We start from the raw sequence: 56,833 nt of genomic DNA on the forward strand, positions 1-56,833 counted from the left end.
GGGCGACAAGGTGCGGCTTGCCGATACCGAGCTCTTTATCGAGATTGAGAAGGATTTCACGACCTATGGCGAGGAGGTCAAGTTCGGTGGCGGCAAGGTCATTCGCGATGGCATGGGGCAAAGCCAGGCAACGCGGGGGGAAGGTGCTGTCGATACCGTCATCACCAACGTCGTCATTGTCGATCATAGCGGTATCTACAAAGCCGATGTCGGTTTGAAGGATGGACGCATTCACGCCATCGGCAAGGCTGGAAACCCGGATACGCAGCCGGGCGTGACCATTATCGTTGGCCCCTCGACGGAGGCGATTGCCGGTGAAGGCAAGATCCTGACGGCGGGCGGGATGGATGCCCATATCCATTTCATCTGCCCGCAGCAGATCGAAGAAGCCTTGATGAGCGGCGTGACCACAATGCTTGGCGGCGGCTCCGGTCCTGCCCATGGCACGCTGGCCACCACCTGCACGGGCGCCTGGCACATTGAAAGAATGATTGAAAGCTTCGATGCTTTCCCGATGAACCTTGCCCTGGCAGGCAAGGGCAATGCATCACTGCCGGCGCCTCTGGAAGAAATGATCCTTGCGGGCGCATCCTCCTTGAAGCTTCATGAGGATTGGGGCACGACGCCGGCCGCCATAGACAATTGCCTGTCTGTTGCCGATGCGTTTGACGTGCAGGTGATGATCCACACCGATACGCTGAATGAAAGCGGCTTCGTGGAAGATACGGTTGCGGCCATCAATGGTCGCACCATCCACGCCTTTCATACGGAAGGGGCAGGCGGTGGCCACGCGCCTGATATCATCAAGATTTGCGGAAACCCCAACGTCATTCCCTCATCGACCAATCCAACGCGGCCCTACACCATAAATACGCTGGCGGAACATCTGGACATGCTGATGGTCTGCCATCACCTGTCGCCGTCCATCCCGGAAGACATCGCCTTTGCGGAAAGCCGCATCCGCAAGGAAACGATTGCTGCAGAAGATATCCTGCACGATATCGGCGCATTCTCGATCATCTCCTCCGACAGCCAGGCCATGGGCCGTGTGGGTGAGGTGGCGATCCGCACCTGGCAGACGGCAGACAAGATGAAGCGCCAGCGCGGTCGTCTTAAGGACGAAAAGGGCGAGAACGACAATTTCCGTGTTCGCCGCTACATCGCCAAATACACCATCAACCCCGCTATTGCTCACGGCGTTTCGCATGAAATCGGCTCCATAGAAGTCGGCAAGCGCGCCGATCTGGTGCTCTGGAACCCCGCCTTTTTTGGCGTGAAGCCGGAGATGGTGCTTTTGGGCGGCTCCATCGCTGCCGCACCGATGGGCGATCCGAACGCTTCGATCCCGACGCCGCAGCCGATGCATTACCGCCCTATGTTTGCCGCTTACGGCAAGCTGCGCACCAATTCCTCTGTCACCTTCGTGTCGCAGGCATCGCTGGATGGCGGGTTGGCGCAACGGCTTGGCGTTGCAAAGAAGCTGGTGGCGGTGCGCAATGTGCGCGGTGGCATTTCCAAGGCATCGATGATCCACAACTCGCTGACGCCACACATCGATGTCGACCCTGAGACCTATGAGGTGCGGGCCGATGGGGAGCTTTTGACCTGCGAACCGGCAACGGTGCTGCCCATGGCGCAGAGATATTTCCTGTTCTAGGCCATTCCCTCATGGTCAGGGACGGTGCGGAAATCCGCTAGGTCCGGAGAATGTGAAGAATCGCGCAATTCTCCGGGCTTCGGAGCGTTGCCGCCTGTGCATGACTGCCCTGCAGGCATATGTTTTTGCTGCACTGCAAACGAAATTGCGGTATCGCAAGCCCAGTTTCAGGCGTGACCTGTTCCCAAGCCCTTCACGCCGCATTTGTACAGGAGAAACCCATGCTCGGTAAAAAAGTGCCTGCCGTTACCTTCCGCACGCGCGTCCGCGACGAAGCCGTTGGCGGACCCAATCCCTATCGCTGGCAGGACATGACCTCCGACGACTATTTCAAGGGCAAGAAGGTCATTCTGTTTTCGCTTCCCGGCGCCTTCACGCCGACATGCTCGACCTATCAGTTGCCGGATTTCGAAAGATTGTCGCCTGAGTTCCGCGCTATGGGCATCGACGAGATTTATTGCCTCTCCGTCAACGATGCCTTTGTGATGAATGCCTGGGCCAAGGGTCAGTCGCTGGAGAACGTCAAGGTCATTCCCGATGGCTCGGGTGAATTCACCCGCAAGATGGGAATGCTGGTGGCCAAGGATAATCTTGGCTTCGGTATGCGCTCCTGGCGCTATGCCGCCATCATCAATGATGGCGTCGTCGAGCAGTGGTTCGAGGAAGAAGGCTATTCCGACAATTGCGAAAGCGACCCTTACGAGGTGTCTTCGCCACAGAACATTCTGGAGAATCTCAAGGCGAAGATTGCAGCCTGATCCTTCAAAAGCCCGGCATGGTCCGGGCTTTTTTTGTGCTTCCGACCCTCTTTTTTAGAGGGTTTCGTTAATATTTCTGCCCGGTTTCTGCCGCCCAGGACGCTGTGCGAGTAAGGCGCAGCGATTGTAACCCATGATTATATAAGCGGATAATGTCGTTTACTCTGTCCCTTGCGCCGCAGGGGCTGCGAATTCCGCCTTTCCTACGTAAGGTTTTAATCAACAAAATTTTATTGGTTGTCCTTATGCACAAATATACTCGTAATATCTCGCTTTTTATCTGTTTCGTTTACCTTCGGCCAATCTCTCATCTTTATCGATTTATCTCACGCAAGGGTTCGATGTGATGACGGAACGTTTAAGAAAATTTATTTCGCTGGAAATGAGTTTGACTGACCCGGGCGAAGGGCAGAGTCTCCGCACCTTCGCAACGAAGATGATCTTCATATCGATCATCCTTACCCTGATCGTCAGTTGCGTTGCGAATGCGGTCGCCGCCTATTATGGGCTTCTGCCTTTGCCTCTTCTTCAGGCTCTCATCCACAGCGTTTTCATGGCTTGGGTCATCGGAAGCATTGTCACCGGTATTCTCTGTTCAGTCATCGGCAACGCGATTCGAAAGCTGCACGAATCGCACGCCGAATTCGAGCGTCTGAGCCGGACGGATACGCTTTCGGGTCTGGCAAACCGCCGCGCCTTCAACCAGTCCTTTGACGATGTCGAAACAGACGCTTCCCTCGCCATCTTCGATCTGGACCGCTTCAAGAGCATCAACGACAATTACGGCCATGCGGCAGGCGATATCGTCATCAAGAAGGCAGCTGCGGCCATAGCCGATGTTTTCGGTGAGTTTCATTGTGTCGCCCGGCTGGGTGGGGAAGAGTTTGCGGTTATCGTGCGCGGTGGCGCCCGCAAGGACCGTCTGACCCTCATCGAACTGGCGCGAATTCGTGTGTCCTGCATGACCATCAACTTCGAAGGCACGCAGGTGCAGACGACCGTCTCTGTCGGCGTTGCGGATATAGAGCCATCGCGGTCCAAGCACGATACGTTTGCAGCCGCCGACAAGGCCCTGTATTTCGCCAAGTCTTCAGGCAGAAATTGCATTCGCCATGAGATGGATATGTCTGCTGCGCAATCGGTCGAAAAGCTGCAATCGGCGCTGCTGGCGGCTTCCTGAGGTCTTGGGCCGGCACCAGAGGAATTGACTGCAATTTCATGAGGGTGGCTTGCAATCCGGGGAGCGATCCGTCAGGTTTTGCAAAGTCACAATTGTCTGGAAATATCATGTTGCGCGTTCAATCCTATCTTCCCGCCGGTACGCCAGCGGACGAGCCCTCCGGTTATGTCACTCTCGCCCATGATCAACGGCATCTGCGCCGCAAGCTGCTGCATCTTCAGAATGATGAAATGGTCATGCTTGACCTGAAAGAGGCGGTATTGTTTGCTCATGGCGATCTTCTCGTCGTGGAAAATGGCGACCTCGTTGAGGTGCGCGCCGCCTCCGAGAAGCTGTTCGAAATCAAGGCTAACTCCACGCTTCATCTCATCGAACTGGCATGGCATCTGGGCAACCGGCATCTGTCGGCGCAGATAGAGGAGGGGCGCATCCTTATCCTGCGCGACCACGTCATCCGCTCCATGCTGGAGGGGTTGGGCGCTACCGTCAAAGAGGTGGAGGAGCCTTTTCAGCCGGCACGCGGTGCCTACCACGCCCATGGCGGTCACGGGCATGGACATGATCACCACGGCCATGGACACGGTTGATCGGTGACGCTCCCCCGCAGCATCGATCCCTTGCTCCGGTTGCTTGCCTGGATGTCTCCCGCTTTTCCGGTGGGGGCTTTTTCCTATTCAGGAGGGCTGGAAACGGCGGTGAGTGATCGCCGTGTCTCTTCAGCAACTGATCTCATGGCATGGATTTCCATGCTGTTGCAGCGTGGAACGCTTTGGAACGACGCCGTTCTATTGTCCTGCGCATGGCAGTGCCACGGGGATCAGGAGGAACTTTCGGAAATGACGGCGCTTGCCCGGGCATTGGCGGGCTCCGCTGAGCGATACCGCGAAACGGTGCTGATGGGCGACGCCTTTGTCGATGCCGCCAGCGCCTGGCCGCATTCTATCTTGGAGCGATTCGGTAAAGCCACGCCCTATCCGGTGGCGGTGGGGGCGATTGCTGCAGCACATGGTGTGGGGCGTGACGGGATATTGCTTGCCTATCTGCATTCGGCTGTCTCGCAATTGATTTCTGCTGGCATTCGCCTTGGCGTCGCGGGTCAGAGGGACGGGGTCGCAATGCTTGCGCAGCTTGAGATAACCCTGTCGGATGTCGCGGCGCGAGCGGCGATCTCAACACTCGATGACCTCGGCTCCGCAAGCATTCTTGCGGATACGGCATCGATGCGGCATGAAATACAGGAAACCAGGCTTTTCCGATCCTAGGCATTGGAAACCAGCGCGTCTGTTACCAAAAAACCGTTATAACGGCAAAATGGTATAAAAATATCATTTGGAAGGAAAATGGAATGAAATCGGGAAATGGACCGTTGCGCGTCGGAATTGGTGGGCCGGTCGGCTCCGGCAAGACCGCTTTGACTGAGAAATTGTGCAAGGCGATGCGCGCGGATTATTCGGTCGCTGTCGTGACCAATGACATTTACACCAAGGAAGACGCCGAGGCACTCGTGCGAATGCAGGCGCTGCCTTCGGACCGTATTGTCGGCGTGGAAACGGGTGGCTGCCCGCATACTGCAATCCGAGAAGATGCGACAATCAATCTTCAGGCGATTGCCGGACTGAACGAAAGATTTCCGGACCTCGATGTCGTCTTCATCGAGTCCGGCGGCGATAATCTCGCGGCCACATTTTCACCTGACCTCGCCGACCTGACGATCTATGTCATCTCCGTCTGCCAGGGTGAAGAGATTCCACGCAAGGGCGGCCCCGGTATCACGCGGTCTGATCTTCTTGTTATCAACAAGCGGGATCTCGCCCCCTATGTGGGCGCCGATCTCGATGTGATGGAAGCAGACGCAACGCGGATGCGACAGCAAATGCCATTCGTCTTTACGGATATGAAGCGCGGCGATGGCGTCGATGGTATCGTCAGCTTCCTGAAGCAGCAGGGTGGGCTGTAAGGCGACAGGTGGAGCTTCAAATGGCTCCACCCACCGTCAATCAAAAGTGCCTGAGTGCGCTCACATCATTGACCTGAATGATCCGGCCCCTCACGATCACGCCAGCATCCCGCAGGCTGGAAAAGGCACGCGACAGGGCTTCTGGTGCCAGTCCCAGTTTGCCGGCGAGAACGCTTTTCTGGAAAGGCAGCCGGAGCGAGTAGGAGTTGGCGTCAGCTGGGCCCTGGGCAATCAGGTAATTGGCCACGCGTTGCGGCGCGGTCTGTAGCCGATCATTGGCCAGGCAGTCCATTGTCGTTCTCAGACTGTTGGACATGGAGTGCAGAACAGCCTTCACGATTTTGGGCTCTTCCTCGATCATGGACCTGACCCGCTCCAGATCGAACCGGGCGAGGGTACAGCTGTCAGCCGCCTGTGCATTGTGCTGATATTTGTCTGCGCCGAAAATCAGACACTCGTTGAATGCCTCGCCAGGGCCGCAAATGCGGACGTCCGCCTCACGGCCATCGCGGCTGAGGCGGTAGAGTCTGACATAGCCGTTGAGAACGCAGAACAGATATTGTGCGGTTTCGCCCTGGCGAAAGAGTATCTGCCGGGCGGGGACAGTGACGATGGTCGCCGCCTCCATGAATTTTGCGGTGACCGCTTCATCGCCAGCGCCGATGAAGGGTGCCTGAACGAGTGTGCTTCTTTCCCTGTTTCTGAGTGTCATTGCCTTGTTCACGTCTGTCGCGCTCCCGAAACTTTCAGACGCCAGACGAGCCTCAAGCTTTGCATTTTTCCAAAACGCGTGGCCTGGAGGGCGTGTCTTTTGTCCGAAGACGTTTTTCCCATGACGCAGAGAATAGCACCTTCTGCCTAGACGGACTTGATTTCGATCAATCGGCTGAAAGAAATGCTCGTCGGCTAAGGTAACATGGATGAGTTGTGAAACGGCAAGCGCCACATCTTTCTGTAGATACGTCGTAGCGCCGTTCGCTTCGTGCTGAAGCCTATCCACAAAAGCAAAACGCCGGGCGAGACCCGGCGTTTCTGATCAGCAGTCTTCAGGCCCTATTCGGCAGCCAGCGGCGGAAGCCGAAGGACGTTGCCGGTGCCGCTTCCATCCTTAGTCCCGCCGCCGCCATTTTTCTGCTCGACCTTGGTCAGACGCTCATCCATCTCTGAAAGTGCGGCCTTGTTGTCCCGCGCCAGATCCGAGAGTTCTTCCTTCGAGAGAACCGGGGACTCTTCCTCCTTCTTGCCGATGAAGCGACCGAAGATGTGGGCGAGGAGTTGCGACAGATCATCCATGATGAGGAAGAATGCAGGCACGACGATCAGCGAGAGCACCGTCGACACGATGATACCGCCGATGACCGCGATTGCCATGGGCGCGCGGAATGATCCGCCTTCGCCCACGCCCAGCGCCGATGGCAACATGCCGGCAGACATGGCGATCGATGTCATGATGATCGGTCGGGCACGCTTGCGCCCGGCTTCCACCATGGCATGAACCCGCTCCAGCCCGTGACGACGCATCTCTATGGCGAAATCGACCAGCAGAATTGCGTTCTTCGTTACAATACCCATCAGCATCAGGATGCCGATGAGAACGGGCATGGACAGCGCATTTTGCGTGATGATGAGCGCAACCGCCACGCCACCGATGGCCAGCGGCAGGGAGAAGAGAATGGTGAAGGGCTGGATCACATCCTTGAACAGCAGAATGAGAACGACCAGCACCAGAAGCAGACCGAGCAACATGGCATTGGTAAAGCCGCGCTGCATCTCTCCCTGCACCTTGGCGTCGCCGCTTTCGGCGAGGCGAACGCTTGACGGCAATTGTGTTTCCGCCACGATGCGTCTGAACTCGGCGGAAGAGGTATCCAGCGCCGTGCCAAAGGGCACATCGGAGCCGATGGACACCACGCGATTGCGGTCGTTGCGCTTGATGGAGCTTGGACCTTCGGAATAGTCGATATCGGCGACGCTATAGAGCGGGACGGTCGCGCCTGACGCTGTCTTGATCTTCAGCGCACGAATGGCCGCAAGATCACGCCGCACGTCGAGGGATGCCTGAACGCGGATCGGTATCTGGCGATCATCCAGGGAGATTTTCGTCAGAAGCGCATCGATATCGCCGATGGTTGCCACGCGTACAGTCTGCGAAATCTGCTGTGGCGTGATGCCGAGGCGGGCGATTTCGTCCTTGCGCGGACGAATTTGCAGTTCAGGCCGGGGAAGAGCACCCTCGGAGCTGACATTGGCAAGGATGGGAGACGCACGCAGACGCGATTCCAGAATGCCGACGGCCTTTTGCAGGTCTTCTTCATTGCTGGACAGGAAGTTGAAGCTCAGTTCGCGCTCGGCACGGTCGTTGAGCTTGATGATGCGTACATCCGGGATCTTGTTGACGTTTGCGAAGATGTCCCGCTCGACATCCCATTGCGGACTTGTTCTGCCGGTGTCCTCGACCTTGGGCAGATGGGGGCCGATGAGCGGTATCGAGCCCAGGCCATCATTGACGAGCGTTTTCAGCAATGAGTGATCGATATGCTGGAGAATGACGCGCACGGTTGCCCGGCGCAGTTCCAGATCACCCTTTGGCGATGCGCCGCCGAGAATGAAGACACTTTCGACGCCGTTGATATCGCGGATGGCCTGATGGATCTTCGATGTCGTCCCGTCTGTCTCTTCCAGCGTGGCATTCGGCGGAAGCTCTACCGACAGAACAACGCGCGAGGCATCGTCGGGCGGCAGGAAGCTGCCGGGAACGCCGCTCAAGAGAATGATGGACCCGACAAGAAAGCCGATGGCGCCGAGCAGGGTAAGATAACGCGCCCACCATTTGCTGGTGGTGGCGGTTACCATGCGCGTATAGGATTTCATCAGCCAGCCATCATTGTCCTGATGGTCATCGACCGCATCATCCGAGCGCATCAGGTAGGCCGCCATCAATGGCGTGATAAGGCGCGCCACCATCAGCGAGAAGAACACCGAGAAGGCGACGGTCAATCCGAACTGGATGAAGTACTGGCCGGGAATGCCGGGCATGAAGGAAACCGGCACAAAGACAGCGATGATGGTAAAGCTGGTTGCGATGACAGCAAGACCGATTTCGTCGGCGGCCTCAAGCGATGCCCGGTAGGGCGATTTGCCCATTTTGATGTGGCGCGAGATATTCTCGACCTCCACAATGGCATCATCCACCAGAATACCCGTTGCGAGCGTGAGCGCCAGAAAGCTGACGAGGTTGAGCGAGAAGCCCAGCACATCCATGACCCAGAATGTCGGAATGGCCGACAGGGGCAAGGCGATGGCGGCAATCAGGGTTGCTCGCCAGTTGCGCAGGAAAAGCAAGACGACGATGACCGCAAGAATGGAGCCCTCGACAAGCGTATGAAGCGCCGCCTCATAGTTTCCATAGGTGAAATAAACGGCATCATCGACCATTTCGATCGACACATTGGGATGCTCGGCGCGAACCTTGTCCAGGTTCTGCGCGACTGTTTCCGCAACGGAAACCTCGCTTGCACCCTTTGAGCGGAAGACGGCGAAGGTGACGCCGGGATTGCCGTTGAACCGCGAGAAGGATTTCGGCTCCTCATAGGTATCGGTGACGGTGCCAAGTTCCGACAGCTTGACGAAGCGACCGCCGGACAAAGCAATCGTCGTATTGGAAAGCTGGGTGACATCACGCGTATCGCCCAGCGTGCGGATTGTCTGCTCATTGCCCGCAACCTGGCCGCGGCCCGATCCGAGATCCACATTTGTGCCGCGCAATTGCTGGTTAACTTCGGCTGCCGAGATGCCATAGGCATCCAGCTTGGCGGGATTGAGCGACACGCGCACTTCGCGGTCCGCTCCGCCATAGCGATCTATCTTGCCAACGCCCGACTGACCCTGAAGCGCCCGCTTGATCGTGTCATCCACGAACCATGAGAGTTCTTCGAGCGTCATGTTGGGGGAGGAAACGGCAAAGGTCTGGATCGCCTGTCCCTCCACATCGATCTTGCTGACGACAGGCTCTTCGATATCCGAAGGCAATTCGCTGCGGATCTTGTCGATGGCGTCCTTGGTGTCCTGAACGGCTTCTTCGGTGGGCTTTTCGATGCGGAACAGGACTGTCGTCAGCGACTGGCCGTCCGTGACGGTGGACTGTATTTCGTCGATACCGCTGATCGAGGCGACCGCGTCCTCGATTTCCTTGGTGACCTGCGCTTCAAGTTCGGAAGGAGAGGCGCCGCTCTGGGTAACGGTGATTGCCACCACCGGCACGTCGATGTTGGGAAAACGGGTGATCGGCAAATCGTAAAATGCCTTGATGCCCAGAAACAACAGCAGGGCAAAGCACAGCAATGGCGCAATCGGATTGCGTATGGACCAGGCCGAGAAATTCATCGTTCTTCCTCAGTCAGTTCGAGGCTGCGGCATCAGCCGGCACCGGGTTGATCTTGTCACCATCGCGCACAAAGGCGCCTGCTTTTTCAACGACCATATCGCCAGCAGCCAGACCGGTCCTGATTTCGACAAAGCCGCTGTCCTGAATGCCGATTTCGACGGCCACCTGCTTTACCACGCCATTTTCCACACGCCGCGCGGTGGAACCTTCTCGCCCGGAGGTGACAGCCGAGAGCGGCAGGGCCAAGGCGTTGGTGGAGGCGATAACGATTTCCGCGCTGCCATACATGCCTGCGCGGGCCGGACTATCCGTTGGCAGAAGAATATGGACGGAGCCGAGGCGGCTGGTGGCATCCACCGTTGGCGAAACGAGGCGCACCTTTCCTTCGATCTTCCTGTTGCCGCCGGCAACGGAAATCACCGCTTTCTGCCCGGCTTCGACTTTCTGGATATCGGTTTCGGAAAGGTCGGCAACGAGCTCGATTGCGTTGTCCTTGATGACGGTGAACAAGGGGTTTCCTGCACCGCTGGCAATGGCACCGACACGCGCATTCTTGGCGGATACAACACCGGCAACGGGCGTCTTGACGCTGGTGCGTGACAGCTTGAGATCGATATCGTCGATCTGGGCATCCACGACCTTGATATCGGCTTCACCCACCGTCACCGCCTGTCTGGCTGCGTCGAGACGCGCGCGCGCCACATCTGCGGCCGCCGCAGTCTGTTCCACCTGAGAGACGGAGCCGGAACCGGATTGGCCGAGCCGCTGTGCCCTGTCGCGCTGGCGCACGGCATCATCATAGTTTGCCTGCGCCTCTATGACCTGAGCCTTGCTCTGGGCAACGCCCGCCTGCGCCTTGGCGCGGTTGGCCTCGAGCTGGCTTTTTTGCAGGATGAGACTGTCCTTCGACAGTTCTGCAAGTGAGGCACCTGCCTCAACCCTGTCGCCGATATCCACATTCAATTTGTCCACCGACAGGCCATCGACAAGCGGCTGGACATAGATTTCATCGACGGGCTTGAGGGTGCCGGTTGCAATGACGCGATCGACGAGATCCCGTTTCGTCGCCTCGCTGACCACGATGGAAGGCAGATTGCTGCGATCTGCGCCACCTTGCGCGCTCGCAATTTCGGGCATGAAGAGAGCCGAGACCATCAGCATCGAAAAGCGGGCGGCGGTTGTTCTGGCAAGCATGTATCTGTCCGTTCAAGGTCGGATCGCACGTCCATCGTGCACATTGGTGCTGCAGAAGGCCAGGCGACAATGGATGCAAACTGGAGTGACACGCGTGATCTTCCTCGAAGGCTTGCTTTCTTCCGCCTGACGGTCAGACGTGCAGCGCTTTCGATGAAGAGGCCAGATCAACTCTCTCAAGCAGGAATGTAATTCGTCGCAAGGGGTAATTCAATCCGTCTAGCTCATGCAGCGCATATACATTTTTGAATATTGCTTAACTTCCATATAAGTGCATCCGCAAGGGTTTACATGGCAGTCGCGTCCGTGGACTGCGGCTGTTTGCGCAGCCTCAAGCGCCCGTCTTTGCGACCTCAGAGATCGCGCCTTATTTGACCGACTGGTCAACATTGCGGACGAAGGCTTTGGAGCCTAAAAGAAATGGGGATATTTGATGTGCAAAGCGGTATCTGGCGATACGGCGCTTATTATCAATTATTCTTGGTTCAGATCGTCCCAGCAGAATTTAAACCTACAGAGATTTTCCATGCCCATACCCAGAGCGGCGAAGACCCAGAAGCGGACGCGCATACAGGAAGAGAAGGAAGAGGCGATCCTGGAAGCGGCGCTTGATGTCTTCTCGGCTCACGGCTTTCGTGGCACGACCATCGATCAGATCGCCGAGGTTGTGGGAATGTCGAAGCCCAACGTTCTCTATTACTTCCGAACCAAGGAAGCGATGCACAGGGCATTGATCGAGCGTGTGCTGTACACCTGGCTGGACCCGCTGCGGGCCTTCGACGCTGACGGTGACCCGGAGAGCGAAATCCGCTCCTATATCCGGCGCAAGCTTGAAATGGCCCGGGATTATCCGCGCGAAAGCCGTCTGTTCGCCAATGAAATCCTCCAGGGGGCGCCGCATGTCGAGGATGAGTTGAAGGGGCCTTTGAAGGAACTGGTGGATGAAAAGGCGGGCGTGATCCGCAGTTGGGCGAAATCTGGCCGGATGGCGCCTTGCGATCCCTATCACCTGATTTTCTCGATATGGGCGACGACTCAGCACTATGCGGATTTCGATGTTCAGGTGCGGGCCGTGCTGGGCGACAATGCCGGAGAAGGCCGTTTTGAGGATGCCGCCCGCTTTCTGGAACAGCTCTTCATGGGCGGACTGGGGATATTTTCCCCGCAATCCAAAAAAACATGACGATTACGTTCAACTTTATACTTTACTCGAAAACTCATCTTTACTATCGTGTGCCCGACCTGATTGCACAGGTGGCAGAATTCAATGGTAAGGTGAGGCATGGCACGGAAAGAGAAGAAGAAGGCGGATCGTAACGGCAAGCGGGACAATCGCCCGCAGCAGGAAGAGCAAACCCCTTCTGCACCGGCACCTTCCGGCCCAAGAAGCTTTCTCTATGTCGGTGGGCGTGACTGTCAGGTTGCGCATCTTCGACAGATTGCCAGCAGCTTCGATGCGGAGCTTATCCATCACGATGGCGGATTGCGCGAGGCTGTTTCGCGGATCGACACGCTGCTTCCGTCGGTCGACTGCGTGTTCTGCCCCATCGACTGTATCAGCCATGATGCGTGTTTGCGGGTAAAGTCCGGATGCAAGAAGTTCGGCAAGACCTTCATTCCGCTGCGCAATGGCAGCAAGTCCAGTCTGGAACGTGCCCTTCAGACCATGAATGAGCGCAACGGCGCCAATTGAGGTGTTCAGGCGCGGGCCGGTTTGAAAAAGGCGGCAAGCGCCAGAGCCATCCATCCGGCAATCATGCCAAAACCGCCTATTGGCGCGGCCATCGGAAACAGGCCCACACCGGCGAAATGGCGTGAGACCAGGTCGGCTGCAAAAAGTGCGGTGCCGAGGCCCAGAAGAATGGCAGCGGGTGTTGCGGTCCTGATCTGCTCCCAGCCGATGTGAAGACCGAGAAGGACCGGTGCGTGGGCCAGGCACATTGCCGATGCGTTGCCAAGCAATTGTGTTGCACCCGTGTGCGTTGCCGCCGCAGCAAGCGCGACACCTGCGGCGCCAAGCAGGCCGGCAAGAAACAGGCTCGTCGGCCGCAGCCATTGTCTGCTCATGATGTGGTCTCTTCCTGATTTTGCATGTGCAGCGCCAGACGTTCTATCGGCGTCCAGATGATGTCGCGCAGTTTGGGGTTCTCGATGGTCTCATCCATGGCGCGCCGAAAGCAGAGCAGCCATTCTTCCCGCTCCACGGTACCGATGGGGGCCACGAAATGCCGTCTGCGCAGCATGGGGTGTCCGTATTTTTCGGCATAGACCGGCGGGCCGCCGAGGTAGCCCAGCAGGTAATCGGTAAACTTGCTCTCGCTGTTTGAAAGATCGGGTGGGTGGATCGCCCGGCAGTGCGATGCTTCGGGCAACGTGTCCATCAGCTCGTAGAACCGCTTCGACAATGCACGAACCGTCTGCTCGCCGCCGATTGCCTCATAAAGTGTAATGGTTTCGCCCGACACGTCTAGTCTCCGTTTGCCCCAGCTTTGCCGCCTCAGCGAAAAAAGCGCAACAGCAAACGCAGGGTGCGGCAAATTGCTTCGCCGCATCCGGCATCACATCAGCCGAAGTTGCGGATCATATCCAGACCCTGTCGCAACAGGGCGTCGGCGTCATCCTGATTGGCCGCTTCGACATAGCAACGCATCTCCGGCGCGTTGCCGGATGGGCGGAAGTGGATGGTGTTGCCGTTGGTCAGCGTCACGCGAAGCCCGTCTATATCGCTGGTTTCCTTCACATCCCCCACGGGACGAAGGAACGTTTCAAGGTTGGTGCTGGACGCGCGAAGATGCTCCATCAGGGCAGCGCTCTTCTCCTGGGCGAAATCCTGCAGACGATCTGCGGCGGCGACGGGAAGCCGGTAGGCTGCCGCAATCTGCGACAACGGCTGTTGCTGATCGGCAGCAAGCTTCAGCACCGCCAAAAGCGGCAGGAAGCAGTCACGTGTCGGCAGCGGGGACACCGTCTTGCCATTAAGCGTGAAGGCCGAGGCCGTCAGGAAACCGCCATTGGCTTCAAAGCCGATGACTCTTTCCTTGCCCTTCGAGAGAGCCTCCTGCATCCCGGCGATGACAAAGGGCGACCCAACCCTGGTGCGCAAAACCTCGAAGTCGCCATTGCCTTCAATGCCTGAATTGGAGGTGACGGGTGTGACGACAACATCGGCTTTGAGAAAATTGGCAGTGATGAGACCCAGGAGGTCGCCGCGAAGTGGAGCGCCGTGCTCATCCGCCAGCAATGGCCTGTCTCCATCGCCATCGGCTGAGATAATCGCATCCAGCTTATGCTCTGCGGACCATGACTTGAGTTTCTCCAACGTATCGGCGGAAACGGCTTCAGTATCGACAGGGATGAAGGTCTCGGACCTGCCGAGTGGGACGACCTCAGCACCGTAATGTTTCAAGACATCAACAAACGCATCCCGGGCGACCGTGCTGTGCTGATAGACGCCAATTTTCAAACCGGAAAGCGAACCTGCTGGTAAGAGAGCCGAAGTGCGCTCGAAAAACAGCGCGTTTGCCTGTTCTGCTCCGCTTTCCGCATCGCCCGGCTGGTCGGGCATATCGGCGCCTTCGAGGCCCTTGGCCAACTCGCCAATTGCAATTTCATCCTGCTTGTCGATTTCGCCATCCGGCCTGTAAAACTTGATCCCGTTGCGATCCGCCGGAATATGCGAGCCCGTAATCATCAGGGCACCGGCATTCAGGGACATGCTGTAGAGCGCCAGGGCAGGTGTCGGCAGCGCGCCGCAATCAACCGGCTTCAGACCGGCGGCGTGCAGTGCGCCAATGCAAGTGCGTGCGATGGCGGGGCTCGAATCCCTGAAATCTTGCCCGATCAAAACAGGATCACCAGCTTTTGCCTGTCCGGAAGCCAGAAGATGTTTTGCGAAGGCTGTTGCGTAAACTGCGGACGCCCTGCCTTTGAGATCTTCCGAAAGGCCGCGAAGGCCGCTTGTTCCAAACTTCAGGCTCATATCGATTGCTTCCTTATTCTGGTCTTGCATGGGCTTTTTTGTCGAAATTTTTTAATATAACGCCAAAAGCGCAGCATTGATCCCGCCCGCGGCCTTACCAGGTGGTAGCCGACAGCTCGGAAAGGATCAAGTTTTGACAGGAAGCGACCACTCACCCTATATCGGCCCGGCGTCGAGAGGGTCGGCGTCAAGGAAAGGTTCTGGAATGGAAACGGTATCGATCGACAATCGTGGCGACTTTGGCCTGTGGGCAATCGAACGCGCCAAGGCGATCATCGCCGCAGAAGGCTCCGACCTTGCCATCGCTTCCCGCGAGGGAAACGAGGAAGAGATCAGAAGCGCAGCAAACAGCCTCGGCGCTGCAATCTCTGCGGCCTTGCTCGAGGTTTATGACGGCCTAGTTCCCGAAGAATGATCCTGCCGATTGAGGCCTGCATAGCGCAAGGCGATGAAGGCCGTAAGGCACGCCACGGCAAAGGCATTGATGTTCAGCAGCTTTGTAAGGTCTTCCGCATTCCATAGATGCAAGGCGTCGCCCAGGAGATAGCGGGTGAACAGGAAGCCGACAAAGACGAAGCCGGTCATGCCGATCTGCCACAGTCTTTCATGCGCGCGGAATGAGACAGCCACCAGCATGATGCAGGCGCAGAAGAAAAGCTCGGTTCCTGAAGCGGTGCCGAAAAGCTTGGTTTCGAACACCGTGTCGATCGTGCCGATCACAGGGAGGGATATCCTTGCGGCAAGCGAAGACCTTTTCGCGATCAAAGGTATGGCCAGGAAGAACAGCATCGAGATGATGCTGATCGACGCTGCCGCCACCCCGCTCCCGACAAACCACCATATCGTCAATGGATAAAATGGCTTGTTGGCGATGATGACCCAGGCGATCGTCAGGGTCGCCGCTGTCAGAGGATCGTGTGCTGCCGCTTTCGTTTCCATCGCGCTTACGCTTGAACCGGAGCGAGCAGATAGTGGCCAACGCCCCAAACCGCACCCTTGTCATGACCGAACAGGCCTGCGGTTGCGAGGAAGAACAGCCGCCAGCGCCGCCTCCACAGATTAGCATCCTTGCCATAGACCTGCTGTAGAATGGGAGTAATGCGCGCCTCCTCCCTGTCGAAATTGGCGAGCCAGTCCATGGCGGTGCGCCGGTAGTGGTCGCCCGACCAGCGCCATTCCGCCTCGACATTGTAGATGTCCTCGAAGCGGTGGGGCAGGTCCAGCGCAGGCATGATGCCGCCGGTGAAGAAATGATGGGCAATCCAGTCGGCGGGGTTGTTCTGGTCGAAGCGGTAGGAGCGGTCCTTGTGATTGAAAACGTGGATGAACAATTTGCCATCCTGCTTCAGCCAGCCGCGTGTTCGCTCAAACAGTGCTCGCCAGTTGGACATGTGCTCGAACATTTCAACGGAAACGATGCGGTCATAGGTGCCGTCAGGCGCAAAATCATTCATGTCGGCGGTAACGACGGTCAGGTTGGTGATGTCGTTGCGCGCGGCCTGCGCAAGAATATAGGCGCGCTGTGATGAGGAGTTCGAGACAGAGGTGATACGCGCATTGGGGAATTGACGCGCGAGGTAGAGCGACAGCGAACCCCAGCCGCAACCCAGTTCCAGAATATCCATCCCATCCTGCACATCGGCATGTTTTACCGTTTCCGCCAGAGCGGCTGTCTCGGCATCGGCAAGTGTGGTGGTTGCGCTTGGGTAGAAGCAGGATGAGTATTTTCGTTGCGGACCCAGCACTAGCGCAAAGAACTCCGCAGGCACTTCATAGTGCTGTCGGTTGGCCTCATCGGTATGCGTCGCCACGGGGAACGTCGCCATATCGCGGGCGAAGTTCAACTCCTCATCGAAGGGCACTTTCTCCAGCCTGCGCTTAGTCCGGTTGCACAGGAAATTTATGCCGGTCAGGGTCAGAGCGTCGGAAAGCGGCGCCTTTTCGGCGGCATTGATCGCAAAAGCCAGCATGTTCATCTTATGCCTCCTCTTTTCTAGGTCCGGGGAAAAACGCATTCACACGCCGCTGGAGCGAGCGGAATTTTTCGCCGCGTGACCGCATCATATGTTCTTCAAGGGGTGGAATCCCTGACGCGTGCACCAACAGCCAGTACATCAGCGCGGGTGCCAGCAGGGAGGCCCAGCTCCATGCAGAGGGGCCGGTCAGAGCAAGCAGAGGCCAGGCGCACCAGAAAAGCCATTCGAAGAAGTAATTGGGGTGGCGCGAATATCGCCACAGGCCTTCCTCGCACACTTCCGTCTTCGCCTCCGGCTTCTTGCGAAAGGCTGCAAGCTGGCGGTCCGAGAGGGCTTCTCCGCCCAGTGCAATCAGGGCAACAAGAATGCCGACAATATCGAGCGCAGTGGGGAATTCTGCCGTGTTGGAAGCGGCAACATAAACCGCCAGGACCAGTACGAAGCCGCACAAGGCCTGAATCTGGAGGAAAACGAACAGGCGCACACTTGCCTTGCTGCCCCAGTCTTCTACCAGCTTGGCGTAACGGGGATCTTCCCCACCGCCTTTGGTGCGCGAACCGATATGGCTGCCCAGCCGGATTGCCCATATGGCGACGATCAGGAAAGCGGCAACCCGCCGCTCGAAAGCTCCTTCAGCGAAGAAAATAGCGACAAGGCCGCCAATTCCGATGGCGAAGGACCAGATGGTGTCGATCCAGCCGCTGGCGCCGGTTTTTCTCTGGACGGCCCAGGCAAACGTCATTGCAAGACTGAGGCCGACTGCCACCAGCGCAAGTAACCCATAATTCATCGCAAGCATTTCCACCCTCGAGACATTGCAACATGTGATGGAGTACGGCGCGGGCCATGAAACGGTTTCCTGCCTGCGAAAAAAAACTGGAGGGACGATTATTTGTGATCCGTTGAAACCTTTGGGTCGTTCTAGTCTTCAATGCCCGTGAGCAAGAATTTCCACCGGAGGAGATGACCATGAATACAGCATTGAAATACGCTTTATGCATTGCAGTATTGTCTGGCGGTGCCGCATCCGCAGCCGACATCAACGGCCAGTGGGCGCGGGGCGATGGCAACGCAAAGGTTCAGATTGCCCCATGCGGCTCGGACATCTGCGCCACCAATACCTGGATCAAGCCGGGCACCCCGAAGGAAAAGACCGGCGACCGTCTGGTCATGAGCATAAAGCCGACCTCTGACGGGCAATATTCCGGTACCGCGTTCGATCCACAGCGGGATCTGACCTACAAACTGTCCGTTTCCGTCAACGGCGACACCATGACGACGAAGGGCTGCGTTCTGGCAGGAATATTGTGCAAGGGCGTCAACTGGTCGCGTATCAACTGAATCAAATAGACTGGACCTGACATGAAAAAACGTGCTGTCGCCTACATCTCGACACTTATCGTGTTTGTCGCCATAGATTTCGTATGGCTGAGCGTCATGGCAGACGTTCTTTACCGACCGGCACTGGGCGACATGCTCGCAAAAGACTTCAGGCCAGTACCCGCAGTCCTGTTCTACCTCATCTTTGCAGCCGGGCTGACCTTCTTTGCCGTCCGCCCGGGCCTGGTGACGGCCAAGTACGGCACATCCTTTATCTACGGCGCCTTCATGGGCTTTGTTGCCTATGCGACCTATGACCTGACAAACCAGGCAACGCTTGCAAGCTGGTCGACAACGTTGACGGTTGCGGATCTGATCTGGGGCTCACTCCTGTCAGCGGTTTCCGCATGTGCCGGCCACTGGATCACCGAAAAATTTGGCGGGCGTCTTGCGCGTTGATGCCCTCAAACCTCGCCGTCCAGATCTTATACCACAGTATCTGATGTTCCCGTTCCGGCCCTTGCGTGGCAAGGGCCTTTCGTTGCAGAAATCCAGGATTGTCATGGCATCCCATATCATTGCCGTCTTCAGCGTTTGTTTCGGAATCCTATTGGCAGGGAGTGCCATGGCCTCGCAGAAAGATGAATCCCCCAGGGCTTCAGGGGAGGCGAGGGTAGATGTGGGCGGCTATTCGCTCAACAGCGTATTGTTGCCTGCGCCCAAGGGCGCGGCACTTCCACCCGTCGTTTTCATCCACGGCGCGAGCACCAGCCTCTATGACCCCATGTATGCGTTTTGCGAAAAGCTGGAAGGCAAGGCGACACTGCTTTTCGTTGATCGTCCAGGACACGGCCGATCTGACATAGGGCCCAAAGCGAATGTGCTGCCGGATGCACAGGCAGACGCCATCGCAACGCTCATGAAAAAGCGCGGCATTCGCAAGGCAATCATTGTCGGCCATTCCTTTGGCGGCGCCATCACAGCAGCCTTTGCAGTGCGCCATCCGGACATGGTCGAGGGACTGGTCTTCCTTTCGCCTGCGCTCTATCCATGGCCCGGCGGCGTTTCATGGTATTATGACGCAGCCCGCGTACCCGTGGCCGGTCTGCTTTTCAGCGCCATCATTGCGCCAGCGGCAGGGGCCATCGCAATCGATGGGGCAGTGAAATCCGTCTTTGCGCCAAATCCCCGCCCTGCCGATTACATTGCAAAAACCAAGGCATACCAGGCGCTGCGGCCCGTCGCTTTCCGCCATAATGCCCAGGAAGTGGGTGGGCTGAATGCCTGGGCAAAGACCGCCTCAGGCGAGTTTCGCCACATCAAGGCGCCGACCGTGATCATTGCCGGAGATGCCGACGAGGTTGTTTCCACCGAAATTCATTCCCGTCATCTGGCGCGCGACATACGAGGTGCCGAGTTGATCGTCGTCCATAATCTGGGACACAAGTCCGATTACGTTGCGAGCGATCTGGCGATCGCGGCAATGGAAAAGATCGCGGGGAAAAAGCGCAACTTGAAAGCCATTGCAAAAACGCTGGAAGCCAAGATTGCCAATGACGGCAAGTGATGAGGAGCAGGCCGGTTGATCGGCAACCGGCCTGTGTTTGCTTCAAGACATCTTACATCGACAGCACGGCGATCGAACGGATCGGGTTTTCAGTCCCGGTTATTTCGCCTGCGCTGGTCGCCTTGCCCGTTTCAAGATTGACTGTGTAGAGCATCTTGCCGGCGGCCAGCCATGCCGTGTTCTTGCCATCGGCTGTGGTCTGGATATCGAAGGCATAGGTGGCTGGCTTGCCTTCGATGCCAAGCTTGCCAATGGACTTCAACGTGCCGTCGTTTGGCTTGGTCTGCTGCACCAATGCGCCGGTGGTCGCGTCGATGTTGTACATCGCGGTCTTTTCAGGCTTGCCATAGGAATTGGTATAGGCGGCGGCAACGACATTCGGCGTTTCGCCCTTGTGCATGTCTCCGTCTTCATAGGCCAGCGTACCATCGACCGTCACAGCGCCCGTGTCTGGGTGAACGCGGTGATTGGTGGTGCCTGTCATGTAGCGCAGGCGGTCTGCCATGGGGTTGAAATCAACGATGACGGGCGCCTGCGTCATGGTCAGCGGCTTGTCCATTTTGGCAACTTCCGTTGCCGCGCCGGTCTCCAGATTGATGGAAACAATGGTGTTGTCAGGTGTCACGCCGACAACTGTCTTGTTGCCGGGGCGAAAATCAATGCCGACCAGCTTGTCAACGCCGGTCACATCCATGCTCTTCGTCACGGCTGGCTTTTCGGTATCGAACATGACGAGTGTCTTGTCGCCGGTCAGTCCCAGAACCGGTGCTGCTGCGGCATAGGTTGCGGTTGCGGCAAGCAGGGCAGAAGCAATCGATGCTGTGCGAATGATAGTCATATCTTTCTCCCGTGTTGATCTCGTTTTCCAAGAGGCGGCCAGCAATGGCTGTTCAACGCTCTCAAGAGGTAGACACACGGGGTGGGGCGTTTGGATGCAGCCTGCCAAATTTTTTTTGATTTGCATCCATCGCATGTTTTCCAGTGTATGACGTTATGAATATAAGCAGCGGGAGAGACGCCTTTGGACGTCGTGCAGACACAAGCGGATGATTTTGGCGCGGCGCTTCGCGCCTGTGCGAAAGGTGATCGAAACGGCTTGCGGCTGATTTTCGACAAGGAGGCGGGGCGGCTCATTGCGGTGGCGCAACGCATTGTCCGCCGGCGCGATCTTGCTGAAGAGGTGGTGCAGGAAGCGTTCATCCGCATTTGGAAGAATGCCCATCAATATGCACCGGACCGTGGCTCGGCACGCGGCTGGATCTACGCCATCGTTCGCAACCGGGCGCTCAACATGCTGCGGGATGGCAAGCGTGAGGATCTTGTGACGGGTGACCATCTGGAGGCATTGCAGGAAGCGCAGCATGTGGAGCACATCATGGCGTCCTGGCACAGGCTTGATCAGGACAGCAAGCTGCGCGACTGCCTGTCGACGCTGGATGAAACCAGACGCAAAGGCATTCTCATGGCCTATGTCGGCGGCTATACCCATGGCGAAATCGCCGGACGGCTTAAAATCCCACTTGGCACGACGAAGTCCTGGATAAGGCGCGGCCTTTCATCGTTGCGGGAGTGCATGGCATGACGCTGATGACGCAAGATATCGCCCGCATCGCCGACGAATATGTTCTAGGCCTCCTCGACGACGACGAGATGTCGCGTGTCGAGCAGCAACTCGATGAGAATACCGCCCTTCGATCGGCCATTGCGGCCAGCCGCGAGCGGTTCCTGCCCCTCGATATCTCCATCGAGGAGGAAGTACCCAGCGCAAGCCTCTGGACCCGCATCAATGCGGAGCTGGAGAGCACGCCGTCGAGGGCGCAGGGCAAGCGAGACCCCCGGCCAGCGTCAAACGATAACCATCTGTCCTTCTGGAAACGCACGGCTGCCGCGTCATTGGCGGCTTCGCTGTTGTTTGCCGTGGGTCTCGGATGGTCGCTGACGAGGCAGGTCGATCCCGTGGTCGTCGCGATCTTGCTCAACGATGCCGGTCAGCCTCAGGCTGTTGTCGAAGACTTCAGCGACCGGGAGGCCACGATCAGACTGCTCGCGGATTTTGCGGTGCCTGAAGGCAAGACCTTGCAGGTCTGGACCTTGCCCAACCGGGACATGGGCCCGATTTCGCTCGGCCTCCTCGACAACAGACGCTCCGCCAGATTGGCAACGCCAGCACTACCGGCCCCGAAAAACGATCAGCTTTATGAGATTACCCTCGAACAGGCGGGCGGATCTCCAACCGGCAGACCGACAGGACCAATACTGGTCAAGGGATTTGGCCGGATTCCATTGTGAGACGGCTTTTAGCAAACAAGGTCGCCTGAAAGCAGAAAGCCCCGGGATCGAAACCCCGGGGCAAGTTCAGTTCAGGTTACGAATGCTGCGGATACTCAGGCTGCCCGGTTCGAAAAGGACGATGAAACCCGGTTCATGAGCTGACGTGCATGGGATTTCTTACCGTCTGCGCGACCATGGATTTCGGCATCCGTTTCGAATTTTCCGACAAGCATGAACAAGGCTTCCGCTTCCTGGGCAAGCGAATGGCTTGCGGCGGTAGACTCCTCGACCATGGCTGCATTCTGTTGGGTTCCCTGATCCATCTGGGCAACCGCCTGGTTGATTTCCTTGATACCCGTGGACTGCTCGCGCGACGCCTCTACGATGGACAGGACGTTGACGCTGATTTCCTTGACCTGCTCGACGATTTGTCCAAGGGCTGTGCCCGTTTCCCCAACAAGGCCCACACCGTTTTTGACGTGTTCGCCAGACTTTGCGATGAGTGTCTTGATATCCTTTGCTGCGCTCGCCGACCTTTGGGCAAGCTCGCGAACCTCTTGCGCTACCACCGCAAAGCCCTTGCCGGCATCGCCCGCCCTCGCTGCTTCAACACCGGCGTTCAGTGCAAGCAGGTTGGTCTGGAACGCGATCTCGTCAATCACGCCGATAATGGTCGATATTTCGTTCGACGATGCCTCGATGGCATTCATCGCATTGATGGCGTTGCTCACCACCATGCCGGAATGTTCCGCGTTCTTGCGTGTCGCAGTCACCAGGTGGCCGGCTTCCTCGGCACGGCGGCTGGTGTCGGCAACAGTCGTGGTGATCTGCTCAAGCGCGGCGGCTGTTTCCTCAACGGATGCCGCCTGTTGCTCGGTGCGTTTGGCAAGGTCGTCTGCCGCAGCCCGGATCTGCTTGGATCCGGCGGAGATGGCTTGCGCATTGCCGCTGACATCGACAATGGCCCCTTCCAGCCGCTCGATAGCGCCATTGAAGTCGACGCGGATCTTATCGAGCCGTGCTGCGAATGCCTCGTCGATGCGATAGTTCAACTTGCCGTTCGCCATTGCTCCAAGGCCCAGCGCAAGCGTATCGACTGCGAACTGCACCTCTGAGGCTTCTTCCGCCTGGCGCTTCTGCTGTGCCAGACGCTCGCGCTCGGACATCGAGCGGTTTGCCTCGGCTTCGGCTTCAAGGCGGATGCGGTCCCGGGCATTTTCTCGGAAGACGGCAACGCACTTGACCATGTCGCCAATTTCACTGCGATCGGGTACCGCATCCAGCTGTGCGTCGGCGTTGCCGTTCGCAAGTTCGCGCATTGTCTGGACGATGCGCGTTACCGGGCGCGTGATGGAGCGGGTAACGATCGTCGCCAGAATTGCAACGACAAACAGCACACCAAGCGAGATGAGAATGGAAACCAGCAATTCTTTCTGCTGTGTCGCTGCTGAGGCGGACGCATATTCCTCGAGCTCAAGCCCGGTCTGATCTTCTACCGTCTTGAGGGCGTTGATGCGATTGGTGGAAGCCTTGTACCAGTCCTCTGCCGAAACGCTGGCAATATCTCCGCCAAACGGACTTTTAAGTGCAACCTCACGCTGGCGTTCAACCAGTTTTCCGGCGTCGCTCGTCAGAGCAGCCTGCAAAGCGGCGCGTCCGTCTGCGCCCGCATAGCTGTTGAAGTCTGCGAAATAGACGTTCTGCATGGCGCCAAATTTGATGAATTGCTGATAGCTCTCGGCCTGAAACCTGCCAGAAGCAAAAGCCGCCGTGCCAGCCGTACGCTCCTGGCCCGCACGTTCCTTGCCCTGCAGCAAAGCGGAATAGGCGACAATCCGGTTTGAGATATTGCTGTCGGTCGTCAGCGAACTCATGGACTCGATCAATTTGATGATGCTGCCAATCGTATCCGCGAAATAGGCAGCAAGCTCTGGTACAGTCGCTTTGAGCGCCGTCACATCGTCGCGCATGGTCTTGAGCCGATCAAGTTTCCCCTCCGCAACAAGCGCAAGTTCCTTGAGGGCAGGCCCTCCGACATTGTCGCTGGAGGTGAGATGAAGAGCCTTGAACTTTGCGATGGCTGCGTCTGCGGCAAGTCTCTGCTTTTCCAGAAGCGGACCAAATTCGCCGATGCCTTTTGCACCTACAAAGCCTGCAGATGCGCCTCGCTCCTTCTGAATTTCATGAATGGTGGCGCCAATAACGGGCGCCATGGATGCTATCTCCGAAACAGACTTGGCGGCTGAAGCATTTCCCAGACGCAGTATACTATCTTGAACAGCAGCACCAACAAGCGCAATCGCAGGGATTGCGGCAACAAGGACAACGCGAGTGCTTATCTTTAGATTACCAAAAATGCTCACTTAGACCTCTATTTCTGGCGGGAGCAAAAATTTCTGCATTCGGCCAAATGGGGATGAAGGATAACAGTTTTGATAAATAACAATTATTGATGTTTAGTTATTTTGCATACAAAATCATCGCACTTGCTGAATTAGTGATCATTTATTTTCTCGCGCGCTAAATTCTGGAAGGAAATGAGACTTGGCATCGTCGCTCCGGCGTCGTCGCCACGGGAACTTTCTTACCTCACCAAAGAAAAACATCCTTCGGCAGCATCGCGTGCCAATTTTTTAGCTGACGCTCAAGGGCCGTATATCGAGCGAGGGTGACCTGAGTACCAAGGACACTTGATATTGGGGGGGGAATGGCGCACCCGACAGGATTCGAACCTGTGACCTTTGGAATCGGATTGGAAGACTTTAGTTGTAAGTATATGATTTTCAATGGCTAGATTTTGCAGTGCGCTAAGAATGCGCTAAGCCGTTGCATTGTCGCAAGAGCTTCAGATGTGCGATCCCCTTCAGTCTGCTTTTTTTTAGACTCCTCGCAAGGTTTTCGTCTGATGCGAAGTGAGGAAAGGCATTCGATTAATCAAAAGACAGATTTTCAATTGGCGAAGGATGCCGCTAAGCTTCCATATTCTAAAGCGGCAGTCCTAGTTGCATTTAGCAAGAGCTGATTTAAAGCTCTAATGCCGCTTCAGGCACGGACCGAAGCGAAATGCGCTTTCCTTTGATCAATAAAGGATACTAAGTTTGGAGGTGTATCTGCGTAAGGTGATAGTTCAGCAATTATTTCCTTCTTCGACAATCTTGCGGAACATTTCCTTTTTGCTTTAAACGGGGCCTCCGATTTTTGAGCTCGTTCAGCGAGCCATTGCAAGAATAAAACTAGAAGCTCGGCTTCTTGTTTTCCTCGAAAATGTAATTGAGTGTTTCGTGTAGAGAACCAGTTGGCCGCTGCCTCGATCTCTTCGGAGGTTACTGGTTTTCGATCAGGTGCCAACGTGTTAAGAGTTGCCAAGTCGTAGATCGACCTCGCCGTGGCAGTTTCAAAATGCAACTCAATGAAGTCCTTCAGGGAGAACTTATCTAAATCCAATTTTCCGTTTCGAGAGCTATGTCGCTGCGCCCAGGCCCAATAATTAAACAGGGCCACTTCTTTATGGACGTTCGCCTGTAAAATGATGAATGCTTCGATAATTTCGTTCACTGAAGTCTCGTCATCCTCAGTATGCACGGCATCTGCAAAAAATAGTGACCGCACTGCTGCCGACGTGGCCGCAGCAGTAGTGTAATAGTTCTCAATTGAGTATCCATTCGTTACAAACGCGTCTCTGTACTGGATTTGGACAAGATCATCCTCATAATCCCTGTCCAGAAAAAGAAAATATTGAAGACGGACCAGAGAGGAATTCGCGCGAATAGCATCCGCCAAGTTTTTGACGTTTATCTTTCCGTCGCAATTTTTAAATTCGATTTTGTTGCCTGAGTTAGGTATATTTCCGTTAATCCGGGGGCGATAATACGGAGCGTCTTTCCCTTCAACAAGAAAAAAGAACAGATCTTCATCCCTTTTGAATTCTCTGATTATCCCCTGCAAAATTACGGCATATGACTTTCGGTTCCGACGAAGGGTTTCTGGCGTGATCGACATTATTATTCCACAAAACTCTTGACTGGCCTGAAGCGGACGTCCAATGCCCTTGCAAAGGGGTCAAGATCATTCTCAAAAACGAACGGTGAATGAGTTGCCGCGACTAAGAGCCTGCATCTTTCAGAGGCCGCCACATCTACAAGAATTTTCCTTTGCCACTCAACAGAAAGAGACAACTCGGGTTCATCAAATATTACCGCGTATGAACCAGCGTCGCCCAGATATAGCTCTGCCATCACTCCGAGAATTTGTTTCTCTCCGGAAGAAAGATGTTCAAGATCGATCCTGTCGCCGGTTATTTCTTCGAACAAGCCGAGCGTTGCATTCAGACTGTCGTATCGCATTTTTTTGTTGATTAGATAACCATTGCAGACGCTCGCATACCTCAACAGCGCCTTATCAAGCTCGCGGACTTGATCATATTCCTCGATTAAACGAGAGAGGAAGAACGACAAATGCCTGTTTTCCAACAGTGACCCGCTATCCATCGCGTCTAATATCAAGTCGCGCTGGTGGGAAGTAACGTTCTCGCCCACTCTTGCGAGCACGAGCTCCACGCTTCCACGATCCGTCAACCTGTCGATCATTTCGCTCGTTAGGCCCCGATCTTCCGCCAACTGGCCAAGCATCTGCCCACTGATCTGTCCATATGACATGATCGAATGATCGCGAATTTGGCTTGTTACTCGATCGATCTTTTTTTTAACGTCACTCATACCGAAGTGAATGTTGATACCGTCGTCGTCGTTGTCATCGTCCTCATCAATATCCTGCTGCATGTCTTGCTCAACACGTCTATAAGTAGGTAAATATAGCACTGACGCGTTTAGATTATTTTCAAGGTGCGATCGCAGCTGTAATATTGGTGAGTTTTCCATTTGATCTACAAGGTCTGGCTCACCGTCAGGGCTATAATCAAATCTTATCAATCTGTCGTAGAAAACTTTACTTGGCACCCTCAGACGTCGTGCTACCGAAGTGAACAAAGTTTCTTCTCGCAAATGTGTGTAGGGTAAATGCCTAACTTGTTTCGCCAACTGAAAAATTTCGCTTGGCGTAATATTTCCCCTATGAAGCCATGAACGAAGCATTGAAGCATTTCTGCTTTTTTCGAAATCGGCAGGTCCGAAAGCGACTGGCTCAAGACCGCTGAATTTGACCTCAATCCGCTCGTATTCAAATTTACTGATTTGGCTGAACTGCTTGCGTAGAATCAGTTGGAGAATGAAGAGCGCGGTTGTCTTACCCGATCCGTTGTCTGCAATAAATATCGTGGTTCGGCCGGCGAATTGCAGGAAAACATCTTGTTTTTTGTGCAAACCATAGATGGCCAAATAGTCCACTACCCCATCGAATTCATTTGCACTGTGAGATTGGTCAATCATAAATTCGCTCTACTCGCACGTTTAGACAGGCTCGAACTCTCGCGCAAATAGGTTTAACTTGCGTTTACGAAGGCTGTCACCACACATTCGGACAGGTACATTGAGCTTGAGGAAATGCACACATTGTGACATTTCATGCTGTCGAGTTGACGGTTAAACCGAAAAGCAAACTTTCCTACGGATCTACGACTCTGAATTACCTTTGAGATTTGGCAGACTGGAACTATTGGAGACTAAGCGCGTGGCCGCCCGGTACCTCAAGCGATACATTCTGTCGTCGGACAATCACGAGTTTGTTGGACGCATATACGATCTTTCGATCGTGTCCTTGCACTTCGATAGTTACGAAGAGCTGTCGAAACACCCAGACTGTAAATATGCCTATGACGTTTACTACGTTCTGTCGATGCTTACGCGACGGGTCGAATCTTTGAACATGGTCGGCGGAATGATATGGCCGACGAAAATGCCGAAGAACTTCAAGGAATTCCCTGTCTCCCGCTACGAGTGGTTAACCATATCGGCTGATGTTTTTCTGGCGCGCTATATTTCGGTGATGGACTGCGCGACAATCTTGGTCAACGAGGTCATGGAATGCGGGCTTTCGTCTCAAGCGTGCACGCTGCAAAACCTTAAAAAGCAGCCTGTCCCGAAATCTGTCCTAAGACATCTTGAGAAAATGATCGAGGATCAAGGACTGTTGCGGAAGGAACGAAACCGTAGGTTCCATCATGGGCATGAACGAGAATTTAGTTCTGATGACGAGATGTTCCGAATCGGAGCACTGTTCGAACATCGTTACAACGGCGCGCGCGGGCCGAATGGTCGTGCGCTACCCGTTGAAAGGCTCTTCCGTGAGGGTCTCGTTGAACTCCAAAAAGAGTTCAACCGCGTAATGAGGAAGGTCGTGAAGCAACTCAATGGCCTTTACGACATGCTTTATTCAGAGTTTGAGAACCGGTTTTCACCAAGATTTAGAGCAGGCGCGTTCGCCCGAAAGAGCGCGCGCGCCTAAGTACTCTTTAATGCCACCGAAAAAATCACGCAGGAAACAGCAAAGTGGAAGAAAGCATAGCTAAGCCTTGAGGAACAACACTATCACATCTGCCAGACTGTCCCACATCGACATGAGATGTTCCGGCGATGGCGCAAAGTTAGGCGAGTGGACGTATCTGTTTAGTGTGTCCGCAGAGATCAGCTTGTCGCCTTGTTTGAATTTGCGAATCACGTCCATCTGCTTGCCGTCGATTTTGCCTGCTGCCAGAAGATGTAGCCCCGCTTTTTCAAGTCGGGCCGCGAGCTTGTCGTTGTCGTGGACTGAGACGCCGGCCTCTCTTACGTAGTTCTCTAGAGCGAGTTCGATAAGAACGCGCAGCAGCACAGAAACTGCGTTAGCGTGCTTTCTCAGATCAAGATGAAACTGCAGCTCTTCCCAAATCTGATGATGACGTTGAAGGCGGCCAGGCCAGTTGAAGACGAAATCCTTGTGCGGAATTAGCGTCGTACGGACTGTCGGGGTGGCCTTAGCGGTCGGCTTCAGTTTAGTTGTCTTTGACGAGACCTTCGCATCGTCATCTGTTTCAAGGGCGTGGGTCGGGCCGGGAAGAACGCCTTCGCTTTCTAGCTTGTTAAGATATCGCTCTTTTCCGTCTACGTCCCAGATATGGCCTAGAACGACTTCGCGGCTAGCGAGATCGCTCGCGATTCTGGCGAGCGCGTTAATGGATATCGCCTTGTCATGTGTGAAGTTAAATCGGCCGCCCTTCATGCTGATGCCGACTCGTGCGCGGAACGATTCTGCCGAAAGCAGGCGGTTAAGTGTGGAACGAGGAATCTTTTTGCGAGATGGCAAAAGGTGGGCATCGGCTAAGCACTTCTCAATCTCGTCAGCGACGCTGGGTCCGCTTCCCTTGCCAGTTCGCGCGACAAAGGTCGCCTTCATTCGGTCGTCCCACGTACTCTGGCCAACACCGTTCTGGGTGCCGGTATGCCGCCGGTAAAGAATCTCGTCGATTCTGTCCCGATCGGCTTCAACTTGACATTGGAAACTGTCGGGGAATGAATCGTTCCAACGGGTTCGCTGCTCCCGAAAAAAAGCCTGCAATTCAATCGTTGGAGCACGACGTGGATCATCGAGCAGCTTTAGACAAGTGACCCTGCGGTTGCCGTCGAAAACGATGAACTTATTGGCATTGGGCGAAACAAGTGGAAACTCGTAGATCTCGCCCCGATCGACGATATCCTTTGCAAGGTTAAGCATGTGCTGCTCTCGCTCCTTGAAGAGCCAAGCGATAGCAGCAGTCTCGTTTTCGAGCTCACCGTGTCGGTCGTTGGCACGATTAACCTCAAGCGAACTGAGTGGAAGATTTTTGATTGCCATTGTACCCCCCCCAAACACAACATTACTAGTTTAGGTTGATTTGGCAATGGCTGCTATAAATCCGCTTTCATTTATATAGGCACTTGCTTGCTTCTATGAGTTGATGGCAACGGTACGCAAAGATTTAAAGCTAACAAGGCACACATTTTGTGACATTTTGCGTCTTTGAATCGCAAGGTTTACGATATCTTCACGCAGTATGGGTTCCGAATGGTGCGATAATCGGGTATTATAGTGAAAACCAATCATCTCGTATTTGGCTCTACAGTTTGGTCCGTATCTAACTACCTACGCCGCTTTATCGCTGCCATCGCTGGAATAGCCGTGGTGGTGGGTTCATGGTCAGGAATTGTACTACTAGCGCAAATCCCCCCTTACATACTGCCCAATCCAAAGTCCGTGGTTGAAGCAATCGTAAATGACTGGTCAGTATTGGGGCCTGCGCTATGGGTCACCACCCAAACAACGCTGTTTGGCTTGTTCCTAGCTGTCGTAGGGGGAGTATGCGTAGCTGTTCTCACCGCGCAATCCCGCCTGCTCGAAATGCTCATTGCCCCGATCACGGTTATTCTTCAAGTGACGCCGATAGTCGCGGTAGCTCCGCTGATTCTTATTTACGCGCCTAATCCGCAGATCGCTCAGCTACAGTGTGCGTTTTTGGTGACGTTTTTCCCGATAATGGTGAATACGCTACAAGGTCTTAAGAGCGTTGACCGTGATTTGGCAGATACGGTAAGTGTTTACACGGCCTCCAAGTGGAAAATGCTGGTGCTCCTGCAGGTGCCCTCTGCTCTTCCTAGCTTTTTTGCTGGATTGAAGATTGGCGGTGGACTGGCGCTTGTGGGAGCAGTGGTCGCTGAATTCACGGTTGGGACGGCTGGAGAAAATGCTGGTCTCGCGTTCCGCTTGCTTGAGGCCCAGCAAAAGCTGAAAACACCACGACTTTTCGCCGCAGTAATGCTCCTTGCTTTACTTGGAGCCTCAATCTTTCTTCTGATATCGGTTTTGGATCGCATTGTTCTACGTCATTGGTATGCCAGCAGGGCATCAAAAGCTGTGAGATGAGCGGAAATGAAAACCTAACAAAATACGCATTTTCTTAGGTTCTGGCTCTCTTGAACACTAACCTGCTGCGCCCGTAGAGCAATTTCCTCCGCAAAATCTCTGCTCGCCCTTCCGTGTCATCGGCAACATAACGAATGGCATGGAAACGCCGCTTTTCATGAGGTTTAGGTGAAGCAAGCTCGGGTTTTAACGGAACCAGAATTTAAACGGGTGCTGGCTGTAGTCGCACAGATGAAACATGCCGGGCGCAATAGGCTGACGTTGATGCTCTCCCATCTCGCTGGCTTGCGTGTAGGTGAGATTGCGGCGTTAACCACGCGCGATGTCTTCGACGGTGAATCTAAGGTTCGGGAGCAATTGCGGCTTCGGGCTGAAATCACCAAAGGCGGCCATGCTCGGACGGTCTTTTTGAATGAACGCCTGCGCCACGAGATCGAGCGTTTCAGCATGGATCGGCCCGAAAACGGGGATGCTGACGCGCCGTTGCTCCTTACACAGAAACGTACGCCATTTTCTGCAAACACGCTCTGCCAGTTGATGGGACAGATTTACAAGCTGGCCGGGCTTGAGGGGGCGACCTCGCATAGCGGTCGCCGCTGGTTCATCACCCGGCTTGCGCATTCCGGGGTCAGTCCGAAGGTCATCATGACGCTCGCCGGTCACCGGAATCTCACCACCACTCAACGCTATATCGATGTGCGGGACGACATGATGAAAGCCGCCGTCGATTTGCTGTGAGGTGAAGCATGCTTCATCTGATTGTTTTCGCTCTGGTCGTTCTTTCCACCTGGGCAGGCGGCGGCTCGTTCTCTCACATGTTCGGCTCGTTCTATATCGTGATCCTCCTGGCGTTAGCTGCCAGCGGCGTCGTTGCAATCCGCGTGACCGCGTGGGCGGGTCTCGGCGAATATTCATGGCTGATGGTCGTCGGGCTCATTGGGCTTTCCTATGTTCTCGGAACCACCTTCCGTTTTTGGGCGCTTGATCTGCCTACGTACAAGCTCACTGAAAACGTGCCGATCAGCGTAGAGATATCGCGCAACAACGGTCAGGTGACCGGCGCCGTCCGCATCACGAATGTAGGCAAAGACCCAATGATCTCCGCTAATATAGCTTGCCGCATCTTTCACGATAACGGAGAGCCGGTCGTCAAGCTGCTCAGCGGCGGGTTTGGACGGCTGGCGCAGCTTGATACGGGATACGGCAAGACGACACTTGTGGCGACACCCACCGATTTCAAACGCTACCGCAGCGATCCGAACCTCATGGAATGCTGGCCGAAAGACGCAACGTTCGTCGCGCCATTGCCATTCAAGCTTGAGCTGCGCTTCAAACGGAACGTCAAGGACAGCAGGACTGATTTTTACGTGACCAACCGCGATCAGTTTCCGTTAAAGAACATTCAGTTCAATTGTATCAACGACCGTGATGAACCCATGAAGGTCGAGGCCTATCCGGCTTATCAGCCGAACAAGTTCGCCAACACCATCATAGATGTGGGGAAGACTGTAAAATTCGTCTCAGACAGCGCGATTTGGAAGTTTCGAAGCTGCCGTGTGTCCAACGCAGCAAATGCTAACTGAGCTTACCGGGAACGAAAAGTTTGCTCAGCGAACTTTTTCTGCGCGTTTTGCCACTGTGACCGTCTGCAATTTATCACCCCAAAACTTGCCGATGAAATCGCTCTTATCCAGCTTGTGCGAACCATCACTGTTCATGCGTAAGCCATCCTGGCCGAAGACCTCAACAAGCTTGTGGTGTCCTTCACGCATTTGCTCAATTCTTTTGGTATCCGTCATCGCGAAATGGCTTTCGCCGCCGAGTTCATCGAGAATGATATTCCAGCAGGTCATTGGCGCATAACCTTTAGAAATGGCTTGTAAGGTCAGATAGGTATCTTCACCAACAAACTCGAATTCTTCGGGAAGAAACAACGGATCGCGCCCCTCCTGCGCGAAATTGCGAACAACGATCATCGTTCCCTTGAGGTTCGTACTTTTCTTGAACACATGATTGTCCGCATAGGGTGCGTCAATTGCGCTGTATTTTTTGTTAAAGCTTGTTTGTCTACCAAAGATTGGTTGGAACAGGTCAACCCCGTCATAAGCAGACTTTCCGTTCGCTGCCATTTCAGTGAACAGACGATAACTGCTGTTATGGTTTTCTCCCTGCATCAGCACGGCGTCGTCGTCCATGACAATGCCCCAATCGAAATCACTCTTATAAAGCCGTGACAGGCAAAGATTGCGATTGCGGGCAATCGATTGACCGGGCTGGCGTATGATGCCGCCGCCATGCTCCGAAAGCAGACCAAGTTCTTTGCTGGTTGCAATTTCCTCGTCAGTCCAGTTGGACGCAGCGACATGAACCGGAATGTCCGTCATGCGACGCCACCACTCCAGTTGCCATTCGAAATCGAACTTCCGATCTTCTCTATGGGCGGCGTCATCAGGCAGATAGCTGGTGATAAAGGCACCGAAAGCCCGTCCGCTGGAGCATGGTGCAGCCGGGAATGTTGTTCTTTTCCGCCTATTCTTTTCGATCCGCGCATGGTTCCGCGAGCGCGTTCCAGGCGAGGTTGACGGTTTCGAACCCGATGGGGGCGCCGGAGGAGGAGGGGGTGCAGGCGCGGCGATAAAATCCTCGCAAACCTGCGTGCGGGCCATCGAAACGCCGAGAACCATCGGAGAAACATACTCGAACCGGTCGCCATCCTTAAAGGGGTGATCGATGCAAAATGCTGCATCTGCTACGTCGCTTTCAGCGATATAACCGGTCAGATCCTCGCCATAAGTAGAAGCTGTTTTCCAGAATGCGGCAATGTCGGCCAATGAAAGTTCCATCTGCGGGTCAATTGCAGCGGTCGGCGCGGTGAACTTGAGAAAAGGATAACTGAGCCCGGAATAGCCTTTTGCGCTGGTAAAACCGACTTCCGGCATTGCCCCGTCCGACAGCCACTGAATGCGTTTCGGTGTCGGATCGGCTGTAAGCTGCGCCCCATTGTCCCTTTTGAACAAGGCGGTCGCCATTTCAAGATTGCTGGCAGAAGCCTTCATGCCGATACACGTCGCCTGGAAATGACGTGTTCTCAATCCGAGCTTAGCGCCCTGTCGCAGTTTCTTACCAAGGTAACCCGCAATCGGTCGAAGCGTCAGCCGGGATTGCGACTTCGCGTCATCGACAACCGAGATACCTTTATCGTCTACCAAAATGCGCCACTGGTAATCGTGTTCGAAGCGTTGTCGGAAAGTCTCCGCGTCTTGAAGTTCAAAGGCATATTGCCCCTTACCGTCTAGCTCGGCGAGAGAGTGTGCCAGCGTCACAGTGGCATTCGTGAAGCTGTAGGCATCCGACAGAAAGCGCAGTTTCGTGACTGGCACCCCGTCCGCCATTTCGTTCCATATAACGATCACTTGATGTTGGCTTGAATTTGACGGTTTGCACGTGCCAGCGATCAGATCGATTGCGCGGTACAGCGGATAGAGGGGGCGAGTGGCAAGGGGATGATCCTCCGGCGTTCTGCTCCCAACGGCTTCCAGTAGATACTTGTCTATGGTCTTCGGATCGTCCTTATCACGGACGTGGACAAGAAAAGTCTGACCACCTTCGGAAAACAGCAAGGAACGGTGAAATCCATCGGCAAGCGTCACTCCAGGAAGCGGAGCGGCAACAACGCGCGCCTTGGTCAACTCTGCGGATATCATATCGAGCTGAGACGACCGGAGCCTTTGGTTTTTTTGAGTTGCTTTACGTCCGAAGTAATCGACCGCTTCCCCGTATCGCCCAGAAATGCCCTTGCCTTCCTCTAGCCATGTCGGCATTGGCTCAGTGACTTTCGTTTCTGCCGCATACCTCAAAACGCTACTGATTTCGCTGCGCCAACTCTTGCTGGTGCTTTTCGAGAAAGTCAGCTCGACAAGCGCGTTGTAGGGGTTTTCTCGCGTAACCTTGTTGAGCGGCTTGTTGCGGTCCTCTAGGAAATTTTCGAATAACTGTGTGTCATGGCGAATGTCCTCGCCAAAAGCAAAAAGCCGTTCCAGAGCCACATATAAGAGCTTCTGGCTTTGGCTCTCGTGATCTTCGAAAACGCTGGCAGCATTGATGATTGTCTGAAACCGGCTCTTATATTGATGGAGCGGAGAAACGATTTGCTCTTTCTTAACGGCTTTGCCCATTGGATGCTCGCAATGATTCTATAAAGTGTATGGCAATGAAACCGTGCAGATATTAAGAAAGTGCAGCCAGTTGGCAGTTCAGGGATTTTAAGGTTATTCAATGCTTTCCGCGAAATCGAACCATGCCGTCTATCTGCCAGCGATCAGTGCGAACTATGCCAAGCTCGGTCACTCGTTGCATTTCAAGCGGACTTTCGCGTTCTCGGAAAAGGACATGAACTTTCTCGATCCGGCGAGCGGCCTGTTTCACTACCCCTACGCGCTCTATAGCGCAGGGCAGGCGGCCAAAACGGACGGCGCCGCTAAGCAGACCAACCTTGTGAGCCACCGGGATCGCGATCGTACAACGGTGATCGGTGATAGCGGAGGTTTCCAGATACAGGAAGGCACGATCAAGTTCACCGGCGATGTTACGTGTGAGCGCATGCTGCGTTGGATGGAAAGCCATTCAGATTTTTCCATGTCGCTGGATTTTCCGACCGGTGGCATATCGCCAGGAAACGTTGCGCAGCACACTGCAAGGCTAAATGCAGGAGGGAAAATCACGGCAATGAGCGCGGCCAACCGTCTGTCGTTGGACTATAATGCTTGCCTGACTCAATCGCTGCTCAACCTTGATTATTTCGTTCACAACCGCATTTCAACAAAGACCAATCTTCTCAATGTCATCCAAGGCCGCACCGAACGCGAAAGCAAGGTGTGGTACGAGGCCGTAAAAGGCTACTCGCTGGAGGGCTGGGCCTTTGCCGGTGCGCATCAGAGCGCGTTCTCTCTGACCATCGCTCGCCTGCTCGATATGGTTGACGATGGGCTGTTGCATAACGCGAAATGGATACATTTCCTTGGCATCTCCACGCTTGAACCTGCGTACCTGTTCACAACGATCCTTCGCTGTCTGCGCCGGTATAATCCCGAGATTGGCATTTCCTTCGACACATCAAGCCCGTTCGTTTCGGCGGCGAACTTTAACATGTATACGTCGTTCCGCTTCGACAAATATGGTTGTGCGTTCTCGACGGCTTCCGTTGCGGAACATGCGAACGCCGACGATATCCGCACACTCAATGACATTGCTCGTGATTTCATCAAAGAGGTTGTGATTTCGCGGACAGGGGTACCCGTACGGCGTTTTACCCCGCTCCCCGTTGCAACAGCTATAGGCTCAAGAGTGACCGTTGCAGAGATTTGTGAGTTGAAGGATAACCGCTGGCGCATCACGACGGATGGCGTTTGGATTTTGATGAACCACAACGTCGAGGTGTTCAAAAAGGCATTCGAAGCTCTCAATCGCAGTTTCGATGAAAACCCTTTGCATGATGATATGCCCGTCTACGTCCGAGCTGCGAAGGTTGCTATCGAACTGATTTTCGAAAAACATTATTCGACAGGCCCTGCCGCTGCTAGAGCATTGCTAAAGGAATCGGCTTCGATGTTGGATATCTTTGCTGACATGAGAAACTGAGTTGGAAGGAGCCAAATGAGCGGCTCCATCCAGGCAAGTCACTACTTCTTCAGATCAAGCCCAACACCCTTGCACGTAAAGCGTTCATCGAAGGCTTTCGTGTAATCGGTGTCCGATTTCAGAAGCTTGGAATTCACCATCTCATCTGCGAGCCACTTGTAACGCGGCGCTGTCAAACAACCGATACCTTTTTTTAGGGCATCACCACTGTCAACGATACCGTAAGTCTTTATCTTGGCGATTGCGTAAGCAATCTGGCCATCAGTCATTTCAGGGTTGGTCTTTTTGATGAGAGCGTTGGCGTAGGTGTTGTCGCCGTAAAGGTAGTTGTACCAGCCTTCAATAGACGCATTGACGAAGCGTTGGACAAGGTCTGGGTTACTGTCGATCAGCTTCTGCTGCACTGTAATCGTGGTGGCGTATGGCTTATAGCCGCTGTCAGCGAGAAGGAATATCTTTGGTTCGATACCCGTTTGCGTCTTTATTTCATAAGGCTCTGCGGTAATCAGGCCTTGTTGCCCTGAGTTCTTATCCGCGAGAAACGGCGCGACACTGTAGTTATAAGGTCGGTATTGTTCGTCACGGAATCCGGTGAAATTAGCCTTCATCCACTCGAAGTATCCGCCTAACCCGCCTTGGGTCATGAAAATCGTCTTTAGCTTGGCGAGGTCTCCGAATTCGTCGATACCGTTATCAGGGTGAGCTATGAGAACTTGAGCGTTTTTCTGATAGAAGGCGGCAACGTCCACAAGCGGAATGCCTTGTTCGACACCCGCAAGTTGCTCCTGCTGTGTGCCGAGGTAGAAATCGAGTTTTCCAACCATCAGAAGGGTTCGATTTTGCGTTCCCGGCCCTCCCTGCTGAATCTCTACGTCAATGCCATACTTGGCGTATGTACCATCGGCGACAGCCTGATAAAATCCGCCATGATCGGCTTCTGCCAACCAATCGGTGCCAAAGCGGACCTTATCGAGAGAATATGCAGGTGAGGAGATGCTAAAAGCAATCGCAGAAGCTATCAGCGGGGCGAATCCGGACGCCTTGCTGGAGATAAACGGGCTTTTCATTTGAAATTCCTGATGCGGAGGGAAGCAACGTTAAACGCTTCGATTGTATGAACCGTTTATTGGCCAAATGTTAAGATTGATGTTTCCGAATATCTGTCACCGCTCTTCGGTCTATCTCCATTGAAAGTTTTTGCTGGAATTCTAGCAGTTCCGGCTGAGCCTCTAGACGCATTCCCTTCAATCTCCACGACAAACCACACAGCGTTGCCAGTCCGGGTTCGCGATCAACGGCGATGAGATGTGAGTAGTATCGGGGGCTACGGCCCAACCACACGCTCGAGAATTCCATTTGCGAGCTGGCTAATCCAGCGGTAGCCATAAATTCATAGATGTCTTTGATCTTCATCGGTAGCAACTCACTGTTTTAATTATTTATTTTCAAAGACCAGTGGCGCTACACTGGTGCTTTATAAATAGCAGGTCATTTAACCAGGAGATTTCAATGAAGACCAAGATACAGCAGCTTCGCGCGGACATGATGACGAGTGGTGTCTTCACCCATCGTGAACGCGCCCAGATCAAATACTTGACGAAAGCTAACGAAGCTCAGCGCCAATATGTAAAGGTGGCACTTCCAAAAAATCATTTGGCCCGAGGCTGGATGGAAACCTGTGGCGAAGTGGACGACTGGGGCAATGTCGATTACTGTGGTGTCCCCCTTTGTCCGCGTTGCCATCTAAGGGAGCGGGGTGTGCAGACAGCTCAAGCTATAAAGAAAACGTTCCTCGGAGCTGCCAATGCCGACCTCGCATTCGCAACAATCCTCCTGCCGCCACAGCTCGACTTCTCCGGTATGACCAATCTCTTGGAAACGGAAAAGCGTCGACTGCGCACATTCATTTCTCGCCAGCGGGTGAAAGATGCCCGATGGGACGATTTTCAATTGCTGGGCTGGTGGGAAATCGACCGCATGAGTTTCGGTGATTTTGAAACTTGTGGCCGTAATACGCGGCTGGCGCTGGAATCCCTCGGCTTTCCGCTGATGGAAGCCCCAAACAAGACCATTTGGCGCCCACACCTCCATGCGATAGTTCGCAAGGGTAATCTGACAACCGAGGAAATCGCCACTGCTCTGCGAAAGGAAACACACACGGCGAAATATCAGGTCGACATTGAGCCGTTTCGCCCAAATCGCGCCGTTGAAACAAATCTGCAGAATATCGTTCGTTACTGCCTGAAATTCCGCATTGAGAGCGACTACAAACGACCGGATGCGCAAGACTTCATAGATTATGAGGTGTCAGTTGAAGGAAAACCTGCCACACGGAATTGGTGGCCAGCTGAGGATGTCCGCGAATATGTCGACTGGCTGTGTGTGCAACGCGCAGGGTTTCAATCGCTTCGCGTTGTAATCGGCAGAGCCAAAGTTCAATCCGGCAAACCGGCGCAAAAGATTGCCGAATTAAACCCCTCTTCTGCTGATCAGGTTATTGACGGTTGTTCATTGCCTACTGACATTCAAGGCCGTGAATTTTCATGTGCCGAAACTAACCTGACATGTTCTCAGGTGGAGAGCTTAAGCGTAGAGCAGAACCACATCATTGAAATCAATGGCGTTGTCTCATCTCATTGCTCACCTGTCAGTCGTGATTGGTCTGGCAACAGAATGTCTATGTATAATAATACTATACAGGATACTAACTGGACTAATTGTGGGTCTGATGGCTCATCGGAACGTGATGACCGTCCAGCGGTGAACGTTGTCAGTGAAAGGCCAGGATATGCGGGGAACGTCATCAGCCTTTCTGAACATATGCGAAGCATTTGGGCCAAGAAGCCAGTCAGCGACGTTGCATTGGACGCTACGACAAGGCGATGAATGTTCGCTGACAGAACTTTTTGGTGTCAAATTTCGAAAGCGTAATCCTCACAGATGCTCTTTCCGCGAAGCTGCTGAAGTTCAGGGTTTTCGCGACATTGCTGGTCGAACATACGGGTGACAGCTAGCATCGATGGCGGCATGGGAAGTGGATGATGTGCGCCGGTCAGATCAAGTCCCGCTAATTCCTCCTCATCTGTTATTCGTCCCGTAATGGCGGCGGCTTTTAGATACGCGCTAATCGGCATCGTCGGTGCAAATGTCTGGTCCAGCACAAACTCAATGCCGAGCATAGGCCGCAGTGCCATGATGTCGGAAAGCCAGAGTGGCTGAAAAACCGGACCACCGTCGGTGAGATTATGCAGAGCGTCAACTGCGTGGCTGCAAAGTCTGCTCCGGGTTAGCAGCATGACAGAGCTGCCTTTGGGATCGTAAAGTCTGGCAACAGGCGGGAAGTTCGCGTTCGGCCTTGCGTGCCATTGAAGACGGCACAAAAGGGTTTTTGGAAACAATCGCCAATATCGTCCCGGCTGATCCATCTCATGCACGGTGACGGTTTTGCCCTCGCTTAAGGCAAACAGCATGATAGCTCGCCATGAGAGCCCCGATAGATAGTTTCTCTGGTGAAGAACGCTGTCAATGTCATAACGGAGATTGAGAGCCGTACCCTTGCGCTTAACCTTGTAGAGCCATTTGGATCCGATTTGCAAATCGGTGGCGAACAATAGGGCCATGTCGATTTGTGTCTGCGTCGGTTTTCTGACGTTATCGTTCTCACCAAGATAATCGCTTTCGCGCTGTGTCTGCATTCCTGTCCCATCTACGTTTCGGCGGAAACAAAAAGCCGACGACGAGAAAGGGCGAGTGGAGAGTGCCAGAGGTGGGCATCTGTGCAGCAGGTGCTTGTTCGATGCTGGAGCTTACGCTGTCTTGCATCGTGCAGAAGCATAGACATATCAAGGAACGCTGCCATGCGTCGAAACAATAAAGCGCAGCATGCCGAAGAGGATGCGTGCCGTTGGCGCTCTTTGACTGCGCTGCGCCCCAGAGAAGCAAAAGGCATGGGATCATATGATCCCATGCCTTTGGATGCTTAAACGCAGTATTCGCTGTTTACACGGATTTACGCAAAAGCTTCCCGCGTTCGGCAGCAGCAGCGGTCAGTTGCGCGTCAAGCTCGCCGCCTCGCACTGCCTCGATCAGCGTATCAATGATCTTCGGCAGTGCCGAAAGCTCACCCGCCTCGACGGCGTTTTTGTCCTTCGCGAACTCGATTGGCTTGCCAGCATAGCGGATCGCGAAGAAAACCTTCCCGTTGCCATCGGTGAACCAGCCCTGACGAACACGCTTGAGCGTTTCCACCTCAACGCGCTGACCGTCGGCATTCTTGCGGCGAACCAAATGTGTAGGCGCAAAGACCTGATCGGCGATCTTTGCCTCTGCCATCTGCTTCTGCTCCGCGAGCGTTGCGATCATTTTTTCCCGCGCCCGCTGTACAGGATCGACAGTTGCGCGAACCGGAACTGCAGAAGTGAGCTTGAGTGCTTTCAAATGAGACATGCTGTGATCCTTTCCGAAACCTTGAACGTGTTTCCGGGATACAGCCGTCTGCCAGAAGGGCGAGCGAAGAGTTGGGTAGATTGAACTGGACTTATTGGTAAAGCTGCAAAATCTTATCCGCGTTCGTGTTGGCGATCTGCAAGGATTGAATAGCAAGCTGCTGTTGAGTTTGTTGTGCGGCAAGTTTAGCCGATGCTTCTTCCATATCAGTGTCGACTAGTCGGCTAACGCCACTCTTGATGCTGTCCATGAGTTTGTTTGCGAAATCATCCTGCAAATCGATACGTTGACTGAGTGAGCCAAGAGTTGAGGCGCTGTGGATCGCTTCCTTGAGCATGTGTTCTACACCTTCAAGATATTCATCCACTGTGAAAGTGCCAGCTGTGATATCAATTTCCGCTAGGTCGAAGCGTAACGTGAAGGGTGGATTTGGCCGAAATGAGCTGATGTAAAAATCCACAGCCTTATTTCCATAGCCTGGATAAGCGGTTTGATCCGCCTGATACGTCAATTGACCGCCAGATACAGTGACTGACATACCTGCTCCCGATGTGATGTGATCTACTACCGTTTTCAGGTCTGCGGCACTGTTGATCATTCCGTCAGTCGTCCCGAGCGCAGCGTCTACAGCAGCCCGGTTGATAGTATAAGTGGTGATTGGATTATTGTTGATGCTGAGATCGAAAGATATCGTAGCATCAAGCATCACTTTGAACGGCTGCACGAAGCTCATCGTTGAACTCGTGATCATGTTGTCGTGATTGACACGCGGCGTTGTGAGAAGGCCAAGTGTTCCTTCATTCACCGGTGATGAGAATAACGGGACGACATCGCTAATGAAAATACTTGATCCAACATGAGGGCTAGTCTCTAGCGAGCGGATTTCATAGCGGCTGGGATCGTTTATCGGCGTAGCCGTATGACCGTACACATCGGCGTAGACGCCTGCTCCGGCATCATCGAATGCTTTTTGCATGACGAGGCGTAAATCCGCTACATTTCTGATAAGGCCATCGGTCGTTCCCAACGCGGTATCTATAACGGATTTGTCGATGTTGATGTTGAATGTTTCCCCGGCACTTTCGGCGCTTTGGTCAATCGTCAGTTTGAAGGCAACGTTGTCGCTGTTACCGAATGTGATTGGGCCGTTGAAGAGGTGATCCTCGTGGCCTTCATGGAAAAAGCTGTTCGTGTACATGCCTCCTACGGGCATGTAGTAATCTAGGACGTCTTTCTGCAAAATGCCGCCGCCTCCAGTATTGAGCATACTGGTTTTCCTGAGATCGGCTTCCATCTGCGTGATCTTCGTTCCACCATTTGCGTCTCTGATGAAGCCTTCCACCACATAATCTGAGAGAACGTTGACATCGTTGATGTGGTCGCTTGCCGAAGTTTGCAGCCAGTTCACTCCGCTGAAGCTGGACGATGTTACGATGCTTTCTGCCTGTGCATTAAGCTGCGTAAGTGCACCCTGAATTTGACGTTTGTCTGCGCTAGGCTCTTTCGCAGTGACGAGGTTCGCTTTGAACTCCGTTAGAATATCGACAACGGCTTCTGTCCCTGCATAGGCTGTATCAAGCTTCGCGGCTCCAATGCCAAGTGCGTCACTCGCGGCGGTTAGAGCCTTGTTATCAGAACGCATAGTCGTACTGATTGACCAGTAGGCTACGTTATCAGAGGCCGACTTAATTCGTAAGCCAGAACTGACTTGCGCTTGCGTTTCCGTTAAATTCGACCCTATGGAGCGAAGCGTTTGAAGTGCGCTCATGGCGCTGGTGTTTGTCAAAATGCTGGTCATGTTAACCGTCCGAAAGCAAAGGCTGGCCATCAGTCCGAATGATCGAACTGTTGCTAGGCGGGCAATGATCTGAACATCGTTACGGTTAACCCAAGTGGGTGCCAGCCATAATGGCTGGACCGCGCCATGAAGATGGGGAATCCCACCCTCGGCTGTCCCACAAATCGGAGACTTCTATGAATCCTTTTGCGTTGTTTTCGGTTAACAAAACGTTAACGCGACGCGCTTTCAACCAGTAGCCGCTTATAAAGTTAGTAGCCGCTTATAAACTTTGGAATAGCTTCTGAAATCGCGTTAAGCTCACCGTTGAATTCCTGAATAATATCGACGATTTGCTTTTTGGTCTCATTTGCATCGAAGAGATTACTGACAAGGACGGAATTACCGTGCAGAAACCGGGAGTAGAGCCTACCCTTGTCCGAAGCTCCTGGATGGAAGCGAATTCTTGCTAGATTTCGTTCTGACGCGACATTCTCGATAGTGTTTATTATTTTTTTTCGAAGGGTAATGTCGGCTACTGGTCCGACTTCGGCGTTGATCCTGAGTTCTGCAGAACTGTCAGGATTTTGCTTCGAAATCTCGACAAATGCGATGAGAGGGAAGCCAGCTCGCCAATTTTCACATCCTCTCCATACAGTTCGTAACTCACTCAGCTGAATGAGCCACTCGACGGGTAAAAAGCTCGCGGATTTTCTGTCATGATCCACGTAAGAGAGTTCTTGACCGGCGATCCTTATTTTCTTGCCGTGTTCGGGACTTTGACCGAATAAATCCGTCACTGCGGGCTTGAAACCAGACCCAGGTCGCTCCTTTTTGAGCAAATCGAGCAGTTTCTTTGGTTCCGAAAATACGTGACGCACCGGGATTCCGTATCAATTGAAAGCTGAAGTAGCGGATTTGCCGTAGCGTTCCGCATGCACATCGCGTTTGAGTTAAGCATGAAATTATGCCTGTAGCGTTCCTCCTGAGAGAAATGCAACTGATTTTAGTAGGAGAGTAGGGGCCATAAAAGTTCGCTTAATGAACTTTTCGCTAACCAGAAAGCTTCTGAGCATATCGCTGTGCAATCTTTTGCTCGATCGAATTGCCTTTTCCACCACGTTTCAGCTCTTCGATCCGTTTTTCAAGAAGCTTGATCTCATCGAATGTATCCTCATCCAGCAGAACTGGCTCTTTTGAGAAGTCCTCTTGGCCTGGGCGGAGGAAGTCCTTGATCTGCTCGGTGTTCACTTGGGCATAGTGCTTGTCGATCATCGCCAAAGATGTCCGGGTGTTTCGAGCGACGTGATGGACCGAGACATTGTTAGCGAGCATCTGCGAGATGTAAAAATGCCTGAACGAGTACGAAGTACGGCGTACTCCCCGATTATCCTTTTCCAGTCCAGCTGCGATCAAGAGTGCGTTGAGGCCCTTCTTGAACGAGAGGATGGGTTTGCCCGTTTCATCGGCGAAGACCGGATCATCGTCCTGCGGCTCGCGTCCGAGGTCATGCTCAAACAAATTCCAAAGCATTTCTAATGCCGACACCGCGCCATAGAGCGGAACAGTGTTTCCATGCTTGCCTTTGCCCCGCACGGCGAGACGCGCATCTTGCTTGTGAAGCGGCAGCTTCCTCGTTTCTCGATACAGTGAAATGTCGCCCCATGTCAGATTCTTTGCTTCTGTCGGACGTAGGCCCGAGTTCGCCATAAGCTCGATATAGGCATGGAGCCGAACACGATCAGCTCGAATGTTCTCTGTTACTGCTTTCTGCGTCCAAACACGCCCGTCTTTCGCCTTGATGACCTTGAGGGACGTATGATGCTCGTTGATACGTTCGATGCTTTTGGCGATTAGCTTTTCGTATTCCTCCGGCTTGAAGCCAGGCCTCCTATTGTCAGGTCTTTTGCGCGTTTCTACCGTTGGAAGTTCCAAGGGCTTACAATAACCCCACAGGGCAGCCTGTCGGAAAAGCTCGCGGATAATTACCATTTCGCCTTTCATGGTGGTCAAGGCTGCAATCTTACGCGGGGCAGGGCGCGCGAAGACGCGACCATCCTCACGTTTGCACCTGATCTTCTCGATCTGCGAGCCTGGACCTCTCGTCCAGTAGGTCTTTCGCCATTCTAGATATCTAGCCACATCTGCTGTGGTGATCAGGTCGATGGGCTTATCGCCAAAGTAGCCGACCGGAAAACGTCGAATGATTGGCGGCCAGAATGTCGGGTGATAATGGCTGCGTTCCCCGCGCTCTGCTTCCGCGCAGACTTTCTCGATGAATTCTTCCGCAACGTCATGAAAGGCGTGCTGCGTCAGCGATAGGCCCTGCTTATGCCGATACTTTTGTTCGTGATAAATTTCGTGTGCCCGCTGCATTGCGAGGCCGTGATCGGCAATGCCAAGAGACTTCTTGATCTGCTTGCCTCCCAGCGAATAGCGCATGGACCAATTACGGGTGCCTTCGCGCTGGAAGAGGGAGAAGGGGGCGTTTGTAGATTCGTGGTTACGCTGCAACATGAATACGGGCTCCAACGGAGTTACTTCGGTCGGGGCGCTGCGCTTAAACTGCGCTGGTTCCGAGTCCAAGCGTCGAAACGCTACATTGAAAGCATTGATGAATTCGAAACGTTATGCGTTACTGAGCTAGGACTGAGCTAGCTTATTGCCTTCATCGAACAGGACAAGAGAAGGCTAAAAAATCAATGAAATCAGTAAGTCCAGTGGCGCACCCGACAGGATTCGAACCTGTGACCTTTGGAATCGGAATCCAACACTCTATCCAGCTGAGCTACGGGTGCATCCGTAAGTGCGATGAATCGCGACTGGTCTTGCTGGTTCTTAGCCTAGCTTGTGGTTTGCATCAATCTGTAAAATTGGGGAATTGGGTTTGCCGTCAAAAAAACGATCGTTATTTTTGACGATTGTCTATTATTCTTCTCTTTGAGATTGTATTCATTAGTGAATTTTAGGTCGCGCCTAGTCTATTTTGAGCGTGGGCGGCGTGCGGGCGCGATCTTTCATTTTTTCTGAGAAGAGGTCTAGTTGCGTTTTCCCTGGACCTGTTCTAAGGGCCAATCAGGTGCAACCTATGCTAATTTTCTTGTGATTTATAATCTTGACGAATACTCATCACTACAAAACTTTACAGCTTTGCTTTATATAATGTTAAATATTGTTCTAATAAACGTATTAAGATAATTAACTGTGATTCATGCTGACGAATCAGAGGGGGCAAAGATGGCTTTGAGTTGGGCATGTGAACAAGGCAGTAGTGATGTAGTTTATGTGGAGGTTGACGGTGTTCCCGTGGCCTCCAAATCTGGGGTCAATTACGCGATCCTGTCGGAGTCTGTTGGCTATCGCCTGCGAAGGGCACAGCTTTCAGTTGTAAGTAATTTCAACGAAAGTTTGCTGGCATTCGGGCTTCGACCGGCCGACTTTTCCGTCTTGATTGTTGTGGCAAACAATACGGGCCTCAAGCAGAGTGATGTGGCGGAGGCGCTTGGTATCCAGCGCGCCAACTTCGTCGCCATTATCGATGGTCTTGAGGAGAAGGGCCTTGTTCATCGGCGTCGTTCAGATTCCGACCGGCGTGTCCATTATATGGAAATGACCGACGAAGGCCGGATCGTTGTCGAGGAGATCACCAAAATCTGGAGAGATCACGAAGCAAAGCTCATCAACCGGCTGGGTGGTGAGAATGCGCGTGACCAGCTGATCGGGCTTCTTCGCCGCATCCAGGACTGATCACAACGCATTGCCCGACCAAGCATCGGGCAATGTTCAAACTGGATCAAAGGTGCGGGGGCGCCTTTGATCCTTCACGATCTTTCAGGATTTCATGGCGCCGGGTCCCGGTGTGGCACCTGCGGGCACTTTTCCAAGAATGATCATGCCCAGGACTTCATCCTTGGTCACATCCTGCGTTCTGGCGTGTCCCACGACTTTACCGTTTTTCATCACGAACACCCGGTCGGCGAGATCGAAGACATCGTGGATGTCGTGGCTGATGAGGAAGATACCGATTCCCTGTTTTTTCAGCTCTTTGACCAGATCGCCCACCTGTGCGGTTTCCTGCGGCCCAAGTGCGGCTGTCGGCTCGTCCATGATGAGAATGCGTGCGTCGAAGAGAATGGCACGGGCGATGGCCACGGATTGCCGCTGTCCGCCCGAAAGCGCCTTTACCGGCTCCTTGAAACGCTTGAAGTTGGGGTTCAGACGCCCCATCACCTCGCGGGTCGAGGCCTCCATGGCGACATCGTCCAGAGTGCCCCATGGTGTGCGCAGTTCACGGCCAAGATAGAGGTTGGCTGCGGCATCGACATTGTCGGCGACGGCGAGCGTCTGATAGATGGTTTCGATACCGTATTTTTTCGCATCGCGGGGATTGCGAATATCGGCTTCTTCCCCGTTAATGAGAATGTCGCCATTGTCGCGGCGATAGGCGCCCGACAGGATCTTGATGAGGGTCGATTTGCCAGCGCCATTGTGGCCCAGCAGTGCCACGACTTCACCGCGATGAAGATCGATCGATGCGCTTTCAACCGCATGAATGCCGCCGAAGGAGATGGAAACATTGCGCATTTCCACAAGCGGAGTGGTTTGGTCCGTCATATCGGAAACTCCTCTTATTCTTACTTGGCTCTGGCGCGGTAAACCGTATCCAGCCAGACGGCCAGAACGAGCACCATTCCGATGACAATGCTTTGCAGCGGCGTATCCATGCCTAGCAGCACCATGCCGGAGTTTAAGGATTGCATGACAACGGCACCGAGGATGGCCCCGGCAATCGTTCCGGCTCCGCCCGCAAGCGACGTTCCGCCAATGACCGCTGCGGCGATGGTGTAAAGCTCATCCAGCGTGCCCTGCGCGTTGGTTGCCGCGTTCAGGCGCGCGGTGGAAATGGCGGCGGCAATGGCGCACAGCGCCCCCATCAGCGCGAATATCCTGACCGTGACCCAGCGGGTCTTGATGCCGGCGAGGACCGCGGCTTCCGGGTTGCCGCCGATGGCGAAGACGTAGCGGCCAAAACGGGTGCGGTTAGTGATGAAGTTCATGACGATGGCGATGCCAAGCGCAATCAGCACCGGGATTGCAACACCCAGCGAAATCTCCAGTCCGGCGTCAGGCCAGGCAATATTGTTGGCTTCGGCATATTTGCGCGCCAGATTGACCGGCATGTAATAGCTGTTGAGAACCTTGACGGAGCCAAGCACGATGCCACAGCCAACCAGGCCGACGAAATATTCGGCCCAGATTGGCTTCAGCGGAAAACCGAAGCGCTTGCGCTGCCTGCGTGAATTGATAATGGACAGAATAATGAGAACGCAGGCCACAATGCCGACGATCCAGCTTGCCGTTGCCCCGATGGAGCCATCTGCGCCACCGCCCATCAGCCGGAAACGGGTATCCATCGGCGCAACCGTAGCGCCGCTCGTGACCATCCATGCGGCACCGCGCCACACCAGAAGGCCGCCAAGCGTGACGATGAAGGATGGCACATTCATGAATGCGATGATGACACCCTGAAACGCGCCGATGGCTGAGCCCAGTATGAGGCCGATGCTCAAGGCCACCATCCACGACATCGGATGGTCATAGCCGAGCCAGCCGGGCAGAAAGCGCGTCTGCGTGACCGCCATGATCATGCCGACGAAGCCAAGGATGGAGCCGACGGACAGATCGATATTGCGCGTGACGATGACCAGAACCATGCCCGTCGCCATGACGGAGACGGATGCTGCCTGAACGGACAGGTTCCAGAGGTTGCGCGATGTCAGAAACAGGCCCCCGGACAGGATGTCAAATCCGACCCAGATAACAAACAATGCCACGACCATGCCAAGAAGGCGGGTATCGATTTCCGTCGCGTTCAAGAATCGTCGCAACGGGTTGCCTTGTTGCGCCGGTGCGCGCGCTTGCGATGCGCCAACGGTTTGGTCCGCCATATCTGTTGTTCTCCCTGATATATGTCATGCCCGCCTCATGCCGGTGCGCCGCAGGGTTGCCCCTGCGGCGAAGCCTGACGAGACCGCGAAACGCAAGGCCCCCTGCCTTCACGCGTTTCGCACAGCCCGATGCTGGCCTATTTGCAAGCGGCGACGGTTCCGCCCTTTACGCCCTGGCAAAGTTCGCTCTTGCTGATCCACTTTGCATCCAAGACAACGTTCAGATTGTCCTTGGTGATGGCCTGCGGCTGGAGGAAATAAGAGCTCATTTCCACGCCCTGGGTGCCGCCCTTGAACTTGATGGTGCCTTCCAGCGACTCCATCTTGGTGCCCTTGGCCAGAGCAACCGCCACTTCACCGGCCTTCTTGCCCAGCATGCGGCTGTCTTTCCAGACAGATACCGTCTGGGTGCCGAGTGCTACGCGGTTCAGCGCGGCCTTGTCGCCATCCTGACCGGAGACGGGAACGGAACCGGCAAGACCCTGGGCTTCCAAAGCCGCGACCACGCCGCCCGCCATGCCATCATTGGATGAGACCACGGCATCGACCTTGTTGTTGTTGGCGGTGAGGAACTGCTCCATGTTCTTCTGGGCAATTTCGGGCTTCCAGCCATCCGTATAGGCTTCGCCGACATTCTTGACCTTGCCGGAGGCGATGGCGTCTTTGAGCACTTCCATCTGGCCGGAGAATACGAAATCTGCATTCGGGTCGGTCGAGCCGCCCTTGATGAAGACGTAATTGCCCTCTGGCTTGATCTTGAAGACTTCTTTCGCCTGCAGGCGGCCGACTTCCTTGTTGTCGAAGGTGATGTAATAGGTGCTTGGGTTTTCGATCAGGCGGTCATAACCCACGACCGGGATACCTTCGGCGGCAGCCTTTTCGATGGCAGGGCCGATGGCGCTGCTGTCCTGCGCAAGAACGATGAGGGCGTTGGCGCCCTGCGCGATCAGGCTTTCAATATCGGTCAGCTGTTTTGCGGCTGAGGTCTGGGCATCAGCGGAAATATACTTCGCACCGGCCGCTTTCAGCGCATCCTTGATGGCGGCTTCGTCGGTCTTCCAGCGTTCTTCCTGAAAGTTCGACCAGGAAACACCGACAACGAGATCAGCAGCAATCGCTGCCGTGTGCAGGGAAACGAGTACGGCTGTACCCGCCAGCAATTTGGCAAAAGAATTCATGATTGTCCTCCCGGGTGGTGGCGAAACGCGGGGCACCTCCATGCCTTTGCGCGAACGCCAGAAATCCTGCCTAGCAAAGCCCAAAGCTTTTTTCTCGACAGTCGAGAAATTAAATGTCAGAGAATCCGAAGGCTGTCAACTGGACGTGCGAAGGGGTGCAGAAGGCAGATTGCGATGAGTGCGGACAGGGTTTAATGGCATCCGAAACAGACAGGGGAAACGGGGCGGAATGTCGGCCATAGCGAGTACCGAGCTGGTCCGACAGCAAAACAGTTTGCGAATGCTCAGCGCATTGCGAAGGCATGGCAATCTTTCCCACACCGACCTTGCCGAACTGACGGGCCTCTCATCCGGCACGGTCTCTGCCATAACCGCAGAGCTGGAACGGTCGCAGCTCATTCATCGCAGTGAACAGCAGGCGGCATCCGGTCGCGGTCGCCCGCGCGTGCTGTTTCAGCCCAATAGCGGTTTTGGCTATGTGGCTGTCGTCGTCATCTCCTCGGATGCCGTTCAATATTCGCTTGTCGATTTTACCGGCAGGCTGATGGACCGGTTCGGGGAGGGCAGGTCTTCGACCTCAAGCGATGTCTTCGCACGGGAGATTCTCAATGGGCTGGTGCGGCTGGCCGGTCGCTCGAAGATTGCGCCCGGTGACATCCTGCATGTCTCCATCAGCAGCAAGGGCCTGGTTGATCCCGCCACGGCAACGCTGGTGTGGTCTCCCGTTCTGGGAAGCGGGCATGTGGATTTTCGAACGGTGCTGGCGCCCCACTTCCGCGCCAAGATCTATCTTTACAACGAAACGCTTCTCGTAGCCGACGCCCTGTGGCGGCAAAGGCGCGAAAGCGCTGGCGAATCAGCCTCGCTTGCGGCGCTCTCCCTTGGTCACAGCATCGGGCTTGGTGTGGCGCGTGGGATTGGCGAGGGGAAGGCAGAGGTCACCGCTCCCAATTTTGGTCACATGCTGCATGTGCCCGGGGGAGCGCTCTGCCGGTGTGGGGCAAGGGGCTGCGTCGAAGCCTATTGCGGCTTTTATGGCATCCTGCGTGCGGCTTTCGAGGTTCCCACCAACACGATACCGGCCAAATTCGTGCCGCTTCCAGAAGTCGAAAAGATTGCGGCCTCGGCGCGGGCGGGAAACCGCATGGCCGTGCTCGCTTTTCGGCAGGCGGGTCTGGCGCTGGGCTCCGGTCTTTCGCGGCTGTTCAGCCTCTACGGCCCCATGCCGATCATCGTGACAGGCCCGGGAACGCGTTTTCTCGATCTCATCAGCGCCAGCATGAGAGAGGGCATGGAGCAGACGAGTGTCGTGCGCATGGGCGGTTTGCCTCAGATCACAATTGAGCCAGATGAGCAGACTTTGGTCTTCGACGGCCATATGGGACTTGCATTGTCGCGTCTGGATGGAGATATCGTGATGTCTGGCATGGCCGTGCCACAGATTTCATAAGCGGCACCGGCACGGTGCGGGAGAAAACATGCTCAACATCGATACGAGCCACCCGATTTACAGGCCGCTTTGGGTCCGGCTTTTGATTGTCGGCTTCTGTGCCGGCTGGGCGATCATCGAGTTCGTCAATCACGAGATATTCTGGGCCACGGTGGTGGGCGGCGTTGCCGTCTATTCCGCCTATGTCCTGCTGATCACGTTCAAGCCACAGGCAGAGAAGGTCGAAGACCCGGCGACCTTGCCGCAAACCGACACCGAAAAATCAGATTGAAAGCAGGCGGATTGCCTGGTCAATCAGCAGATTGGCTGCCGTCATGCGTTTGGTGGCGTTATCGCGAAACGGGACGCTGACCATATCCGGATGATTGAGACGCGCGAAACTGCGGCGCTTTTCTCCAAGCGATTCGATGGTGTCGTTCTGATCGATCGCCAGTTCTTCAGACACATCGGCCAGTGAGGTGCGCGCAAGGTGTGCCGGCATTTGTTCCGGTGGTGGGGCGGGAGCGGGCGGCGGCGCCTCCAGAAAGTCCAGATAGCTATCCAGCGGGCGATTCGCCGAAGACGGATCCTGCGTTGCGGTTTCGAAGACCAGACTGGCGCTGAACCCGTTGGTCGCATAATCGGCGCGCGGTTCCTCAGCGGGCGGCTCTTCCTCGGCTTCCCGCTCCAGCCGCGCCACCACAGACTGAAATACAGACTGGCCAAACAGCATCAGATATTCCCTCTCGAAGCAGCGACACGACCACATGAAGGTGGTCCGGGGCTTGCGCCGTCAATTCCAGCTCAATGTGTCGCTCTCGGCCAGCACAAGATCATACAGAAGTTGTGCGCTGGGTGGCAGAACGCGGTCCTTCGTCACGACCAGGCTATAGGGTTTGACGTTCAGATCGAATTCTGTGGGCAGAATGCGTATGTCGCCCATCGGTGAGTGCTGCCCAGAGACGAACTCCGCCATTTCATAGGCCAGGGGCGCAATCGCATTGGTCTGGGTTACGATTGCAAGGGTCAGCACGATAGACGGTGTATTGATGACGTTGCGTGGCAGGGGAACGCCCTGGGACAGGAAAACATCTTCCATCGTGCGGCGCAAAAGGGCGCCGGGTGGCTGAAACACCCAGTCATATTGTGAGAGGTCTTCGAGCCGGGCTGGCGCGGTGTTGAGAAGCGGGTGGTCTTTGCGCACCAGTAGGCAGGCTCGCTCTATGCCGATCTCATGTGCGTTGAAGAGGGCAGGGTCTATGTCCTCGGGAATACGGCCAATGATGAAATCATGGCGGGCCGCCAGCAATTCGCGCGCCAGCACATTGCTGGTTTCCACCTGCACATTGACCTCGATGCCGGGATAGGTGTCCATCGCCTTGCGCAGCGCCGGCACCACGAGGCTAATGGCAGGTGCGGTGACCGAGCCGATGAAAACAGAGCCGCCGCTGCCGGACTTCATCTGTGCAAGTTCGCGGCTGGCTTCCCGCAGTTCGAGGAGGATCTTTCTGGCGCGTTTGGCAAGAGCCTCGCCGAACTGCGTCAGCACAACGCCGCGCGAGGCTCTCTGGCACAGCGGGCTCTTAACGATGGCTTCCATTTCCGATAACATGCGGGATGCGGCCGGTTGCGTCATGTTGAGGACAGCCGCGGCCGCACTGACCTGACCGTGCTCTTCAATCGTGACCAACATGCGCAGATGCGCCATTTTCAAGCCGGCGCGCAACAGAGGGTTGTCCTCCGTCAGCGACAGGAATTCGAACGTGTTCGTTCCATTTCGTTCCATCGCAAATGCGGTCCAGACCCGTTGCAAACGACGTTGTGCAATTATATCGATTTAATATATCAAAAATGATATAGGAAAAGCAATATATTCTATTTGACAGTTATATGGATTCAGAACAGTTTGCGCCTGTGCCGAGGAGGAGTGGCGAAAGTTCGGATTGTAACTATGCATTCCGTTCGAGTAAGCTAAACTTCTAACACTCGGGCGTGGATTTGAGGGCGCGCTGTATAGACACATCGCCTGGTTAAAGGGTTCCAAGGGAGAGAGTTCATGAAATCCATCATTTCGTTGGTTGCGGCCTGTGCCATCGGCGCTGCAGCATTTGCGTCGCCGGTCTGGGCGCAGGACAAGGGCACAGTTGGTATTGCAATGCCAACGAAGTCTTCTGCTCGCTGGATCGATGACGGCAACAACATCGTCAAGCAGCTTCAGGAAGCTGGCTACGCCACCGATCTGCAGTACGCAGACGACGATATTCCGAATCAGCTTTCCCAGATTGAAAACATGGTTACCAAGGGCGTTAAGGTCCTGGTGATCGCATCGATCGACGGCACAACGCTTTCTGACGTGCTCAAGCAGGCCGGTTCGCAGGGTATCAAGGTCATCGCTTATGACCGCCTTATCCGCAACAGCGGCGACGTCAGCTACTACGCAACCTTCGACAACTTCCAGGTTGGCGTGTTGCAGGCAACGTCCATTGCCGACAAGCTTGGCCTGAAGGACGGCAAGGGTCCATTCAACATCGAACTGTTCGGCGGCTCGCCAGACGACAACAACGCCTTCTTCTTCTACGATGGCGCAATGTCCGTTCTGAAGCCTTACATCGACAGCGGCAAGCTGGTTGTAAAGTCCGGCCAGATGGGCATGGACAAGGTCGGTACGCTGCGTTGGGATCCGGCAACGGCCCAGGCTCGTATGGATAACCTCCTGTCTGCCTACTACACCGATGCAAAGGTTGATGCAGTTCTGTCGCCTTACGACGGTATCTCCATCGGTATCATTTCTTCGCTGAAGGGCGTTGGCTACGGTTCCGGCGACATGCCGCTTCCAGTTGTTTCCGGTCAGGATGCTGAAGTTCCTTCCGTCAAGTCCATTCTTGCCGGTGAGCAGTATTCGACAATCTTCAAGGACACACGCGAACTTGCCAAGGTTACTGTTGGCATGGTCAACGCTGTGATGCAGGGCAAAGAGCCTGAGGTAAACGACACCAAGACCTATGAAAATGGCGTCAAGGTTGTTCCTTCCTACCTGCTCAAGCCAGTTGCCGTTACCAAGGACAACGTAAAGTCTGTTCTGGTTGAAAGCGGTTACTACAAAGAAGATCAGCTGAAGTAATTTCATGATCGTGGCGGGGATGGACATGGTTCATCCCCGCTTCTTCACATAAGAACGCCGGATTGTACGGCGCTGGATTGCGATATGGACAATACCATCCTCGAAATGCGGAATATCACCAAGACGTTTCCGGGCGTGAAAGCTCTGGAAAACGTGAACCTCAAGGTTCGCCAAGGTGAAATACACGCACTCGTCGGCGAAAACGGTGCCGGAAAGTCGACCCTCATGAAGGTCCTTTCAGGCGTTTACCCCGCCGGCACATATGAAGGCGAAATTCACTACGAAGGTCAGCTGCGTAATTTCCGCGCGATCAATGACAGTGAAGAAATCGGCATCATTATCATTCACCAGGAGCTGGCGCTCGTGCCGCTTCTTTCCATTGCCGAAAACATTTTTCTCGGAAACGAGATGGCCACCAATGGGGTCATCAGCTGGCAGCAAACGTTCAATCGTACGCGCGAGTTGTTGAAGAAGGTCGGTCTGAAGGAATCTCCTGAAACCCTGATCACCGATATCGGTGTCGGCAAGCAGCAGCTCGTTGAAATCGCCAAGGCGCTGTCCAAGAGCGTGAAGTTGCTCATTCTCGATGAGCCCACCGCGTCCTTGAACGAAAGCGACTCCGAGGCGCTTCTGAACCTGCTGATCGAGTTCCGCAAGCAGGGACTGACATCCATCATCATTACGCATAAGCTCAATGAAGTGCGCAAGGTTGCGGACCAGATCACGGTTCTGCGCGATGGCATGACCGTCAAGACGCTCGACTGTCACAAGGAAGAGATCAGCGAAGACGTCATCATCCGCAACATGGTGGGCCGCGATCTGGAAGATCGTTATCCGCCGCGCGATGTGCCGATTGGCGAAACCATTCTCGAAGTCAAGAACTGGAACGCTTACCACCAGCAACACCGCGAACGTCAGGTGCTGCACGATATCAACATCAACGTGCGCAAGGGCGAGGTTGTCGGTATTGCCGGTTTGATGGGCGCAGGCCGAACCGAATTCGCGATGAGCGTTTTCGGCAAATCTTACGGCCACAAGATTTCCGGCGAAGTCCTTCTTCACGGCAAGCCGGTCGACGTCAGCACGGTTCGCAAGGCAATCGATGCGGGCCTGGCCTATGTTACCGAAGACCGCAAGCATCTCGGCCTCGTGCTCAACGACAACATCGTACACAACACCACGCTGGCAAATCTGGCGGGCGTGTCGTCGGCAACGGTGATTGACGAGATCAAGGAAATGTCGATCGCCAGCGACTTCCGCAAGCGATTGCGCATTAGATCCTCCGGGATTTTCCAGGAAACGGTCAATCTTTCGGGCGGCAACCAGCAGAAGGTCGTTCTGTCGAAGTGGCTGTTCTCGAATCCTGACGTTCTCATTCTGGACGAACCGACACGCGGCATCGATGTCGGTGCCAAATACGAAATCTACACCATTATCAACCAGCTCGCCGCCGACGGAAAAGGCGTTCTGATGATTTCATCGGAAATGCCCGAACTGCTCGGCAACTGCGACCGCATCTACGTCATGAACGAAGGACGGATTGTCGCCGAATTGCCGAAGGGAGAGGCGAGCCAGGAAAGTATCATGCGCGCTATCATGCGCTCAGGGGAGAAGAACTGATGAGTTCGGCCAACACATCCACCGAAGAAAGCAACGTCGTATCAGTCGGCTCGTATATCCGGTCCAACATCCGCGAATACGGTATGCTGATTGCCCTCGTGGCCATCATGGTTTTCTTCCAGTTTTACACCGGCGGCATTCTGTTTCGCCCGGTTAACCTGACAAACCTCATTCTGCAGAACTCCTTCATCGTCATCATGTCGCTCGGCATGTTGCTGGTGATTGTCGCGGGACATATCGACCTGTCCGTTGGCTCCATCGTCGCCTTTGTCGGTGCGATTGCCGCTATCCTGACCGTCCAATGGGGCATGAATCCGCTTCTGGCGGCGCTTATATGCCTCGGCGTCGGCGGCGTGATCGGCGCGGCACAGGGCTACTGGATTGCCTATCACCGCATTCCATCCTTCATCGTGACGCTTGCCGGAATGCTCGTGTTCCGAGGCCTGACGCTGTTCGTGCTGGGCGGAAAGAACATCGGCCCGTTCCCTGTCGACTTCCAGGTCGTCAGCACGGGCTTCCTTCCCGATATCGGCGGAATCGAGGGCTTCAACACCACGTCGATGGTCCTGACTGTGGTCATCACTGCCGTGTTGTTCGTCTTCGCT

52 protein-coding genes and 1 tRNA gene (2 of these 53 running past the window's edge) are annotated in these 56,833 nt (G+C 54.6%); 26 read left to right on the plus strand and 27 right to left on the minus strand.

All coding sequences use genetic code 11. The annotated features are described in order from the left end of the window. The 6 genes from ureC to ureG all read left to right on the plus strand — a co-directional run. On the plus strand, positions 1–1,657 hold the 3' portion of the coding sequence (gene ureC, locus ASF69_RS02210) for an urease subunit alpha (RefSeq protein ID WP_062585599.1). 53 nt of this gene lie to the left of the window's left edge; the window shows 1,657 of its 1,710 coding nt (coding positions 54–1,710); its start codon lies beyond the left edge, outside the window; it ends in the stop codon at positions 1,655–1,657. 221 nt (positions 1,658–1,878) lie between these two features. Then, positions 1,879–2,415 (plus strand): peroxiredoxin, encoded by a 537-nt coding sequence (locus ASF69_RS02215; protein WP_062584883.1) that lies wholly within the window; start codon positions 1,879–1,881, stop codon positions 2,413–2,415. A 388-nt stretch (positions 2,416–2,803) separates the two neighbouring features. Then, positions 2,804–3,595, plus strand: a complete 792-nt coding sequence (locus tag ASF69_RS02220) for a GGDEF domain-containing protein (RefSeq protein WP_162238059.1) — start codon at positions 2,804–2,806, stop codon at positions 3,593–3,595. Between the two features lie 107 nt (positions 3,596–3,702). Continuing rightward, positions 3,703–4,182 carry an urease accessory protein UreE gene (gene ureE / locus ASF69_RS02225; RefSeq protein ID WP_062584899.1) on the plus strand — a complete coding sequence of 160 codons (480 nt, stop codon included), beginning with the start codon at positions 3,703–3,705 and terminating at the stop codon, positions 4,180–4,182. A 51-nt stretch (positions 4,183–4,233) separates the two neighbouring features. After that, the gene (locus ASF69_RS02230; protein ID WP_156461981.1) at positions 4,234–4,857 is read left to right on the plus strand and encodes an urease accessory protein UreF; all 624 of its coding nucleotides are present in this window, start codon (positions 4,234–4,236) and stop codon (positions 4,855–4,857) included. Between the two features lie 83 nt (positions 4,858–4,940). After that, positions 4,941–5,552 (plus strand): urease accessory protein UreG, encoded by a 612-nt coding sequence (gene ureG / locus ASF69_RS02235; RefSeq protein ID WP_062584902.1) that lies wholly within the window; start codon positions 4,941–4,943, stop codon positions 5,550–5,552. Between the two features lie 40 nt (positions 5,553–5,592). Here the strand turns inward: ureG and ASF69_RS02240 are convergent, their stop codons facing one another. The 3 genes from ASF69_RS02240 to ASF69_RS02250 all read right to left on the minus strand — a co-directional run bounded on the left by ASF69_RS02240 (position 5,593) and on the right by ASF69_RS02250 (position 11,130). Continuing rightward, positions 5,593–6,264, minus strand: coding sequence for a Crp/Fnr family transcriptional regulator (locus ASF69_RS02240; protein WP_062584904.1), 672 nt, complete (start codon positions 6,262–6,264; stop codon positions 5,593–5,595). 341 nt (positions 6,265–6,605) lie between these two features. Further along, entirely contained in the window at positions 6,606–9,935 is a 3,330-nt protein-coding gene (locus ASF69_RS02245; RefSeq protein WP_062584906.1) for an efflux RND transporter permease subunit, read from the minus strand. Positions 9,936–9,948: 13 nt separating this feature from the next. After that, positions 9,949–11,130, minus strand: a complete 1,182-nt coding sequence (locus ASF69_RS02250) for an efflux RND transporter periplasmic adaptor subunit (RefSeq protein ID WP_062584908.1) — start codon at positions 11,128–11,130, stop codon at positions 9,949–9,951. A gap of 526 nt (positions 11,131–11,656) precedes the next feature. On the opposite strand from ASF69_RS02250, the gene ASF69_RS02255 reads away from it, so the two are divergent. Next, entirely contained in the window at positions 11,657–12,313 is a 657-nt protein-coding gene (locus ASF69_RS02255) for a TetR family transcriptional regulator C-terminal domain-containing protein (RefSeq protein ID WP_062584910.1), read from the plus strand. A gap of 99 nt (positions 12,314–12,412) precedes the next feature. Beyond that, positions 12,413–12,823, plus strand: coding sequence for a DUF2325 domain-containing protein (locus ASF69_RS02260; RefSeq protein WP_062584911.1), 411 nt, complete (start codon positions 12,413–12,415; stop codon positions 12,821–12,823). 5 nt (positions 12,824–12,828) lie between these two features. On the opposite strand, the gene ASF69_RS02265 is transcribed toward ASF69_RS02260, so the two are convergent. From ASF69_RS02265 to ASF69_RS02275, 3 genes are all read right to left on the minus strand, one after another. Further along, entirely contained in the window at positions 12,829–13,197 is a 369-nt protein-coding gene (locus tag ASF69_RS02265; protein WP_062584913.1) for a DUF423 domain-containing protein, read from the minus strand. Beyond that, positions 13,194–13,595: a group II truncated hemoglobin gene (locus ASF69_RS02270; protein WP_062584915.1), complete on the minus strand. Its 402-nt coding sequence runs from the start codon at positions 13,593–13,595 to the stop codon at positions 13,194–13,196. Before ASF69_RS02270 ends, ASF69_RS02265 begins: the two co-directional genes overlap by 4 nt. Before the next feature lie 98 nt (positions 13,596–13,693). Then, entirely contained in the window at positions 13,694–15,109 is a 1,416-nt protein-coding gene (locus ASF69_RS02275; RefSeq protein WP_062585600.1) for a phosphomannomutase, read from the minus strand. A 205-nt stretch (positions 15,110–15,314) separates the two neighbouring features. Between ASF69_RS02275 and ASF69_RS02280 the strand changes: the two genes are divergently transcribed. Further along, complete coding sequence (locus tag ASF69_RS02280; protein WP_062584917.1) at positions 15,315–15,524, plus strand: hypothetical protein; 210 nt, start codon at positions 15,315–15,317, stop codon at positions 15,522–15,524. Here ASF69_RS02280 and ASF69_RS02285 read toward each other — a convergent pair. The 3 genes from ASF69_RS02285 to ASF69_RS02295 are packed head-to-tail and all read right to left on the minus strand — an operon-like array spanning position 15,497 to position 17,875. Next, positions 15,497–16,048: a hypothetical protein gene (locus ASF69_RS02285; protein WP_062584919.1), complete on the minus strand. Its 552-nt coding sequence runs from the start codon at positions 16,046–16,048 to the stop codon at positions 15,497–15,499. The genes ASF69_RS02280 and ASF69_RS02285 overlap by 28 nt on opposite strands. A 5-nt stretch (positions 16,049–16,053) precedes the next feature. Beyond that, the gene (locus tag ASF69_RS02290) at positions 16,054–17,085 is read right to left on the minus strand and encodes a cyclopropane-fatty-acyl-phospholipid synthase family protein (RefSeq protein ID WP_062584921.1); all 1,032 of its coding nucleotides are present in this window, start codon (positions 17,083–17,085) and stop codon (positions 16,054–16,056) included. A gap of 1 nt (position 17,086) precedes the next feature. Continuing rightward, complete coding sequence (locus ASF69_RS02295; RefSeq protein WP_062584923.1) at positions 17,087–17,875, minus strand: DUF1295 domain-containing protein; 789 nt, start codon at positions 17,873–17,875, stop codon at positions 17,087–17,089. 179 nt (positions 17,876–18,054) lie between these two features. Between ASF69_RS02295 and ASF69_RS02300 the strand changes: the two genes are divergently transcribed. The 3 genes from ASF69_RS02300 (at position 18,055) to ASF69_RS02310 (ending at position 19,972) form a co-directional block, all read left to right on the plus strand. Beyond that, a complete protein-coding gene (locus ASF69_RS02300; RefSeq protein ID WP_112964269.1) occupies positions 18,055–18,426 on the plus strand; it encodes a DUF2147 domain-containing protein in 372 nt (123 codons plus the stop codon). 21 nt (positions 18,427–18,447) lie between these two features. Beyond that, positions 18,448–18,864 carry a DUF2177 family protein gene (locus ASF69_RS02305; protein ID WP_062584925.1) on the plus strand — a complete coding sequence of 139 codons (417 nt, stop codon included), beginning with the start codon at positions 18,448–18,450 and terminating at the stop codon, positions 18,862–18,864. Between the two features lie 166 nt (positions 18,865–19,030). Then, positions 19,031–19,972, plus strand: a complete 942-nt coding sequence (locus ASF69_RS02310) for an alpha/beta hydrolase (protein WP_244475367.1) — start codon at positions 19,031–19,033, stop codon at positions 19,970–19,972. 52 nt (positions 19,973–20,024) lie between these two features. Here ASF69_RS02310 and ASF69_RS02315 read toward each other — a convergent pair whose 3' ends face one another. Next, the gene (locus ASF69_RS02315) at positions 20,025–20,810 is read right to left on the minus strand and encodes a DUF4394 domain-containing protein (RefSeq protein WP_062584927.1); all 786 of its coding nucleotides are present in this window, start codon (positions 20,808–20,810) and stop codon (positions 20,025–20,027) included. A 192-nt stretch (positions 20,811–21,002) separates the two neighbouring features. Here ASF69_RS02315 and ASF69_RS02320 point away from each other — a divergent pair, with 192 nt between their 5' ends. Beyond that, positions 21,003–21,554 (plus strand): sigma-70 family RNA polymerase sigma factor, encoded by a 552-nt coding sequence (locus ASF69_RS02320; protein WP_062585606.1) that lies wholly within the window; start codon positions 21,003–21,005, stop codon positions 21,552–21,554. Next, on the plus strand, positions 21,551–22,261 hold the full coding sequence (locus tag ASF69_RS02325) for an anti-sigma factor (protein ID WP_062584929.1): 711 nt from the start codon (positions 21,551–21,553) through the stop codon (positions 22,259–22,261). The genes ASF69_RS02320 and ASF69_RS02325 overlap by 4 nt, the downstream gene beginning before the upstream one ends. A 95-nt stretch (positions 22,262–22,356) precedes the next feature. On the opposite strand, the gene ASF69_RS23720 is transcribed toward ASF69_RS02325, so the two are convergent. The 3 genes from ASF69_RS23720 to ASF69_RS02340 all read right to left on the minus strand — a co-directional run bounded on the left by ASF69_RS23720 (position 22,357) and on the right by ASF69_RS02340 (position 27,627). Beyond that, positions 22,357–24,456: a methyl-accepting chemotaxis protein gene (locus ASF69_RS23720; RefSeq protein WP_082469618.1), complete on the minus strand. Its 2,100-nt coding sequence runs from the start codon at positions 24,454–24,456 to the stop codon at positions 22,357–22,359. 829 nt (positions 24,457–25,285) lie between these two features. After that, positions 25,286–26,242, minus strand: a complete 957-nt coding sequence (locus tag ASF69_RS02335) for a DUF4435 domain-containing protein (RefSeq protein WP_062584933.1) — start codon at positions 26,240–26,242, stop codon at positions 25,286–25,288. A gap of 2 nt (positions 26,243–26,244) precedes the next feature. Beyond that, positions 26,245–27,627, minus strand: coding sequence for an AAA family ATPase (locus ASF69_RS02340; RefSeq protein ID WP_062584935.1), 1,383 nt, complete (start codon positions 27,625–27,627; stop codon positions 26,245–26,247). 241 nt (positions 27,628–27,868) lie between these two features. Here ASF69_RS02340 and ASF69_RS02345 point away from each other — a divergent pair, with 241 nt between their 5' ends. Continuing rightward, a complete protein-coding gene (locus tag ASF69_RS02345) occupies positions 27,869–28,642 on the plus strand; it encodes a Cthe_2314 family HEPN domain-containing protein (RefSeq protein WP_244475368.1) in 774 nt (257 codons plus the stop codon). Between the two features lie 60 nt (positions 28,643–28,702). On the opposite strand, the gene ASF69_RS02350 is transcribed toward ASF69_RS02345, so the two are convergent. Next, positions 28,703–30,007: a hypothetical protein gene (locus ASF69_RS02350; protein ID WP_062584939.1), complete on the minus strand. Its 1,305-nt coding sequence runs from the start codon at positions 30,005–30,007 to the stop codon at positions 28,703–28,705. 234 nt (positions 30,008–30,241) lie between these two features. Here ASF69_RS02350 and ASF69_RS02355 point away from each other — a divergent pair, with 234 nt between their 5' ends. The 3 genes from ASF69_RS02355 (at position 30,242) to ASF69_RS02365 (ending at position 32,655) form a co-directional block, all read left to right on the plus strand. Further along, positions 30,242–31,072, plus strand: a complete 831-nt coding sequence (locus ASF69_RS02355; RefSeq protein ID WP_162238060.1) for an ABC transporter permease — start codon at positions 30,242–30,244, stop codon at positions 31,070–31,072. A 168-nt stretch (positions 31,073–31,240) separates the two neighbouring features. Then, positions 31,241–31,810, plus strand: a complete 570-nt coding sequence (locus ASF69_RS02360; protein ID WP_062584942.1) for a site-specific integrase — start codon at positions 31,241–31,243, stop codon at positions 31,808–31,810. An 8-nt stretch (positions 31,811–31,818) separates the two neighbouring features. Next, a complete protein-coding gene (locus tag ASF69_RS02365; protein ID WP_062584944.1) occupies positions 31,819–32,655 on the plus strand; it encodes a hypothetical protein in 837 nt (278 codons plus the stop codon). A gap of 24 nt (positions 32,656–32,679) precedes the next feature. On the opposite strand, the gene ASF69_RS02370 is transcribed toward ASF69_RS02365, so the two are convergent. Further along, positions 32,680–35,247: a hypothetical protein gene (locus ASF69_RS02370; protein ID WP_062584946.1), complete on the minus strand. Its 2,568-nt coding sequence runs from the start codon at positions 35,245–35,247 to the stop codon at positions 32,680–32,682. Between the two features lie 100 nt (positions 35,248–35,347). On the opposite strand from ASF69_RS02370, the gene ASF69_RS02375 reads away from it, so the two are divergent. Next, complete coding sequence (locus ASF69_RS02375) at positions 35,348–36,709, plus strand: hypothetical protein (protein WP_062584948.1); 1,362 nt, start codon at positions 35,348–35,350, stop codon at positions 36,707–36,709. A gap of 41 nt (positions 36,710–36,750) precedes the next feature. Here the strand turns inward: ASF69_RS02375 and ASF69_RS02380 are convergent, their stop codons facing one another. Further along, positions 36,751–37,776 carry an ABC transporter substrate-binding protein gene (locus tag ASF69_RS02380; protein ID WP_062584950.1) on the minus strand — a complete coding sequence of 342 codons (1,026 nt, stop codon included), beginning with the start codon at positions 37,774–37,776 and terminating at the stop codon, positions 36,751–36,753. Between the two features lie 442 nt (positions 37,777–38,218). On the opposite strand from ASF69_RS02380, the gene ASF69_RS02390 reads away from it, so the two are divergent. After that, positions 38,219–39,595: a hypothetical protein gene (locus ASF69_RS02390; RefSeq protein ID WP_062584953.1), complete on the plus strand. Its 1,377-nt coding sequence runs from the start codon at positions 38,219–38,221 to the stop codon at positions 39,593–39,595. A gap of 26 nt (positions 39,596–39,621) precedes the next feature. On the opposite strand, the gene ASF69_RS02395 is transcribed toward ASF69_RS02390, so the two are convergent. The 6 genes from ASF69_RS02395 to ASF69_RS02420 all read right to left on the minus strand — a co-directional run bounded on the left by ASF69_RS02395 (position 39,622) and on the right by ASF69_RS02420 (position 45,730). Then, positions 39,622–40,404 carry a DUF2958 domain-containing protein gene (locus ASF69_RS02395; RefSeq protein WP_062584955.1) on the minus strand — a complete coding sequence of 261 codons (783 nt, stop codon included), beginning with the start codon at positions 40,402–40,404 and terminating at the stop codon, positions 39,622–39,624. A 304-nt stretch (positions 40,405–40,708) separates the two neighbouring features. Next, positions 40,709–41,155, minus strand: coding sequence for a DUF6641 family protein (locus ASF69_RS02400; protein WP_062584957.1), 447 nt, complete (start codon positions 41,153–41,155; stop codon positions 40,709–40,711). Positions 41,156–41,246: 91 nt separating this feature from the next. Then, positions 41,247–42,953, minus strand: a complete 1,707-nt coding sequence (locus ASF69_RS02405; protein ID WP_062585608.1) for a flagellin — start codon at positions 42,951–42,953, stop codon at positions 41,247–41,249. A 251-nt stretch (positions 42,954–43,204) separates the two neighbouring features. Next, positions 43,205–43,813 carry a hypothetical protein gene (locus ASF69_RS02410; RefSeq protein ID WP_156461964.1) on the minus strand — a complete coding sequence of 203 codons (609 nt, stop codon included), beginning with the start codon at positions 43,811–43,813 and terminating at the stop codon, positions 43,205–43,207. 172 nt (positions 43,814–43,985) lie between these two features. Continuing rightward, positions 43,986–45,449: a site-specific integrase gene (locus tag ASF69_RS02415; protein ID WP_082469600.1), complete on the minus strand. Its 1,464-nt coding sequence runs from the start codon at positions 45,447–45,449 to the stop codon at positions 43,986–43,988. A gap of 204 nt (positions 45,450–45,653) precedes the next feature. Next, positions 45,654–45,730: transfer RNA gene (locus ASF69_RS02420), tRNA-Arg, on the minus strand. A gap of 439 nt (positions 45,731–46,169) precedes the next feature. On the opposite strand from ASF69_RS02420, the gene ASF69_RS02425 reads away from it, so the two are divergent. Continuing rightward, positions 46,170–46,679 carry a MarR family winged helix-turn-helix transcriptional regulator gene (locus tag ASF69_RS02425; RefSeq protein WP_082469601.1) on the plus strand — a complete coding sequence of 170 codons (510 nt, stop codon included), beginning with the start codon at positions 46,170–46,172 and terminating at the stop codon, positions 46,677–46,679. An 84-nt stretch (positions 46,680–46,763) separates the two neighbouring features. Here the strand turns inward: ASF69_RS02425 and ASF69_RS02430 are convergent, their stop codons facing one another. The 3 genes from ASF69_RS02430 to xylF form a co-directional block, all read right to left on the minus strand. Beyond that, a complete protein-coding gene (locus ASF69_RS02430; RefSeq protein WP_062584962.1) occupies positions 46,764–47,546 on the minus strand; it encodes an ATP-binding cassette domain-containing protein in 783 nt (260 codons plus the stop codon). A gap of 20 nt (positions 47,547–47,566) precedes the next feature. Further along, a complete protein-coding gene (locus ASF69_RS02435; protein ID WP_062584965.1) occupies positions 47,567–48,880 on the minus strand; it encodes a sugar ABC transporter permease in 1,314 nt (437 codons plus the stop codon). Between the two features lie 137 nt (positions 48,881–49,017). Then, complete coding sequence (gene xylF, locus ASF69_RS02440; RefSeq protein WP_062584966.1) at positions 49,018–50,058, minus strand: D-xylose ABC transporter substrate-binding protein; 1,041 nt, start codon at positions 50,056–50,058, stop codon at positions 49,018–49,020. A 229-nt stretch (positions 50,059–50,287) separates the two neighbouring features. Between xylF and ASF69_RS02445 the strand changes: the two genes are divergently transcribed. Continuing rightward, the gene (locus tag ASF69_RS02445) at positions 50,288–51,508 is read left to right on the plus strand and encodes an ROK family transcriptional regulator (RefSeq protein ID WP_062584968.1); all 1,221 of its coding nucleotides are present in this window, start codon (positions 50,288–50,290) and stop codon (positions 51,506–51,508) included. Positions 51,509–51,536: 28 nt separating this feature from the next. Continuing rightward, complete coding sequence (locus tag ASF69_RS02450; protein WP_062584970.1) at positions 51,537–51,779, plus strand: hypothetical protein; 243 nt, start codon at positions 51,537–51,539, stop codon at positions 51,777–51,779. On the opposite strand, the gene ASF69_RS02455 is transcribed toward ASF69_RS02450, so the two are convergent. Together ASF69_RS02455 and ASF69_RS02460 are read right to left on the minus strand one after the other, a co-directional pair. Continuing rightward, positions 51,771–52,220: a hypothetical protein gene (locus tag ASF69_RS02455; protein WP_062584972.1), complete on the minus strand. Its 450-nt coding sequence runs from the start codon at positions 52,218–52,220 to the stop codon at positions 51,771–51,773. The two genes, ASF69_RS02450 and ASF69_RS02455, sit on opposite strands and share 9 nt — an antisense overlap. Before the next feature lie 60 nt (positions 52,221–52,280). After that, a complete protein-coding gene (locus tag ASF69_RS02460; RefSeq protein ID WP_062584974.1) occupies positions 52,281–53,273 on the minus strand; it encodes a LysR family transcriptional regulator in 993 nt (330 codons plus the stop codon). Positions 53,274–53,543: 270 nt separating this feature from the next. Here ASF69_RS02460 and chvE point away from each other — a divergent pair, with 270 nt between their 5' ends. From chvE to mmsB, 3 genes are all read left to right on the plus strand, one after another. Next, entirely contained in the window at positions 53,544–54,608 is a 1,065-nt protein-coding gene (gene chvE / locus ASF69_RS02465) for a sugar ABC transporter substrate-binding protein ChvE (RefSeq protein ID WP_062584976.1), read from the plus strand. An 84-nt stretch (positions 54,609–54,692) separates the two neighbouring features. After that, the gene (gene gguA / locus ASF69_RS02470; protein ID WP_062584977.1) at positions 54,693–56,228 is read left to right on the plus strand and encodes a sugar ABC transporter ATP-binding protein GguA; all 1,536 of its coding nucleotides are present in this window, start codon (positions 54,693–54,695) and stop codon (positions 56,226–56,228) included. Then, a protein-coding gene (gene mmsB, locus ASF69_RS02475) for a multiple monosaccharide ABC transporter permease (protein WP_062584979.1) crosses the window boundary here: on the plus strand, positions 56,228–56,833 show its 5' portion. Its footprint extends 591 nt past the window's final position; only the first 606 of its 1,197 coding nucleotides appear in the window; it begins with the start codon at positions 56,228–56,230; its stop codon lies off the right edge, out of view. The genes gguA and mmsB overlap by 1 nt, the downstream gene beginning before the upstream one ends.

Origin of the sequence: Rhizobium sp. Leaf311, assembly GCF_001423445.1 — a bacterium.
Classification (GTDB): domain Bacteria; phylum Pseudomonadota; class Alphaproteobacteria; order Rhizobiales; family Rhizobiaceae; genus Agrobacterium.

What these genes read in the sequence shown, in the direction of transcription:
- ASF69_RS02245 (WP_062584906.1), bottom strand. Translation starts at nt 9,935, where the DNA reads ATGAATTTCTCGGCCTGGTCCATACGCAATCCGATTGCGCCATTGCTG.
- ASF69_RS02285 (WP_062584919.1), bottom strand. Translation starts at nt 16,048, where the DNA reads ATGGAAACGAAAGCGGCAGCACACGATCCTCTGACAGCGGCGACCCTG.
- ASF69_RS02455 (WP_062584972.1), bottom strand. Translation starts at nt 52,220, where the DNA reads ATGCTGTTTGGCCAGTCTGTATTTCAGTCTGTGGTGGCGCGGCTGGAG.
- ASF69_RS02315 (WP_062584927.1), bottom strand. Translation starts at nt 20,810, where the DNA reads ATGACTATCATTCGCACAGCATCGATTGCTTCTGCCCTGCTTGCCGCA.
- ASF69_RS02260 (WP_062584911.1), top strand. Translation starts at nt 12,413, where the DNA reads ATGGCACGGAAAGAGAAGAAGAAGGCGGATCGTAACGGCAAGCGGGAC.
- gguA (WP_062584977.1), top strand. Translation starts at nt 54,693, where the DNA reads ATGGACAATACCATCCTCGAAATGCGGAATATCACCAAGACGTTTCCG.
- ASF69_RS02230 (WP_156461981.1), top strand. Translation starts at nt 4,234, where the DNA reads ATGTCTCCCGCTTTTCCGGTGGGGGCTTTTTCCTATTCAGGAGGGCTG.
- ASF69_RS02215 (WP_062584883.1), top strand. Translation starts at nt 1,879, where the DNA reads ATGCTCGGTAAAAAAGTGCCTGCCGTTACCTTCCGCACGCGCGTCCGC.
- ASF69_RS02300 (WP_112964269.1), top strand. Translation starts at nt 18,055, where the DNA reads ATGAATACAGCATTGAAATACGCTTTATGCATTGCAGTATTGTCTGGC.
- ASF69_RS02305 (WP_062584925.1), top strand. Translation starts at nt 18,448, where the DNA reads ATGAAAAAACGTGCTGTCGCCTACATCTCGACACTTATCGTGTTTGTC.
- ASF69_RS02460 (WP_062584974.1), bottom strand. Translation starts at nt 53,273, where the DNA reads ATGGAACGAAATGGAACGAACACGTTCGAATTCCTGTCGCTGACGGAG.
- ASF69_RS02265 (WP_062584913.1), bottom strand. Translation starts at nt 13,197, where the DNA reads ATGAGCAGACAATGGCTGCGGCCGACGAGCCTGTTTCTTGCCGGCCTG.
- ASF69_RS02335 (WP_062584933.1), bottom strand. Translation starts at nt 26,242, where the DNA reads ATGTCGATCACGCCAGAAACCCTTCGTCGGAACCGAAAGTCATATGCC.
- ASF69_RS02350 (WP_062584939.1), bottom strand. Translation starts at nt 30,007, where the DNA reads ATGGCAATCAAAAATCTTCCACTCAGTTCGCTTGAGGTTAATCGTGCC.
- ASF69_RS02380 (WP_062584950.1), bottom strand. Translation starts at nt 37,776, where the DNA reads ATGAAAAGCCCGTTTATCTCCAGCAAGGCGTCCGGATTCGCCCCGCTG.
- ASF69_RS02240 (WP_062584904.1), bottom strand. Translation starts at nt 6,264, where the DNA reads ATGACACTCAGAAACAGGGAAAGAAGCACACTCGTTCAGGCACCCTTC.
- ASF69_RS02325 (WP_062584929.1), top strand. Translation starts at nt 21,551, where the DNA reads ATGACGCTGATGACGCAAGATATCGCCCGCATCGCCGACGAATATGTT.
- ASF69_RS02370 (WP_062584946.1), bottom strand. Translation starts at nt 35,247, where the DNA reads ATGGGCAAAGCCGTTAAGAAAGAGCAAATCGTTTCTCCGCTCCATCAA.
- ASF69_RS02375 (WP_062584948.1), top strand. Translation starts at nt 35,348, where the DNA reads ATGCTTTCCGCGAAATCGAACCATGCCGTCTATCTGCCAGCGATCAGT.
- ureG (WP_062584902.1), top strand. Translation starts at nt 4,941, where the DNA reads ATGAAATCGGGAAATGGACCGTTGCGCGTCGGAATTGGTGGGCCGGTC.
- ASF69_RS02395 (WP_062584955.1), bottom strand. Translation starts at nt 40,404, where the DNA reads ATGCAGACACAGCGCGAAAGCGATTATCTTGGTGAGAACGATAACGTC.
- ASF69_RS02340 (WP_062584935.1), bottom strand. Translation starts at nt 27,627, where the DNA reads ATGATTGACCAATCTCACAGTGCAAATGAATTCGATGGGGTAGTGGAC.
- ASF69_RS02450 (WP_062584970.1), top strand. Translation starts at nt 51,537, where the DNA reads ATGCTCAACATCGATACGAGCCACCCGATTTACAGGCCGCTTTGGGTC.
- ASF69_RS02255 (WP_062584910.1), top strand. Translation starts at nt 11,657, where the DNA reads ATGCCCATACCCAGAGCGGCGAAGACCCAGAAGCGGACGCGCATACAG.
- ASF69_RS02365 (WP_062584944.1), top strand. Translation starts at nt 31,819, where the DNA reads ATGCTTCATCTGATTGTTTTCGCTCTGGTCGTTCTTTCCACCTGGGCA.
- xylF (WP_062584966.1), bottom strand. Translation starts at nt 50,058, where the DNA reads ATGAATTCTTTTGCCAAATTGCTGGCGGGTACAGCCGTACTCGTTTCC.
- ASF69_RS02430 (WP_062584962.1), bottom strand. Translation starts at nt 47,546, where the DNA reads ATGACGGACCAAACCACTCCGCTTGTGGAAATGCGCAATGTTTCCATC.
- ASF69_RS02280 (WP_062584917.1), top strand. Translation starts at nt 15,315, where the DNA reads ATGGAAACGGTATCGATCGACAATCGTGGCGACTTTGGCCTGTGGGCA.
- ASF69_RS02295 (WP_062584923.1), bottom strand. Translation starts at nt 17,875, where the DNA reads ATGAATTATGGGTTACTTGCGCTGGTGGCAGTCGGCCTCAGTCTTGCA.
- ASF69_RS02435 (WP_062584965.1), bottom strand. Translation starts at nt 48,880, where the DNA reads ATGGCGGACCAAACCGTTGGCGCATCGCAAGCGCGCGCACCGGCGCAA.
- ASF69_RS02250 (WP_062584908.1), bottom strand. Translation starts at nt 11,130, where the DNA reads ATGCTTGCCAGAACAACCGCCGCCCGCTTTTCGATGCTGATGGTCTCG.
- ASF69_RS02425 (WP_082469601.1), top strand. Translation starts at nt 46,170, where the DNA reads ATGGCTTTGAGTTGGGCATGTGAACAAGGCAGTAGTGATGTAGTTTAT.
- ASF69_RS02275 (WP_062585600.1), bottom strand. Translation starts at nt 15,109, where the DNA reads ATGAGCCTGAAGTTTGGAACAAGCGGCCTTCGCGGCCTTTCGGAAGAT.
- ASF69_RS02415 (WP_082469600.1), bottom strand. Translation starts at nt 45,449, where the DNA reads ATGTTGCAGCGTAACCACGAATCTACAAACGCCCCCTTCTCCCTCTTC.
- ASF69_RS02445 (WP_062584968.1), top strand. Translation starts at nt 50,288, where the DNA reads ATGTCGGCCATAGCGAGTACCGAGCTGGTCCGACAGCAAAACAGTTTG.
- ASF69_RS02400 (WP_062584957.1), bottom strand. Translation starts at nt 41,155, where the DNA reads ATGTCTCATTTGAAAGCACTCAAGCTCACTTCTGCAGTTCCGGTTCGC.
- chvE (WP_062584976.1), top strand. Translation starts at nt 53,544, where the DNA reads ATGAAATCCATCATTTCGTTGGTTGCGGCCTGTGCCATCGGCGCTGCA.
- ASF69_RS23720 (WP_082469618.1), bottom strand. Translation starts at nt 24,456, where the DNA reads ATGGCGCCCGTTATTGGCGCCACCATTCATGAAATTCAGAAGGAGCGA.
- ASF69_RS02310 (WP_244475367.1), top strand. Translation starts at nt 19,031, where the DNA reads ATGGCCTCGCAGAAAGATGAATCCCCCAGGGCTTCAGGGGAGGCGAGG.
- ASF69_RS02390 (WP_062584953.1), top strand. Translation starts at nt 38,219, where the DNA reads ATGAAGACCAAGATACAGCAGCTTCGCGCGGACATGATGACGAGTGGT.
- ASF69_RS02290 (WP_062584921.1), bottom strand. Translation starts at nt 17,085, where the DNA reads ATGAACATGCTGGCTTTTGCGATCAATGCCGCCGAAAAGGCGCCGCTT.
- ureE (WP_062584899.1), top strand. Translation starts at nt 3,703, where the DNA reads ATGTTGCGCGTTCAATCCTATCTTCCCGCCGGTACGCCAGCGGACGAG.
- ASF69_RS02405 (WP_062585608.1), bottom strand. Translation starts at nt 42,953, where the DNA reads ATGACCAGCATTTTGACAAACACCAGCGCCATGAGCGCACTTCAAACG.